At 70.8% G+C, this 57,319-nt stretch carries 46 protein-coding genes (1 of these 46 cut by a window edge); 17 read left to right on the plus strand and 29 right to left on the minus strand.

Going from position 1 to position 57,319, the window contains the following annotated elements:
- The first annotated feature begins 104 nt into the window (after positions 1-104).
- Positions 105-938: an SDR family NAD(P)-dependent oxidoreductase gene (locus U8525_RS31185; RefSeq protein ID WP_374270356.1), complete on the plus strand. Its 834-nt coding sequence runs from the start codon at positions 105-107 to the stop codon at positions 936-938.
- A 12-nt stretch (positions 939-950) separates the two neighbouring features.
- Here the strand turns inward: U8525_RS31185 and U8525_RS31190 are convergent, their stop codons facing one another.
- Positions 951-1,325, minus strand: coding sequence for a hypothetical protein (locus U8525_RS31190; RefSeq protein ID WP_374270357.1), 375 nt, complete (start codon positions 1,323-1,325; stop codon positions 951-953).
- Positions 1,326-1,580: 255 nt separating this feature from the next.
- On the opposite strand from U8525_RS31190, the gene U8525_RS31195 reads away from it, so the two are divergent.
- Entirely contained in the window at positions 1,581-2,180 is a 600-nt protein-coding gene (locus U8525_RS31195) for a cupin domain-containing protein (RefSeq protein WP_374270358.1), read from the plus strand.
- Between the two features lie 3 nt (positions 2,181-2,183).
- Here the strand turns inward: U8525_RS31195 and U8525_RS31200 are convergent, their stop codons facing one another.
- From U8525_RS31200 to lspA (U8525_RS31220), 5 genes are all read right to left on the minus strand, one after another.
- Positions 2,184-2,699, minus strand: coding sequence for a KdsC family phosphatase (locus U8525_RS31200; protein WP_374270359.1), 516 nt, complete (start codon positions 2,697-2,699; stop codon positions 2,184-2,186).
- Between the two features lie 14 nt (positions 2,700-2,713).
- The gene (locus tag U8525_RS31205) at positions 2,714-3,826 is read right to left on the minus strand and encodes an MXAN_5187 C-terminal domain-containing protein (protein WP_374270360.1); all 1,113 of its coding nucleotides are present in this window, start codon (positions 3,824-3,826) and stop codon (positions 2,714-2,716) included.
- 39 nt (positions 3,827-3,865) lie between these two features.
- Positions 3,866-5,167, minus strand: coding sequence for a prolipoprotein diacylglyceryl transferase (locus tag U8525_RS31210; protein WP_374270361.1), 1,302 nt, complete (start codon positions 5,165-5,167; stop codon positions 3,866-3,868).
- Between the two features lie 83 nt (positions 5,168-5,250).
- Positions 5,251-5,865, minus strand: a complete 615-nt coding sequence (gene lspA / locus U8525_RS31215) for a signal peptidase II (protein WP_374270362.1) — start codon at positions 5,863-5,865, stop codon at positions 5,251-5,253.
- Positions 5,866-5,897: 32 nt separating this feature from the next.
- Entirely contained in the window at positions 5,898-6,527 is a 630-nt protein-coding gene (gene lspA, locus U8525_RS31220; RefSeq protein ID WP_374270363.1) for a signal peptidase II, read from the minus strand.
- A gap of 141 nt (positions 6,528-6,668) precedes the next feature.
- Between lspA (U8525_RS31220) and U8525_RS31225 the strand changes: the two genes are divergently transcribed.
- Positions 6,669-7,031 (plus strand): hypothetical protein, encoded by a 363-nt coding sequence (locus tag U8525_RS31225; RefSeq protein ID WP_374270364.1) that lies wholly within the window; start codon positions 6,669-6,671, stop codon positions 7,029-7,031.
- Between the two features lie 66 nt (positions 7,032-7,097).
- On the opposite strand, the gene U8525_RS31230 is transcribed toward U8525_RS31225, so the two are convergent.
- Positions 7,098-8,303, minus strand: a complete 1,206-nt coding sequence (locus U8525_RS31230) for an endonuclease/exonuclease/phosphatase family protein (protein ID WP_374270365.1) — start codon at positions 8,301-8,303, stop codon at positions 7,098-7,100.
- 239 nt (positions 8,304-8,542) lie between these two features.
- On the opposite strand from U8525_RS31230, the gene U8525_RS31235 reads away from it, so the two are divergent.
- Positions 8,543-9,307, plus strand: a complete 765-nt coding sequence (locus U8525_RS31235) for a Mut7-C RNAse domain-containing protein (protein ID WP_374270366.1) — start codon at positions 8,543-8,545, stop codon at positions 9,305-9,307.
- 108 nt (positions 9,308-9,415) lie between these two features.
- Entirely contained in the window at positions 9,416-11,719 is a 2,304-nt protein-coding gene (locus U8525_RS31240; protein ID WP_374270367.1) for a hypothetical protein, read from the plus strand.
- Positions 11,720-11,801: 82 nt separating this feature from the next.
- On the opposite strand, the gene ileS is transcribed toward U8525_RS31240, so the two are convergent.
- Both ileS and U8525_RS31250 read right to left on the minus strand, forming a co-directional pair.
- Positions 11,802-14,696, minus strand: a complete 2,895-nt coding sequence (ileS, locus tag U8525_RS31245; protein ID WP_374270368.1) for an isoleucine--tRNA ligase — start codon at positions 14,694-14,696, stop codon at positions 11,802-11,804.
- 54 nt (positions 14,697-14,750) lie between these two features.
- A complete protein-coding gene (locus U8525_RS31250; RefSeq protein ID WP_374270369.1) occupies positions 14,751-15,047 on the minus strand; it encodes a hypothetical protein in 297 nt (98 codons plus the stop codon).
- A gap of 152 nt (positions 15,048-15,199) precedes the next feature.
- Between U8525_RS31250 and U8525_RS31255 the strand changes: the two genes are divergently transcribed.
- A complete protein-coding gene (locus U8525_RS31255; protein WP_374270370.1) occupies positions 15,200-15,583 on the plus strand; it encodes a hypothetical protein in 384 nt (127 codons plus the stop codon).
- 3 nt (positions 15,584-15,586) lie between these two features.
- Here the strand turns inward: U8525_RS31255 and U8525_RS31260 are convergent, their stop codons facing one another.
- From U8525_RS31260 to U8525_RS31280, 5 genes are all read right to left on the minus strand, one after another.
- The gene (locus tag U8525_RS31260) at positions 15,587-16,360 is read right to left on the minus strand and encodes a hypothetical protein (RefSeq protein WP_374270371.1); all 774 of its coding nucleotides are present in this window, start codon (positions 16,358-16,360) and stop codon (positions 15,587-15,589) included.
- Positions 16,360-17,388: a pilus assembly protein gene (locus U8525_RS31265; RefSeq protein WP_374270372.1), complete on the minus strand. Its 1,029-nt coding sequence runs from the start codon at positions 17,386-17,388 to the stop codon at positions 16,360-16,362. The genes U8525_RS31260 and U8525_RS31265 overlap by 1 nt, the downstream gene beginning before the upstream one ends.
- On the minus strand, positions 17,385-19,004 hold the full coding sequence (locus U8525_RS31270) for a pilus assembly protein (protein ID WP_374270373.1): 1,620 nt from the start codon (positions 19,002-19,004) through the stop codon (positions 17,385-17,387). The genes U8525_RS31265 and U8525_RS31270 overlap by 4 nt, the downstream gene beginning before the upstream one ends.
- Entirely contained in the window at positions 19,001-19,780 is a 780-nt protein-coding gene (locus U8525_RS31275) for a TadE/TadG family type IV pilus assembly protein (protein WP_374270374.1), read from the minus strand. The genes U8525_RS31270 and U8525_RS31275 overlap by 4 nt, the downstream gene beginning before the upstream one ends.
- Positions 19,781-19,948: 168 nt before the next feature.
- Positions 19,949-21,382, minus strand: a complete 1,434-nt coding sequence (locus U8525_RS31280) for a sigma 54-interacting transcriptional regulator (RefSeq protein ID WP_374270375.1) — start codon at positions 21,380-21,382, stop codon at positions 19,949-19,951.
- 77 nt (positions 21,383-21,459) lie between these two features.
- Between U8525_RS31280 and U8525_RS31285 the strand changes: the two genes are divergently transcribed.
- Positions 21,460-22,479, plus strand: coding sequence for a RimK family alpha-L-glutamate ligase (locus tag U8525_RS31285; RefSeq protein WP_374270376.1), 1,020 nt, complete (start codon positions 21,460-21,462; stop codon positions 22,477-22,479).
- Positions 22,480-22,674: 195 nt separating this feature from the next.
- A complete protein-coding gene (locus tag U8525_RS31290) occupies positions 22,675-23,346 on the plus strand; it encodes a DsbA family protein (protein ID WP_374270377.1) in 672 nt (223 codons plus the stop codon).
- A 63-nt stretch (positions 23,347-23,409) separates the two neighbouring features.
- Here U8525_RS31290 and U8525_RS31295 read toward each other — a convergent pair whose 3' ends face one another.
- Positions 23,410-24,402, minus strand: coding sequence for a hypothetical protein (locus U8525_RS31295; protein ID WP_374270378.1), 993 nt, complete (start codon positions 24,400-24,402; stop codon positions 23,410-23,412).
- A 181-nt stretch (positions 24,403-24,583) separates the two neighbouring features.
- On the opposite strand from U8525_RS31295, the gene U8525_RS31300 reads away from it, so the two are divergent.
- The 4 genes from U8525_RS31300 to U8525_RS31315 all read left to right on the plus strand — a co-directional run bounded on the left by U8525_RS31300 (position 24,584) and on the right by U8525_RS31315 (position 29,966).
- Entirely contained in the window at positions 24,584-25,462 is an 879-nt protein-coding gene (locus U8525_RS31300; protein ID WP_374270379.1) for a hypothetical protein, read from the plus strand.
- Between the two features lie 218 nt (positions 25,463-25,680).
- Positions 25,681-26,529: a carboxypeptidase regulatory-like domain-containing protein gene (locus U8525_RS31305; RefSeq protein ID WP_374270380.1), complete on the plus strand. Its 849-nt coding sequence runs from the start codon at positions 25,681-25,683 to the stop codon at positions 26,527-26,529.
- Between the two features lie 149 nt (positions 26,530-26,678).
- Positions 26,679-28,655, plus strand: coding sequence for a sensor histidine kinase (locus tag U8525_RS31310; protein WP_374270381.1), 1,977 nt, complete (start codon positions 26,679-26,681; stop codon positions 28,653-28,655).
- A gap of 165 nt (positions 28,656-28,820) precedes the next feature.
- Complete coding sequence (locus U8525_RS31315; RefSeq protein ID WP_374270382.1) at positions 28,821-29,966, plus strand: Fic family protein; 1,146 nt, start codon at positions 28,821-28,823, stop codon at positions 29,964-29,966.
- Here U8525_RS31315 and U8525_RS31320 read toward each other — a convergent pair.
- On the minus strand, positions 29,963-31,003 hold the full coding sequence (locus tag U8525_RS31320) for a TolB family protein (RefSeq protein ID WP_374270403.1): 1,041 nt from the start codon (positions 31,001-31,003) through the stop codon (positions 29,963-29,965). The two genes, U8525_RS31315 and U8525_RS31320, sit on opposite strands and share 4 nt — an antisense overlap.
- A gap of 76 nt (positions 31,004-31,079) precedes the next feature.
- On the minus strand, positions 31,080-32,696 hold the full coding sequence (locus tag U8525_RS31325; protein WP_374270383.1) for an N-acetylmuramoyl-L-alanine amidase: 1,617 nt from the start codon (positions 32,694-32,696) through the stop codon (positions 31,080-31,082).
- A gap of 433 nt (positions 32,697-33,129) precedes the next feature.
- On the opposite strand from U8525_RS31325, the gene U8525_RS31330 reads away from it, so the two are divergent.
- Together U8525_RS31330 and U8525_RS31335 are read left to right on the plus strand one after the other, a co-directional pair.
- The gene (locus U8525_RS31330) at positions 33,130-33,867 is read left to right on the plus strand and encodes a metallophosphoesterase (RefSeq protein WP_374270384.1); all 738 of its coding nucleotides are present in this window, start codon (positions 33,130-33,132) and stop codon (positions 33,865-33,867) included.
- Between the two features lie 170 nt (positions 33,868-34,037).
- Positions 34,038-34,619: a DUF2378 family protein gene (locus tag U8525_RS31335; RefSeq protein WP_374270385.1), complete on the plus strand. Its 582-nt coding sequence runs from the start codon at positions 34,038-34,040 to the stop codon at positions 34,617-34,619.
- Positions 34,620-34,683: 64 nt separating this feature from the next.
- Here U8525_RS31335 and U8525_RS31340 read toward each other — a convergent pair whose 3' ends face one another.
- Positions 34,684-35,697 carry a hypothetical protein gene (locus tag U8525_RS31340; protein WP_374270386.1) on the minus strand — a complete coding sequence of 338 codons (1,014 nt, stop codon included), beginning with the start codon at positions 35,695-35,697 and terminating at the stop codon, positions 34,684-34,686.
- Positions 35,698-36,091: 394 nt separating this feature from the next.
- Positions 36,092-37,939, minus strand: a complete 1,848-nt coding sequence (locus tag U8525_RS31345) for a potassium transporter Kup (protein ID WP_374270387.1) — start codon at positions 37,937-37,939, stop codon at positions 36,092-36,094.
- 332 nt (positions 37,940-38,271) lie between these two features.
- On the opposite strand from U8525_RS31345, the gene U8525_RS31350 reads away from it, so the two are divergent.
- Complete coding sequence (locus tag U8525_RS31350) at positions 38,272-40,842, plus strand: GAF domain-containing protein (RefSeq protein WP_374270388.1); 2,571 nt, start codon at positions 38,272-38,274, stop codon at positions 40,840-40,842.
- On the opposite strand, the gene U8525_RS31355 is transcribed toward U8525_RS31350, so the two are convergent.
- From U8525_RS31355 to U8525_RS31365, 3 genes are all read right to left on the minus strand, one after another.
- Entirely contained in the window at positions 40,839-41,855 is a 1,017-nt protein-coding gene (locus tag U8525_RS31355; protein WP_374270389.1) for a hypothetical protein, read from the minus strand. The genes U8525_RS31350 and U8525_RS31355 overlap by 4 nt on opposite strands.
- An 8-nt stretch (positions 41,856-41,863) precedes the next feature.
- The gene (locus U8525_RS31360; RefSeq protein WP_374270390.1) at positions 41,864-42,406 is read right to left on the minus strand and encodes a hypothetical protein; all 543 of its coding nucleotides are present in this window, start codon (positions 42,404-42,406) and stop codon (positions 41,864-41,866) included.
- A gap of 117 nt (positions 42,407-42,523) precedes the next feature.
- Positions 42,524-44,548, minus strand: a complete 2,025-nt coding sequence (locus tag U8525_RS31365) for an alpha/beta fold hydrolase (RefSeq protein WP_374270391.1) — start codon at positions 44,546-44,548, stop codon at positions 42,524-42,526.
- A gap of 337 nt (positions 44,549-44,885) precedes the next feature.
- On the opposite strand from U8525_RS31365, the gene U8525_RS31370 reads away from it, so the two are divergent.
- A complete protein-coding gene (locus U8525_RS31370; protein ID WP_374270392.1) occupies positions 44,886-46,373 on the plus strand; it encodes a DUF4397 domain-containing protein in 1,488 nt (495 codons plus the stop codon).
- A 2-nt stretch (positions 46,374-46,375) separates the two neighbouring features.
- On the opposite strand, the gene U8525_RS31375 is transcribed toward U8525_RS31370, so the two are convergent.
- From U8525_RS31375 to U8525_RS31390, 4 genes are all read right to left on the minus strand, one after another.
- A complete protein-coding gene (locus tag U8525_RS31375) occupies positions 46,376-47,047 on the minus strand; it encodes a hypothetical protein (RefSeq protein ID WP_374270393.1) in 672 nt (223 codons plus the stop codon).
- Positions 47,048-47,260: 213 nt separating this feature from the next.
- Positions 47,261-50,842, minus strand: coding sequence for a M1 family aminopeptidase (locus U8525_RS31380; protein WP_374270394.1), 3,582 nt, complete (start codon positions 50,840-50,842; stop codon positions 47,261-47,263).
- Positions 50,839-51,768, minus strand: coding sequence for an ABC transporter ATP-binding protein (locus U8525_RS31385; protein WP_374270395.1), 930 nt, complete (start codon positions 51,766-51,768; stop codon positions 50,839-50,841). The genes U8525_RS31380 and U8525_RS31385 overlap by 4 nt, the downstream gene beginning before the upstream one ends.
- Positions 51,769-51,778: 10 nt before the next feature.
- Positions 51,779-52,837 (minus strand): FadR/GntR family transcriptional regulator, encoded by a 1,059-nt coding sequence (locus tag U8525_RS31390; protein ID WP_374270396.1) that lies wholly within the window; start codon positions 52,835-52,837, stop codon positions 51,779-51,781.
- A 527-nt stretch (positions 52,838-53,364) separates the two neighbouring features.
- Here U8525_RS31390 and U8525_RS31395 point away from each other — a divergent pair.
- Entirely contained in the window at positions 53,365-54,543 is a 1,179-nt protein-coding gene (locus tag U8525_RS31395; protein WP_374270397.1) for an acyltransferase family protein, read from the plus strand.
- A 168-nt stretch (positions 54,544-54,711) separates the two neighbouring features.
- Here the strand turns inward: U8525_RS31395 and U8525_RS31400 are convergent, their stop codons facing one another.
- The 3 genes in view from U8525_RS31400 to U8525_RS31410 are tightly spaced (at most 33 nt apart) and all read right to left on the minus strand, a layout consistent with a single transcriptional unit that may run on beyond the window.
- Positions 54,712-55,077 (minus strand): VOC family protein, encoded by a 366-nt coding sequence (locus U8525_RS31400; protein WP_374270398.1) that lies wholly within the window; start codon positions 55,075-55,077, stop codon positions 54,712-54,714.
- Between the two features lie 33 nt (positions 55,078-55,110).
- Complete coding sequence (locus U8525_RS31405) at positions 55,111-55,884, minus strand: DUF6597 domain-containing transcriptional factor (RefSeq protein ID WP_374270399.1); 774 nt, start codon at positions 55,882-55,884, stop codon at positions 55,111-55,113.
- A protein-coding gene (locus tag U8525_RS31410; protein ID WP_374270400.1) for an ATP-binding protein crosses the window boundary here: on the minus strand, positions 55,884-57,319 show its 3' portion. It continues 1,045 nt past the right edge of the window; the window shows 1,436 of its 2,481 coding nt (coding positions 1,046-2,481); its start codon lies off the right edge, out of view; the stop codon is at positions 55,884-55,886. Before U8525_RS31410 ends, U8525_RS31405 begins: the two co-directional genes overlap by 1 nt.

The raw sequence follows: 57,319 nt of genomic DNA on the forward strand, positions 1-57,319 counted from the left end.
GTCTGGAAGCACGCTTCTCCCGGAAAGCGAGCACCCGCGTTTCGCGCGCCGTGCTAGCCCTGTCGCGTCACGCCCTTCCTCTTTCGCCCCAGGAGTCTGGAACCATGAGCCTTCCCTCTCGTCCTCGCGCGGTGGTGACGGGCGCCGGCAGTGGCCTGGGCCGTGCGCTGTGTGAAGCCCTGGCGACCCGCCAGGCGCGGGTCATGGTGTCGGACGTGGACGCGGCCAGCGCGGAGGAGACCGCCCGCCGCGTCACGGAGCGGGGCGGCGAGGCGCGCGTGTTCGCGTGTGACGTGACGGACCCGGCCGCGGTGGAGGCGCTGGCGCGCGCCACGGACGAGGCGTTCGGCGGCGTGGACCTGGTGGTGAACAACGCGGGCGTCGCCACGGGCGGCGCGGTGGGCACGCTGCCGCTGTCGGAGTGGAAGCGCGTGCTGGACGTGAACCTGTGGGGCGTCATCCACGGCTGCCACGCGTTCGTGCCGCGCCTGCGCAAGCAGGGCTCCGGGCACGTGCTCAACATCGCGTCCGCGGCGGGGCTCGTGTACGCGCCGAACCTGGCGGCCTACAACACGTCCAAGGCCGCCGTCGTCGCGCTGTCGGAGACGCTCTACGCGGAGCTGCACCCGCTGGGGCTGGGCGTCACCGTGGCGTGCCCCACGTTCTTCCGCACGAACATCGGCGCGGCGGCCGCGCCCTACTCCGACCCGGAGACGCGCCGCCTGAGCACGAAGCTGGTGGACCAGTCGAGGATTGGCCCGGAGTGGGTCGCCGAGCGGCTGCTCGCGGCGGTGGACCAGGGCGCGCCGCACGTGCTGCCCATGGCGGACGCGCGCTGGTTCTGGCGCCTGCGGCGGCTGGCGCCCGGCCTGTTCCTCCGGGGCGTCATCGCGGTGGAGAGGCGCATGCGCGAGCGCAGCGCGCACATCCCCGGCTGAGGCGCCTCGACGTCAGTTGCTGCGCTGCCGCGCGGGCGCCTTGCCGGAGGTGAGCACCGCGGTGTCCACGGACGCCATCGAGTTGCGCTGCTTGAGCATGCGCGCCTTCTGGTTCTGCCGGTCCTCGTGCTTGAGGATGGCGGCCATGTGGGCGTCGGCCACCTTGCACTGGATGGCGCTCACCTCCTGGTGACGCCGTCCCAGCTCGTTCCACATCGCGAGCCGTCCCTGGCTGCCCAGGAGCCGGTCCTCGACCGCGTCCAGCGCCCGGTCCATCTGCTTGCCCTCGGCCTCCAGGGCCGCGAGCCGCGCGTCCGAGTCCTCCGGGGACTGCCCGCATCCCGTGGACACGGCGAGCCCCGCCGCCGCTGCCAGTCCGAGCCACATCCGCCGCGTCCCCACGTCGCCTCCCAGGTGCCTCGGGCCGTCCACCGGCCATGAGGCAGCGCAAGGTAGGGACGGGCCCGGGGACCGACAACCCGGGCGCAGGACAGGGAGGGAGGCGTTTCCAGGAGCGGACGTTTGGGCATTCTTCCCGTGCCGCGGGTTTGACAGTGAGGCAGAAGGGGCCCGCGTCATTCGCGTTGCATCCGCCCCGGGACCGGCCCAGGTTGGGAAGGTCATGCCCATGGGAGGAACGCGATGAAGGATTCCCCGAAGCCCGGCGCGGCGCGCTGGATGTCCGGCGCCATCGCGGGCGCGGCGCTGTCGCTGGCGGCGGTGGACGCGCACGCGGAGGCGCCCGCGCCCACGCGGCTCACGTTCAAGGACGACGGCAAGGTGCCGAACAGCCGCTTCCCGGTGCTGGTGTACCGCGCGGCGCTCCCGCGCGAGGGCGACGTGGCCGCCGCGTTCGAGAGGCGCTTCGAGGCGAACGGCTGGCCGCCGCAGTGGCGCTCCAGCGTCTACGACTTCCACCACTACCACTCCACCGCGCACGAGGTGCTGGGCGTGGCGCAGGGCAGCGCGAAGCTGCTGCTCGGCGGAGAGGCCGGACAGGAGGTCACCGTGCAGGCAGGCGACGTGGTGGTGCTGCCCGCGGGCACCGGGCACAAGCGCGTGGAGTCGAGCGGCGACTTCCTGGTCGTGGGCGCCTATCCGGAGGGGCACGGCCAGTGGGACCTCCAGCGCCCGGACGCGGCCACGCACGACGCCTCCGTGAAGCGCATCGGGCAGGTGCCCCTGCCGCCAGCGGATCCCGTCAGCGGCAGGGACGGCGCGCTGGTGCACGACTGGAAGTAGCCCTCAGGGCGCGGAGCGCGCCCTGTGCTTCAGGATGAACTCACACACCTCGCGAGCGGCGCCGAAGCCCGCGGCGCGCTGGGCCACGTAGTGCACCTGCGCGCGCACCTCGTCCGGCGCCTCCGGCACGGTGGCGGAGAAGCCCACCGCGTTGAGCAGCGGCAGGTCCACCACCTCATCGCCCATGTAGCCGCAGTGCTCGGCGGACACGTTGAGGATGCCGAGCAGCTTCTCGAAGTGCGCCACCTTGTCCTGGCTACCGAAGTGCACGTGGCGCAAGCCCAGCGACTGCATGCGCATCTGCGCGGAGAGGCTGTCGCCGCCGGAGATGGCGGCCACCTCGATGCCCGCCTCCTGCAAGCGCTTGATGCCCATGCCGTCGCGCACGCTGTACATCTGCGTCCAGCCGGAGTTGGGCACCCAGAAGATGCGGCCGTCGGTGAGCGTGCCGTCGATGTCGAAGATCATCACCGACAGCCGCGCCACGCGCGCCTTGAGCGCCTCCAGGTCCTGGTTCATCCGCGCCTCCCGAGCTACTTGGGCACGGCCTTGAGCGAGGCCTTGCCGTCCTTGATGACGACCTTGAACTCCACGGCCTTCGCGTTGTGCTGCTTGAGCAGCTCCGGCACCTGCTTGCGCAGCGTGGCGGCCACGGACTCGTAGGACAGCTTGGACGTGTCCTCCTGGCAGCGGCGCTTCGCGGTGACGTACGCGTCGTACACCGCGCGCAGCTTGTCGTCGGACATGCCGCCGTTGGGTCCCGCCGCCGCGGGGCGGGGCGCCGCCGCCGCCGGACGCGCGGCCTGCTGCGGAGCGGCCGGCGCCTTCGCGGCCATGCCCGGAGGCACCGCCGGACGTCCCGCCGCCGGAGTCCCGCCCGGGGCCACCGAGGGCAGCTTCGACGTCCCCGCCGCCGGGGTGCCGCCCCCCACGGGCGCGATGGACGGCAGCCCGCTCACGGGCGAGACCGCCGGCACTCCCTGCTTCGGCGGCACCAGGCCCGCGGGCGTGCCCCGGGGCGCGCCGGCCGGGGGAACCGTGACGGGGGCCGCGGCCGGCCGCGCCGCGGCGGGCGCCACCGCCGACGTGCCGCGGAAGGGCGTGCCGCCCGCGGCGGTCTGCTGCTCCGCGAGGTACTCCGAGGCGAGCTTCGGCTCGTTGATGGGACGCCGGCCGGCGAGCTCTTCGATCTCCTCGAAGTCCATGTCGTCGATTTCTTCCGGCAGCTCCACCACGCCCTTCTGGCCCGCGCTGGCGCCCGGCTTCTTCTTCTCCGCGCGGCGGCGGGCCTTGGCCAGGTCGCGGCGGTAGGTGCCGTCTTCAATCTCCTGGAGCGTGCGCGTCCACAGCCGCTCGTAGGTGAGGAACTTGTTGTGGAGGCTCTGCACGCGGAACTTCACCGCCGTGCTGCGGACGAAGGCCCCCTTGAGCTTCATCATCCGCTTCTTCAGGTCCTCATGCGCGCGGATGGGCGCCTGGCGCTCCATGCCCATGAAGTACTGCTCGTAGCTGTTGCGCAGCTCCGCGATCGCCGCTTCCAGCTCTTCACATTCGTGAAGGGCGGCTTCGCTGGAGGAGCTGGCGTCCTGCTGCGCGGGCCGGCCCCCGCTCTTGGCGGAGGACCGGGCGTTGTCGGGCGGCGGCATGTCCTGGGAGTGTCCCCAACCCGGGCGCGGCTCGCAACCTCAGGCCGCCGACGGGGTGGGCCCCAGGCCAGCGGCCGCACCCGCCGGTCGGTGGCTGGCCATCAGCAGCGCACCGAAGGTGAACATGCACAGGGAGATGAACTGGCTGGTGGACACGTTGTACCAGGCCTCCAGGGGCACCGCCCCGGCCAGCCCCTGGGCCCCCAGGGACTCCAGCAGGCCGTGCAGGGTGCCGCGCTCCACGTCGCCCCGGAACAGCTCCACCGTCGTCCGCAGGACGGCGTAGGCCATCAGCCACAGCGCAAGGATGTGCCCGTGGAAGCGGCGGAAGCGGCGCGCGTACAGGAGCGCCACGAAGAGCACCAGCTGCCCCACCGACTCGAAGAGCTGCGTGGGGTACACCGGCAACGTGGTGCCGTGCCGGGCCACCCAGTCGGAGATGCGCACCGCGCCCGGCGCCCACTCGTGGAGCACCTGCCCGGTCGCCTCCACCACGAAGCGGTCATCCCCGGCCTGCGAGCCATACGCCAGGCTGGACGCGCCCCCCAGCCGGCCGAGCAGGTCCTGCGCCACCCCGGCGCCCGGGAACGTGACGCCCGTGTGCGAGTGGCTCCCGGCCATGTCGCCCCAGCAGCACCCAGCGGAGAAGCACCCCAGGCGCCCCAGGCACTGCCCCAGCGACACGGTGGGGATGCACACGTCGGCGAGCCGCAGGAAGTCCAGGTCGTGCTTGCGGGCGAAGAGGAACGCCGCCAGCCCCGCGCCAATCAGGCCGCCGTAGAACACCAGCCCGCCGCCCAGGGAGAAGGCCTGCGTCCAGTCGCGCGCGTAGTCCTGCCAGTTCACCAGCACGAACAGCACGCGGCTGCCCACCAGCCCGCCCACCAGCACCCAGAACGCCAGGTCCATCACCTGCTCGCGCTTCTTCGGCCCCTCCGTGTCCACCCAGCCCCGGCCCGGCACGAGCGTCACGCGGCGCCACTCGTCCTGCGCCAGCCGGCCCGCCACCGACACCGCGGTGATGAAGCCCGTGGCCAGGAGCACGCCGTAGGTGTGCAGGGGGATGCCCTCGCCGTGGCCGCCGGGGAACGCGTCCGCGGGCAGCGCGAACTTCAGGCCGAAGTACGCGAGGAAGCCGCCCACCACCGCGAACCCCACCGCGCGCAGCAGCTTGTCCTGGAACGTCGCGGGCCCCTCCTTCCCCGTCTCCGCGTCCACCGGCCCCGGCGCGCCCTTCCAGCCGTTGACGGCGACGGAGGCCACCACCGCCACCGCGACGGCGTACAGCAGGAGCTGCATCCACAGCGTGGTGAAGGACAGGCGCAGCAGGACGGGGAGCATGGGGGACCTCTCGCCGGGCGGCCCGGACGAACGGCGGGACAACCGGGACGGGCGGGAGGGACATTCCCGGGCCCGTCACGCCACTACGCGGCCTTCGCGGGCGCGGAGGCCTTGGGCTTCTCCTTGCGCACGAAGGCGTCCACCACGAGCATGCCCACGCCGATGCAGATGGCCATGTCCGCGACGTTGAACGACGGCCAGGCGGCCTTGTCGTACCAATGGGCCTCCAGGAAATCGATGACGAAGGCCCGCGCCACGCGGTCGATGTAGTTGCCCAGCGCGCCGCCCAGCACCAGCGGCAGGCCCCACAGCGCCCACGCCTCCGCGGGATCCGTGCCGGACAGCTTCCGGAAGTAGAAGACGATGAGCACCACCGCGCCCAGGCTCACCAGGTGGAAGAGCGGGCCGCGCAGGTGGGGCGGCAGGTCGCGGAACATGCCCCACGCCGCGCCCGGGTTCTCCGCGTAGCGCAGGCGGAAGAAGTTCTCCGCCACCTCCACGTGCGTGCGCGGCTGGAAGTGCAGGCCGCGGAAGCCCGGGGCCGCCGCGGGTGAGTAGAACGCGCCCAGCCGCTCCGACAGCGTGGTGAGCCCATCGAAGCGGGTGGTGAGGTCGCGCACGACCAGGTACTTCGTCCACTGGTCCAGCACGATGACGCCCAGCGTGAGGGCGAGGAGGATGGCGTATTTGCGCGGCACGGGGAGGGCTTATACCAGCCCACCCCCGCGCGTCACGGCTGGGGGCTGCTGCCCTGGGGGAGCGGCGGGGTGGCCACGGCCTCCGGCCGGCGCAGCGAGTCCAGCAGCATCAGCGCCACGCCCACGCAGATGGCCGCGTCCGCCACGTTGAACGTGGGCCAGCGCATGCCCGGCTGGTTGCGCCAGTGCCAGTCGATGAAGTCGATGACGTAGCCCCGGATGAGCCGGTCCACGAAGTTGCCCAGCGCGCCGCCGGTGATGAGCGCCAGCGCCACGCGCACCACCTTCTGCGACGGCTCCGTGCGGCGGTACAGCACCAGGATGAACCCCAGCGCCGCCAGGCTCACCACGTGGAAGAACGCCTTGCGCGCCGTCTCCGGCAGGGTGGAGAACATGCCCCACGCCGCCCCCGGGTTCTCCACGTAGCGGAAGTGCCAGTAGTCCTCGATGAAGCGGTACGGCCGCGTGTTCTTGCGGAACACGCCCTCCACCGGAGGGTCGTTGTCCAGGTTCCGTTCGCTCAGGAAGCCGGACACGCGCGCGAGGCCCGTGCGCCCATCCAGCGCCTCCGTCAGCCGGGACACGGCCAGGTACTTGGTCACCTGATCCGCCGCCAGCACGGCGAGGACGACCACGAGGAGGAGGCGGATGGAGGCTTTCATGGGGTGCCCGAACCTCTATCGCGCCCCCGGGAGCCCTGACAACCCGGACCTGGGCCGCGGGTCGCCCGTCCGCCTGCCCTCGGCCTCCCGAAGGCTCCACGTTTCGGGCATGGTGCGCCCATGGCGCCTGTTGAGCCCGACGTGAAGCCTTCCGCTCCCGACATTGCCCCACCCGAAACCACCACGCCGGCCCCGGCGGCGAAGCCGACGTTGATGGCGCGCTTCAAGGCGCTGCTCCTGGAGTACGGCCCGGTGGCCTTCGCTCTGTACTGGCTGAGCTTCGGCCTGTCGATGGTGGGCTTCTGGGCGGCCATCCGCGCCGGCTTCAAGCCCGAGGGCGTCGGAGCGCAGGCGGGGACATGGGGCGCGGCGTACGTGGCCACGCAGCTCATCAAGCCCCTGCGGCTGGGCGCGGTGTTCGTCCTGACGCCGCTGGTGGCCCGCATCCCGCCGGTGGCGCGCTTCCTGGAGCGCAACCGGCACAAGTGGAGCGACCTCCTCTGAGGAAACGGCGCGGGCCGGGCACCGGGGAGTCCCGATGACCGGCCCGGGTTGCCTGCCGCGCGCCCGTTAGAAGTTGGGCGTGCGGAACGTCTTGATGACGCCCATGTGCTGCATGCTGGACGCGCCGCTGTCGCTGCTCAGGGCCGGGTAGATGTCCGAGATGGGCGTGTAGACGCGGCTGTCGAGCACCAGGCCGTTGTTGAAGGTGCTGGTCCCGACGACGGTGGGCACCTGGTACTGGCGCAGGTCGGAGTCCACGAGCACGTGGTCATAGGGCTTGCTGCGGCCGGCGTTGGTGCCCTCCTTGCCGTTCTTGTCGGCGGGGTGCGGGCCCGCGGTGTCGACCACCTGCTTGAAGGTGGTGAGGCACGCCTCGGAGCGGGAGTCGGTGTTGAAGTCACCGCCGATGGCCAGGTAGTCGCCCTCGGGGATGTTCGCCTGGATGTAGCCCACGAGCTGGGTGGCTTCCGCGTTGCGATTGCTCGAGCTGGTGGTGAGCAGGTGGACGCTGATGGCCCAGAGGTCGCGCGGCCCGGGGATGTCGATGCGGGCCCAGGCGAAGTCGCGGTTGGAGACCTTGGCGTCCTTCCACTCGCCCGAGTCGATGATGGGGTAGCGGCTGATGATGCCGTTGGGGATCTGCGCGCCGGTCTCGCGGTAGTAGTAGAAGCCCGCGCCAATCATGTCGACCATGGAGCGCATGTCCGCCGCCGAGTCCGACTTGTAGTTGAACTCCTGGATCATCACGATGTCGGGCTTCACGCCCTGCATCAGCCGGATGCCGTGGCCCGGGTCGTAGTCCTGGCCGTTGCCGCTGGAGAGGTTGGCGGCCATCAGGCGGATCTCCGTGTAGCCCGCGTCGGTATCCGACTCGCCGTCCGAGCCCGCGTCCGCGGATCCGCCGTCGGTCGGCGAGCCCGCGTCGGTGGAGGAACCGGCGTCGGTCGAGGAGCCCGCATCCTCGGCCGAGCCCGCGTCCGTCACGGACCCGGCATCGGAGGAGGTGCCCGCATCCTCGGCCGAACCCGCGTCCACCTCCGTCCCCGCGTCCTCGGAGCCCGCGTCCACATCGGCTCCGGCGTCCTCGGAGGTGCCCGCGTCATCCGTGGGCAGCCCCGCGTCCTCGGAGGTGCCCGCGTCGGTGCGGGTCCCCGCATCGACGGTCGTCCCCGAGTCCGGAGGAGGAAGGGGCTCGTCACCCTCGCCGCAAGCGAGGGCCAGGAAGCCCAGCGCCAGGAAGGGGCGAAGGAACGGGGGGAGCTTCGATGCCATACAGGGCCTGGATCCTTGCTTCCGAGGGTGTCGAGGGGTGACCCGTCGGCTTCGGCGCGCCGACTGGCGCGTGATTATAGAAGTTTGCAAGAAGGCTGTCCTCTGACGGCCCGTGAGGATCACGTCACTGCCTTTCAAGAATTCAAGAGCCGCACCGCGCCATAACTGGGTAAGGCGGGGATTCAAAGAAAGACATCATGATCATCAGCGACGACGCAGCAGGACGTGAGGAGTCCCGGATGTCATCACGACAGCTCACGGTGCGGCTCCACGGCGTACTGAACGACTTCGTCGCACCGGAGCGCCGGGGACAGGCGTTCACGCACGTGCTGCAAGGCAGCCCGTCGGTGAAGGACCTCATCGAGTCACTGGGGCCGCCGCATCCGGAAGTGGACGTGGTGTGCGTGGACGGCGAGCCGGTGGGCTTCGGGCATCGAGCGGAGGAGGGAACGCGCCTCGACGTGTATCCGGCGTTGGCTCCAGCGGCTGCGCGGGTCGCGCAGGAGGCGCGGGTGGGGCCGCCGCTCCCGGACATGCCGCGCTTCATCCTGGACGTGGGGTTGGGGCGGCTGTCGGGCTTCCTGCGGATGCTCGGCTTCGACACGCTCTGGCGCAACGACTACGCGGACGACCAGTTGGCGCGCCTGTCCCGCGACGAAGCGCGGGTGCTGCTCACGAGGGACCTGGGCGTGCTGAAGCGCTCGGAGGTGGTGCAAGGCTACTACCCGCGAGCGACCGACCCCGCGCACCAGCTGGTGGAGGTGGTGCGGAGGTATGGACTGACCTCGCGCATGCGGCCCTTCTCCCGGTGCATCGCATGCAACGCGCCGCTGTCCACCGCGACACCGGAAGAAGTGCAAGGCCGCGTCCCGGAAGGCGTGGCCCAGCGTCACCGCCATTTCCAACAGTGCCCTGGCTGCCAGCGCGTCTTCTGGCCCGGCACCCACCACGAACGCATGCAGAGCCTGGTGGAGACGCTGCGCAAGCTGGAACAGCCCGACTAAAAAGCAGACGTCTGGGAATAACTTGAAGGCAAAGCTCAGGAATCAACCTGGGGAGCGTCTGAAGAGCTGCAACGCCAGATCTCTTTCACCCAGACAGACACCCCCAGCATGAAAATCCAGCATCACCAAATCCTCATCATTTGTCTTGCACTTCTCGCAGGGTGCACCGCACAGGATGCACCGCCTGACGAGGCAGCCCCTCCTCCGCAAGCGATTCTGCAACGCCTGGACACGCCCGCGACCCGGGTCCTGGCCGTTCCCAAATGGGTGGGCGTGCTGAAAGCACGAAGCAGGACGAGTGGCCAGTGGACGACGCCCTATACCTCGCACGAGTGGAAGGGCGAACTGACGTACTTCGCCCCGATCGAAGTCGAAATGCTTGAGGCATCGAGCTTCGGATTCGTCACCATCAAGCGAGGCTTCTACAACTTCAGCCGGATCGAGCAGGACATCTTCCAGGGGCAGACCGTCGCGACCTATGTAGCCCGGTGTTCGGACAGTGCGCCCACCCGCACGTCCACGATGGAGTTTCTCTCGGACACGACCTACAAGATGCAGCTGACACCATTCAGCGGCATTCCGTGCAAAGGGTCTGTGACCCAGGCTGGGACCACGACCGAACCCATGTTCTCGTGGTATTTATTGAGCCCCTTCCAGTTCGGCAGTCACTTCGTCTTCGACCTCCCCGCGGTCGATGCGCCCCTGCGCATCCACGGGACGAAGCACCTCATCACCAGCGACTCCACCGTCCTGGCGAATATCCCGGATCCCATCCCTTACGGCACGACCCCCGTGGAATGGGACATCGAATGGGACCTTCAGCCTGAAGGTGATGACTTTGACCTCGTCTTGAGCGCGGAGGACTACGACAACTGGCTGCCGCTCGCACACATTGAACCGGTCGTCGGGACGTCCCTGACTTCAGGCGCCCTGGAGCCCGGCTCCACCATCCGCGTGAAGGCCCAGGTCGTCCCAAAGCCAGGTTCCACATCGACGTCCAAGGTGAAGCAAGTCACCTTCTTCCTTACCTCTTCCAACGTGCCGGGTATCGCCATGAACGCGCTCGATTCAAGCCCGACCCCTGATGGTGAGGACCTGCAGTTCGAGCAGAGCAAGAACGCAGCGCTCGGCCTGGAATTCATCGACCTCGCAACAGTGCAGACCCCGGTGGGGGAATATGAGGAGGCAAAGGCTGACATCTCCTCGTTTGACTTCGGAGGATACGGGGACGTCATCGCCAAGGCCGAAACCGAAGATGGCAAGGTTGTCATGTCGGTGATCGAGGATCCGGCAAGCACGTCCAATCCCCCCCTGCTCACGAAAGATCCCCTCCTCCTACCGAAGAGGAAACCTGACTCCCACATCGCAACCCAGTGGAAGACCACCGAGAACAGCCTTTCGAAAACAGACCTGGACGATAGCGAAACGCTGGGAGGTGGACGTGGAGACGTCGACAAGCCAGGTGATGGACTGAGCCATTATGAGGAATACAGAGGCTTCATCCTCAAGAATGATCACATCCGAACCAAGCCCTCGGACGTTGATTATTTCCTCAACAACAAGATGGGCGGGGATGCCGCTGCGGGCATCCAACTCTTCAAGGATCTGACCAACATCAAGGTCCACCTCGTGGGCGACGATGATTTCAGTCCATCAGACCGCCTGATCAATCCCTTCCACGAGAAGACGGCCCACGTGGCCAATCAACATCTGGTCATCATCGACTACGAATCCTCCACATTGGACAAGGGTGCCTCAACCACCTACGGGGGCCCCAGCAACCCCAAGAACATCCTCCGTATCGGCATCACTCGACATGGGTTACCAGAAGAACTCGCGCGAAATGTCGCACATGAACTGGCGCACTCGGTCAATGTTCCTCACCATGGAGAAGGGGGAATGTTCCTGGCCTATTTGGATCCGCTTGATGCTCCCGAGTTCAAGGAAACTCCTACCTACCCACCTGAGCTCAATACACCCACAGCGGTAGGCAAAATCGCCACCCTCTTTGAGCCTGGGACCCAGCTACCCTTCGCCTTGGCCGGGAGCTCAGAAAGAAGGCTTTACGCGATTGCCACGAAGTGCCAGGAGGATGGCACCCAGAGCGTCTTCTCTGGAGCCCATGATTGCATCATGCGTTACAGAGCAAATGCATTGATTCACTTGACTCCTGAAAACCTTCGATACGAACGGCATATGCTCGTCTACAACATGGCAGAGCCCATCGGGGATAAGCTCTGTACCACCACCTACGGAACAGGATTCAATGCAGGAGGCATCACAGGACGACACGGAAACGCCGCCAGCAACCGCGGCGAATGCGCAAAAAAGATGGTCGTCAGTGACCGCTACACGCTCGAAGCCTGGACCAAACCTGCCTGCACGCTAATCCGGACGTACAAGCCTCTTTAGGCGTGCAGGCCACACAGCCTGGAGTCACTGCCAAACCACGCCACCGCGAGCATTCTCGCGGTGGCGTCTTCTTCGCACCGTCTCAGCTCAATGCCTCACGGCACTTGAGACAGACATCCCCACCTTGCCCCACCGCCTCGGAGTACACCCAGCAACGCGGACACTTGGAGCCCAGGGCCGGAAGCACTTCGACGGAGAGGGAGGCACCGTCACCCAATGTCTGTGAAACCTCCAGCGCCTTCGCTGCCTCGGACGGAGCATCCGTCAGCTCCACCTGGCTCACGATGAACAGCCCGGGCAGCTCCGCGAGGTGCGCCTCCAGCAGCTCGTGCACCGCGCCCGTGGCGCTCAGCACCACGCGGGCCTCCAGCGACGCGCCGATGCGCTTGTCCCGCCGCGCCATCTCCAGCGCGCCCTGCACCGCGCCGCGCACCGCGAACAGCTTCGCGTAGCGCACCTCCAACTCCGGCGGCATCGTGACCTTCGCTTCCGCGAAGCCCGCCAGGAACACGCTCTTCGCGCGCTCGCCCGGCAGGTGCTGCCACGCCTCCTCCGCCGTGAAGCTCATCACGGGCGCCAGGAGCGGCAGCAGCACCGTGAGCACCTCGTGCAGCACCGTCTGCGCGCCTCGCCGCGCGGGCCCGTCCTGCTTCGCCGTGTAGAGCCGGTCCTTCAGGATGTCGAAGTACACGGCCGACAGGTCATTGGCGCAGAAGTCCACCACCGTCGCGTAGACGAGGTGGAACTCATAACCCTCGTACGCCTGCCGCACACGCGCGGCCACCTGCGCCAGCCGGCCGCGCGCCCACTGATCCAGCGGCAGCAGCTTGTCCCCAGCCACCGCGTCCTTCGCCGGGTCGAAGTCGTGCAGGTTGCCCAGCGCGTATCGCAGCGTGTTGCGGATCTTCCGATACCCCTCCGACAGCCCCTTGAGGATGGCGTCCGACAGGCGCACGTCGTTGCGGTAGTCGCTCGCCGCCACCCACAGCCGCAGCACCTCCGCGCCGTACTGCTGGATGACCTTGTCCGGCGCCACCGTGTTGCCACGGCTCTTGGACATCTTCTCGCCCTGGCCATCCACCACGAAGCCATGCGTCAGGCACGCCTTGTAGGGCGCCACGTCGCGCGTGCCCACCGACACCAGCAGCGAGGAGTGGAACCAGCCCCGGTGCTGATCACTCCCCTCCAGGAACAGGTCCGCCGGCACACGCTGCCGCTTCGCCAGCACCGCGGACGCCATGCACGCCGAGTCGAACCAGACATCCAGGATGTCCGTCTCACGGTGGAACTCGCCCTTGCCGCAGCGAGGGCACGCGAAGTCCGCGCCGAGGAAGTCCTTCACCGGCGTGCGGTACCACACGCCCACGCCCTCCTGCTCCACCGCCGCCGCCACCCGCTCCATCACCTCCGGCGACACCACCGCGTCGTCGCACCCGTCGCAGTACGCGATGGGAATCGGTACGCCCCAGCTGCGCTGCCGGCTGATGCACCAGTCCGGACGGCCCTCCAGCATGCCGCGGATCCGTGACTGTCCCCACGACGGCACCCACTGCACCTGCCCCACCTGCTCCAGCACCACCTGCCGGAACGTCTGCGTGCCGTGGAACGGCGCATCCATGGGGATGAACCACTGGTAGGTTGCCGCCTGGATGACCGGCTGGTGGCAGCGCCAGCAGTGCGGATAGCTGTGCGTGACGGTGTCCGACTTGTCATTGAGCAGCGCGCCCCGCTGCACGAGCAACTCCAACACCACCGGGTTCGCTTCGAACACGCGCCGCCCCGCCAGCCCCTCGCCCACCGTGTCGTCGTAGCGGCCGTCCGCGCGCACCGGGTTGTAGATGTCCAGGCCGTACTTCAAGCCGACCTCGTAGTCCTCCTGACCGTGCCCTGGCGCCGTGTGTACCAGCCCCGTGCCCGCATCCAGGGTGACGTGCTCGCCCAGCACCACGCGCCCCTGTCGCGCCAGGAACGGGTGCTGATACGTCACGTGCTCCAGCTCCTCGCCCGTCGCGTACGCGAGGATGCGCGACGGATCCACCAGCGCCGGGGACGACACCTCGCCCGTGGGGAGCTGCACGTGCTTCACCGCGAGCTCGTCCGACTTCACCTCCGCCAGCACCTTCGCCAGTAGGTCCTTCGCCACGCAGAGGACGCGGTCCTCCAGCCGGTAGAAGACGTATTCGAACTCGGGGTTCACCGCGATGGCCAGGTTGGCCGGCAGCGTCCACGGCGTGGTGGTCCAGATGACGAAGGACACGCGCTGCCCCTTCAGCTGCGGCAGCCTGTCCACCAGCTCCGGCCCCGCGTCGAAGGCCACGTACGCGGACGGCGACGTGTGCTCCGCGTACTCCACCTCCGCCTCCGCGAGCGCGGTCTGATCCTGGAGGCACCACGCCACGGGCTTCTTGCGCCGGTACAGCATGCCCCGCCGCGCGAACGCGGCCAGCTCGCGCACCTCCTGCGCCTCGTAGCTGAAGTCGAGCGTCCGGTACGGCGCGTCCCAGCTTCCGAAGATGCCCAGCCGCTGGAACTCCGCGCGCTGGATGTCCACGAACTCCAGCGCGTACTCGCGGCAGCGCTCCAGCAGCGCGTCGCGCGACAGCGCGCGCTTGTCCAGCTTCTGTTCCTTGAGGCGCTTCTCCACCGCCTGCTCGATGGGCAGGCCGTGGGTGTCCCAGCCGGGGATGAAGTCACACGGGCGTCCGGAGAGGTTCCGGAACTTCACCACGATGTCCTTCAGCACCTTGTTGAGCGCATGCCCGGCGTGCAGGTGGCCGTTGGCGTACGGCGGCCCGTCCGCCAGCACGAAGGGCTCACGGCCCGCGTTCTTCGCCAGCAGTTGCCGCCACACGTCCTGCTCCCGCCACCAGGCGAGCAGGCGCGGTTCGAGCTGGCCCAGGTTCCCCTTCATGGGGAACTCCGTGCGCGGCAGGTGGACGGTGGCGTCGAGGTCCTTGCGGGAGGGGGCGTCGCTCATGGCTGGCAGCGCCCGTAACACCCTCCCGCCGGTCCTTCAATCACACCTGCGGACTCACTCGTCGTGGTCGTCGTCGCCGTGGTCGTGCGTGTGCGGCTGGGGCGTGTTCTTGCCTTTCCCCTTGGGACACTTCTTGGTGCACTTCGCCTGCGCGGACTGGACCTTCCGCGTGCAGTCCTCCGTGCACCCCGGCTTGTTCGCGGGGCACTTCTTTCCACAGGCCAGGAGCGCGGAGCCGGCGTTGAGGCCACACTTCTCGTTGCACGTCTGCGCGAGCGCCTGGGGCGCCACCAGCACCGCGCCCAGCGCCATCAGCCCCAGCCAGCCCCGCACCGCGATTCGCGTCTGCATGTCGTCATGCTCCTTGTGCCGCGAAATCATCGCTCAGAAAACACCGCGCGGGCAGCCTCGGAGCGCCTTCATTCCCACCGAAGGGAGGGCTATGCTCGCCGCGCTCCCGCACGGGGCCTGCTTTCGAGCATGCTCCCATCGAAAGGCACCCCATGAAGTCCCCTCTCGCCGCACTTCTAATGGGCCTCTCCGCCCTCTGCCTGTTCGCCGCCCCCAGGGCCCAGGCGCTCCCCGCGTCCCCCGCATCCCAGTCCCTGAACGCGCTCGTGGCCGCGACACCGCTGCAGCCCGTGAAGAACGACCAGGGCGAGGAGATGAAGCCCCCCTTCCAGGACCAGGAGCAGGCGCAGTGCGTGTCCAAGTGCCAGGAGCCCATGGGCCGCTGCATGAACCAGTGCAAGAAGGGCGACAACGGCTGTCCCAGCAAATGCGCGGAGAAGATGGTCTCCTGCAGCCGGGGCTGCGGCATGAAGGTACCCAACGCCAACAGCGTCAAGAATGCCCAGCGCGTGCGCCGCAAGGGCTCCAGCCACTGACGCTCAGGGAGCGTTCGTGGCACCCAGGCGGTGACGCAGGGACACCATCAGGCGCGTCTCCTCCGTGCGTGTGCTGATGATCAGCAACTCCGACCCCCTCCGGAAGAGCCCCTTCTCATCGGGGTCTTCCTCGTAGCCCACCGGCTTCAACGCCTCGCGGTAGTAGTCGAACACCTGCTCCTCGGTGGTACCGGGCTTCGCTGCGTAGACCGCCAGGTGCGCGCCTTCCAGGTCCGAACGCGTCAGCCCGTCCGCTCCGGGCATCAGCGGCGCCCAGCTGAGCGTCGTCCCAGGGGGCTTGTAGCTGGACATGTTGGAGGTGCCCAGGATGAGCGTGACAGACTTGTCCGCGTTCTCCTGGAAGATGACCGTGTAGGCGAGCAGCTTCTCCACGTCGAGCGCGGTCAGCATCGGCTCCGTGGTGGGCGAGCGCTGCTCGCGCATGGGCGCCATGTAGAAGCCAGCTTTCCGGAAGCTCTCCATGATGTGCTGGATGACGGCGTTGAGAGGCCAGTCGGTCCGCGCCAGCTCCAGGTTCATGGGGACGCCGTCGGACACCTGCGGGCCCGGTGACTGCACCCAGACCACCTTGCCCGGAATATCCCAACGGAAGGGCGCCTTGGGCGCCTCCGCTTCGCTCACGCCCGCGTCAGGAAGCGCCTGCGGCTTCACCACCGCCTGGCCACGCGCGGGCGGACGTGGCGCCGGGCTTCCCGCGTCCGCCGAGATGGAGGGCCCGGCCGATAAGGCGAGCGACAACAGCAGCGACATCATCATCAAGGACAGTTCTTCCCCAGGAAACAGCTGTCGCGCTGGATATAGGCCAGCGGATAGGGAACCGCCCCCAGGAAGGGCCCTGGAGGAATAGCACCCGGCGTGGTGGGCCACGCGTAGATCAATGCCGCAGGGCCGTAATACCCGCCTGGATCCACGGGCATCGGCTGGAGGAAGCCGGCCTCCTCGCCCATGGCGCTCATCCAGAACACGTTCTCCGCCCCATAGAAGAAAGGCATAGGCAGACTGCCCACGATGCCCATGGCCAGGGCGCTGCCAGAGAAGTCCGGGCCCATCGCGTTCGTCAGCAAGCTGGCCGCGTAGACGCTGGCTGCCATGTCCCAGTAGGGCACGTTCATGGGACACGGCAAGGGCACATCCGGAATGATGGGGCACATGCCGGACTCGCCGTCTCCCGTCAGGCCCCAGTCGTCCAGCATGCTGGTCAGCGACGCGGAGCAGTTTCCGCCCCACGCCCGGCCAATGCCACACACGTTCAGAGGCCCCATGTCGTAGTGGGCCTCCTTGAAGAACCCCGTGGACCCCTGCGAGTCCTCCACGTAGCGCCGGGGGAACTTGAAGGCGGCCAGCTGCGCCCGCGCATTGCAGGAGATGCCGCCACCATCACTGTAGGCTACGTAGGCGAAGGGATGGGGATCATACCCCGGGCCGTCGGGCGTACAGGTCACCTGCATACCATCCGTCCGGGTGAAGACCTGGGTAATGCCCGGACCCGGGCCCGGCGTGCGGCTGAGCCCGTCAAAGTCCGCGTAGCTGTTGGTGGTCTCGGCGGCGGCCCTGACGACAGCGGCCCGCGACGGGTCGGAGTCCCCCGGCCAGTCATGGAGCCGATAGCCCGGCGCATCCAGCAGCGCCGCGTGCGTCGCCGCCGTCACCTTCACGGAGAACACGGAGATCTCCGAGAAGTGGATGAGGAAGACGAGCACCGTGGTGAACACCAGCATGCCGATGGCTGCCTCCAGCACGGCCTGGCCCCGTGGGCCGCGCCTCGCCCGGACGCGGGGGCTCACGGCATCCCCCTGTATCCCTGGGCCTTCAAGGCGTTGTACGCATCCGCCGCCCACCCCACGGAGGAGTCGTTCAGCGCGTCCGTCATGTCTTCGCCATCCACGTCATCCGTCGCGAGCGTGGCGCGCCAGTACGGATTGAGCAGGTTGGGCGGTTCGCGCCAGTGGTCGCGGCGGTGGTAGTAGGTGACACCCGTAGACACGGAGGTCTGTCGACTGATGTCCATGCCTCCAAACATGGGCCCCAGGTGAACCCCCCGGTTGTCGAACTCCGTGCCGGAGTTGGACGGGTTGAACCGGAAGCGGAACAGCAGGTCCCAGGGGTCGCCCCCCGCGGCCGAACGCTGGGCGTAGTCGCGCTGGATGACCGCATAGTTCTTCGGCTGCCCCCAGATGTCACCGGGGTCCATCAGGTGCAGGCCGTTGTAGTCCATGAACATGGGCCACACGGATGGACACCGTCCGATGCCCAGCCGCGTGCAACGTCCCATGTCATGCCGCGTCTGCGCGGGCTCCATGTCCATGCCCAGCCCCGAGCTGGCGGAGGGCAACCATGCATGAATGTCCGTTCCGTCCATGACGTCCGTGGCGCGCAGGAGCGACGCGCTGACCATGATTCCTCTCGACGTGGTCTGACAGGGAGGGCGGCCCCGGTTGAACACCACCTGACCGAAGCCGTGGTCGTCCGCGTAGGCCGCCACGTCACTGGAGCCGAAGCTCGCGTGGTCCGGCATGGCGGACCAGTAACCGGCGCCGAATCCGCCAATGGACGTAAAGACGTCCGGTGGCGTGATGGCCCGCGTCTGGATGCCCGTGGTGACCGCAAGGTTCGCGGTGGGGTAGAGGTTGCGCTCCGTCACGAAGCTGTGGCCACGGCTGCCGATGGCCGCGAAGACGTGGTGCTGGGAGAAGATGTCTGGAATCACCGCGCCAAGGCCCAGGTAGATTTCGTCGATGGCCGTGTTGCTGTTGGAGCTGAGCTCCCCGCCAAAAGGACTTCCGCGCTGCGCGTCGCGAACGATGCGGTCGGCGACGCGCTCGCGCTGCATCTCCAGCATGAAGCGCGTGTACTCCAGCGTCTGCCCATCCAGGAACATCAGCTGCGCGGCGCGGCCCAGCAGCATGGCCCGGCGAGCTGCCGGTGCCTCCAGGGCCTCCCATTGTGCCGCGAGCGTCATGTCGTACATCGCGAGCCGCGACACGGACAGGTTGATGGCCGCGATGGCGCTCAAGGCGCAGCCGCAGAAATGGCTGCACCCCGAATGGGGAGCACAACATGGCACCAGCGCCCAATACGGCGCGGAGGCCATCTGGTAGGCCACCGCCGCGGCACCGACCTGCGAGCGGTAGTAGCTGCTCCAGTTGATGAGGCTGTTGACCGCGGCCTGGGACACCATGTGGCCAATCTGCGCGCGGCTCATCAGCGCCATCTCGTTGAAGACGCGCGCTGTCTGGGCGGCCTGGCTGTAGGCCACGGCGTCCGCGACGGCCTGCGTCTCCATCTTCTCCTTCACCTTGCTGCCCAATGACAACGTCAGGCAGACCAGCAGGGTCATCAGCAGCAGGGTGAGGGTGAACAACACCAACGTCTGGCCACGGGAAAGGCGCGGCAGCGTCATAGGACCTCCGGTGCTGGAGCGCAGTTCTGGGTGGTAAAGAAGCGCCGCTGCAACGGCGTCATCATGCGCAGGGATGCGGAAGCCTGGATGGGCATGACGTACTGGCTCGCCGCGAACCGGGTCATGACCTCCGCGCGGATGGCGGCCTCCACGTTGAGCGCCTGCGTCTGCTGCCACTGGGCCTTCTGGGTGAGCATCAGCGGGTTCTGCGCCGTGTAGTCCTGCCAGCCCCAACGGGCCAGCACCATGCGGCTGATGACCCAGTCCGCGAAGGGGATCTTCAGCGGGAACCAGTAGATGAGCCGCATCTCAAGGCGCCGGATGCCCGCGTCCCACTGGTCGAAGTGGCCGTCGTCGTTCGGAACAGACGCCGCGAGCGGGCTCTCGCGGATGAGCCACAGGATGACACCATCGTGGTTGCCGTCCGGACCCGGCACGTAGCGGAACTGGTTGTAGGGGTTGTTACGGCGCGCGGCGAAGGCTGCCGCCAGCCGCTGGCCGGGCGTCCCCCCAGCGCCTCCCCGCCCCAGGAACGAGTAGAAGCTCGGCAGCAGCGCCACGACAGCCGCGTGCGTCATGGCTTCACAGTCGCCATGCCGCACGCTGCCCACGCGCGTGGCGCGGAAAACCGCGTACTCCGCCATCAACCGGCCCTGCATCATCAAGAACAGCTGCAACGTCCCCAGCACGAGGAAGACGACCAGCGGCAACGTGATCGCTGACTCGACCGCGGCCTGGCCGGATTCACCTGCTTGACGGGGGGAACGTGCGCTCATACGAAAGCTCATCCTGCGGGAGGGGGGGACCTCGCAGTATCCGTCAACTGACCGCCGACACACCGCGTCGCGGTCCGAAACGGAGGGCGGAGTGTCTCAGAAGACGGGCCTGCTGGAAACTTCCTGGGGTTGTGACACCCCCGGTGAAAACCATGCAACGTCGATGTTTCAGCGCGGCTTCAGGCCCTTGGCGTCGAGCTGATACTTCTTCACCAGCCGCTCGATGGACTTGCGGTGCAGGCCGCTCTCCCGGGCGGCGCGGGACAGGTTGCCCTCACAGCGGGTGAGGACGCTGGTGACGTACTCGCGCTCGAAGTTCTCCAGGAGCTGCTCCTTGGCGTCCTTGAAGGCCAGGTGCTCGTTGAAGGGCAGCGGGCCCTCGCGCGCCTGGCCCCGGATGCGCGGGGGCAGGTGGGCCGGAAGGATCTCCTCGCCCTCGGAGAAGGTCAGCACGTGGGAGAGGACGTTCATCAGCTCGCGCACGTTGCCGGGCCAGGCGTAGGCCATGAGCAGCCCCAGCGCCTCCGCGGAGAAGCGCTTGCGGCCGTGCGTCTCCACCACCTCCGGCTCCGCCAGCGCCCGCTTGAGGATGAGCGGGATGTCGTCCCGGCGCTGGCGCAGCGGCGGCAGCTGGATGTGGATGACGGACAGGCGGAAGTAGAGGTCCTCGCGGAAGTTGCCCTGGGCAATCTCCTTCACCAGGTCGCGGTGGGTGGCGGCGATGACCCGACAGTCCACCTCGATGACGTCGTTGCCGCCCACCCGGCGCACCTCGCGGTTCTCCAGCACGCGCAGGAGCTTGGGCTGCAGGTCCAGGCGCAGCTCGCCCAGCTCGTCCAGGAAGATGGTGCCCCCTTGCGCGCGCTCGAAGGCGCCGGGGCGGCTGGAGGTGGCGCCGGTGAAGGCGCCCTTCTCATGGCCGAACAGCTCGCTCTCGATGAGGTTGGGCGGGATGGCGCCGCAGTCCAGCACCACCAGGGGGCCCTTGCGGCGGCCGGACAGCTCGTGGATGGCGCTGGAGACCAGCTCCTTCCCCGTGCCCGTCTCCCCCTGGATGATGACGGACACGTCCATGGGCGCGATGCGCTTGATGAGCCCGAACACCTGCCGCATCTTCACGCTCTGGCCCACCATGCCGCACAGCTCGCCCTCGCGGTCGGGCTCGACCGCCACCTCCTCGTCCAGGGGGGCGAAGGTGATGACGGAGGAGCCGGCGCGGATCTGCGAGCCCGGGGACAGGTAGGCGCGCTCGATGCGCCGGCCGTCCAGGAAGGTGCCGTTGGTGGAGTTCAGGTCCACCAGGAGGTGGCCCCGCTCGGTGTACTGGACCTCGAAGTGGTGGCGGCTGGCGGTGCGGTCCTCCACCAGCACCAGGTCGTTGCCCGGGTGGGCCCCGCAGCGCAGCCGCTCCTTGTCGCTGACCATGGAGCGCCCGGTGTCCGGCCCCGCCGTCACCACGAGCCGGCACTTGTGCAGCTTCACGCTGGCGCGCGCCTCCACCACCAGGGTCTCCCCCAGCAAGGGGGACTGGGACGACAGCTCGAGGCCGACGTCTCCGGGGTTGGTGTGGATGTCGTCGGGATGCGGGTTGGGGGCGGTCATCAGTGAACGCGAGGATAGCAAAGGGTGCCCACGGGCCGTGCCTCCACGCCTGTGCGTGCTAGTGTCCCGCGCCCCGCATGCCCCCCCGAAAACCCCAGCCGAAGAAGGCGCCCGGCCCGTCTGGCGCGCAGGCACCCGAGCGCGGTGACGCACCGCGACCCAAGCGGCCCCGCGCGAAGAAGACCGTGGCCATCCTGTCCCGCAAGCGCTCGCTGTATTCGACGCGTCGGCTGGTGGAGGCCATCAAGGCCCGGGGCCACCGGGCGCTCGTCTTCGACACGCTGCGCTGCTGCCTGATGCTGGCGCGAGGCCAGCCGCGCATGAGCTACCGCGGCGCGGAGGTGAAGGGCGTGGACGTGGTGATTCCGCGCATCGGCGCGTCCATCACGGCGTACGGCCTGGCGGTGGTGAACCACTTCGAGATGATGGACGTGCCGGTGCTCAACCCGCCCACGGCCATCGCGCGCAGCCGCGACAAGCTGCGCGCGCTCCAGTTCCTCGCCCGCGCGGGCCTGGACATGCCCCGGACGGTGCTGGCCCACGACCGCGGCAACGTGCGCAAGCTGGTGCAGGAGGTGGGCGGCCTGCCCGTCATCATCAAGCTGATCAGGGGCACCCAGGGCGTGGGCGTGATGATCGCCCACACGCTGCCGGAGGTGCAGACCATCCTCGACACCTTCTGGGACCTGGGCCAGGAGATCGTCCTCCAGGAGTTCGTCGCGGAGAGCGAGGGCCGCGACGTGCGCGCGCTGGTGGTGGGCGACACGGTGGTGGGCGCCATGCGCCGCAAGGCGAAGAAGGGCGAGTTCCGCTCCAACATCCACCGCGGCGGCGAGGGCCGCGCCATCACCCTGCCCCCCGACTACGTGGAGGCCGCGGTGAAGGCGGCGCGCATCATCGGCCTGGAGGTCGCGGGCGTGGACATGCTGGAGGGCCGCGAGGGCCCGCGCCTGATGGAGATCAACTCCAGCCCCGGCTTCGAGGGCCTGGAGGCCGCCACCGGCAAGGACATCGCGGGCCACATCGTGGAGCACGCGTTGGTGTACGCGGGGACCCGGAGCAGCGCGTTGCGCACGCGGGCGGGCCGCACGTCCTGAGCCAAGGGGGCACATCGTGAGCAGGCGCGCGAGCGCCCCCGCGCGCCTGCCCGCCTGCTCCATGGCGTGCGTGCGGGGCTCCACGGTGCGCACGGCGCCTTGGATGCTCCTCAGGAATCCGGGAATGCCTTCCGGCGCGGATTGTCAGGGGGTGTTGGCAGCGGCGGGGATGCGCCTCTAATCTGGCGGCCCCCGATGAAAACGCTGCACAAGCCGCTGCAGATCACCGTCTACCAGGATGTGCTTTGCGCCTGGTGCTACCTCGCCGACCAACGGTTGGAGGTGCTTCGCCAGGAGTTTGGCGAGGCCGTCCGCTGGAGCGTGCGTCCCTACCCCCTGCGTCTGCATGACGTGCTGCCCACGGAGCGCGAAGTGCGCGGGCTGGTGGAGGAGGTGAAGCGCGCGCAGCGCGAGCCCGACCCCAGCGCGTCGCTGCTCTCCACGGACCTGTGGCTGGGCGGGGATCCGCCGCGCTCCAGCGTGCCGGCGCTGGCGGCGTTGGAGGCGGCGCGGCTCCAGGGGCCGCAGGCGCGGGCCTTCCTCGCGCGGGCCATGCAGCGGGCCGCGCTGGAGCAGGGCGTCAACGTGTCGCGCTCGGACGTGGTGTTCGAGCTGGCGGCGCGCGTGGGCCTGTCCATGAACCAGTTCTCCGCGGCCTTCCGGTCCGAGGAGACGCGCCGGCTGATCCATGACGAGCACCGGCTGGCCGGCAGCCGCGGCGTGCGCGGCGTGCCCACGCTCGTGCTGGGCGGCCGGTGGATGCTGTGCGGCCTGCGCGAGCTGTCCGAGTACCGCGAGCACATCCTCGCGTGCCTGGGCAAGGTCGCCGTCCCCCGCTCGGGTTCCTCCGAGCGGCTGGTGCACTGAAGTCTCCCCGCGCGCCTTCGCTCCGCTTCGCGAAGGCGCGCACTCCCTCTGCCTCCCGCGGCGTCAGCCCCGGGAGGGCTCCGCGGCGTCGCCCCAGGGCGAGCGCACGGCCAGGTACAGCCCCGCGAAGAGCAGCTGGGCCAGCGCCATGCCGGGGATGAAGCCCACGCAGCACAGGCAGAACCCCACGAGCATGGCGGCGCCCCCCGAGAGGACCACGCCCAGCATGGCCAGCCGCTGGCCCCGCGCCGCCCCCCAGCAGCGGCGCAGCACCTCGAAGGGTGAAGGCGGCGCGTCGTTGAAGGCGATCTCCGGCTGGATCAGGTATAGGGGCAGCGCCAGGTACGTGAGGGGCCCCACCAGCACCAGGAACGCCGCCCCCATCACGCCGAGGACAGGCGCCACCGCGTCCCAGTACTCCTGCGGCGAGGCGTCCGCGCCCGGGAGGGAGCGCAGCTCCAGGCCCAGGCCCGAGGCCGCGAAGATGCCCAGGAAGATCAGGGCGAACACCGCCACGAAGGCGACGGCGAAGAGGATGAGCATCGTCAGCGCGTAGGGCACCGCCTTGTGCAACTGGCTGAAGAGGCGCGCCAGGTCCACGCGGCCTCCGTGCAGCACGTCGAGGCACACGCGCGTGAGGCCCAGCTGCACCAGGCCCTGCACCAGCTGCTGCCCCACGAGCCCCACGACGCCCAGCACCGCGGTGAGGCCGTCGCTGCCCAGCGCCCCGCCCACGGTCGTGGCCAACTGGATGATCATCTGCGCGCCGAAGGACACGCCCAGGGTGATCAACACCGCGAGCGACAGCATGGCCCACTCGCGCTGGAACGCCACCCAGCACACGTCCCACAGCTTGCTGAAGGACCAGGTCTCCCGCCGCAGGGGGAACGTGTCGCCGAAGCGCTCCCGGCACGTGGGGCAGTGCTGCAACGCGCCGTACTCGCTGCACGCGCCGCACATGAAGTTGCCGCAGCGCTCGCAGGTGCCCGTGGCCTCCCGCCCCGGGTGCAGCGCGCAGGACGCCCCGACCGCGCGTCCGAAATCCACATCCGACATCCGCATGCCTCCCCGGCGCGGCGCCCAGGGCCGCGACCCGGAGGTCATATCAGGCGGGCCCCTCCCCTTCCCGGCGGGCGGGCGCCCCGGATGAATTAACGAGGCGTCCGGCCGTCGGGGAGGGCGTGAGGTTGCGGAGCGGGACGCTTTGAGGGTCCACTTCCGCGCCAGGAGACCCATCATGAACCGCTTGCTCGCCCTGGTCGTCCCCCTGGCCCTGCTGATGGGGACGGGCTGTGTCGTCGAGGCCCACTCGCATCGCCCTGTCCGCCGCGTGGCCTACGTCGCTCCCGCCCCCGTGGTGGAGTACCGGTTCGCCGGCGCGCACCCCATCCCCGACGACTACGGCGGTGGCTGGTGCCCGGAGGACTACGCCCACGTCCACGACTACCAGCCGCCCACGACGTCCTACGTCTACACGGACAACGTCTACTACTACCGGGGCCCGACGGTGGTCTGGTACTGGGACTACCACCCCATCCCCGGCGGCGGTTACTGCAACCTCCACGGCCGCCACCAGCACGACTTCTACCCGCACGGCTCCTGGGGCGCGGGCTACTCCTACGACCGCGGCAGCGGGGGCTACCGCTGGAGCAACAGCCACCAGGCCTCCCCGGTGGCCTCCGGCCGCAACAACATCGCCCCCTCGCGGCCCGCGCCCGCGCCCGCTCCGGCCCCCGCCCAGCAGGGCCGCAACCCGCCCCCGGGCGGCACGGGCACCGGCGCCCGTCCTCCCAGCGGCGCCGGCTGGGGCCGCGGCAACGTCGCTCCCTCCAACAACGCGCGGGACAATGACCGGAAGGACAACGACCGTGGCAACAGCGGCGGGTGGAACACGCCGGCCAGCAAGAGCCGCGACGACGACAAGGACAACAACCGCGGCAGCAGCGGGAGCAGCGGCCGGAGCAGCGGTGGCTGGGACACCTCCGGTAGCAGCAACGGCAGCAGCGGCAGCAGTGGCCGGAGCAGCGGAAGCAGCAGCGGCAGCAGCGGCGGCGGGTGGAACACCGGCAGGGGCTCCGGTTCCTCCTCCTCCGGCAACAGCGGGTCGCGCTGGTAGGCGCTCCGCTTCCACCTCCCTGGCGTGACCCGCGGCACCAGGCGTGGCCTTCCGTCCCAGGCGGAAGGCAGGCTCCCGGTGCCGACGTGTTTTCAACACCCGGAGGGCCCGGGGTCCGGGGCGGACGGCCCGCGGGCGCGGCGGGGCGTCATGCAGGGGACGGACGGCGCCGGGGGACGGATTGCGATCACCCCCGGCCGTGAAGATGTTGCCGCTCGATGAAACACTACATTCGGGCGGCGGGTGGGGCCGTGCTCGGGCTGCTGGCGGTGGCCTGTGGCGGCGGCGGATACACACCAGACCCTGGCGTGCGGACCGAGGACGCCGAGGCGGTGGACCTGGAGAACCTTCGCATCCTCGTGAGCGGCGAGGCGCGCGTGTTTCCCGAGGCCGAGGGCCTGGCCTCCGCCCCCGCGTCACTCACTGGAATGGCGCTCACCGTGGAGGAGCCCCTGCGCGTGGCCGTCAACGACTCGGCCGCCACCTTCGCCACCGGCGAGGTGTCCGAGGACGGCGCCTTCCGCATCCCCGACGTGCCCGTGCGCGACGTGCACCAGGGGCTCGCGGTGGGCCTCGAACACGAGGGGCTCGTGCGCAGCACCACGCTCGTCTACGACACGGCCTTCACCGGCACCCGGCCGCGCACGGACATCATCGACGCGCACGCCTGGGCCCTGCCCACCGCGTTCGTGGAGCAGCTGGGCGCCGCCGTGGGCGCCCAGCGTCTGCAAGGTCACACCGGGGACCCCTCGGCCACCCTAGCCTCCGCGGGCTTCGTGCTGGGGCGCGTGGTGGACCTGAACGGTCAGCCGGTGAGCGGCGCGCGCGTGGCGCTCGACCGCGCCGAGCTGGCGGACCGCGTCTACTACCCGTCAGCGGACATGGGCTCCGTGAGCACCACGGGGACCGCGGCGCACGGGCTGTTCCTCTACGTGCACGCGGGCGCCGGGGTCTCGTCCTTCCAGCTGTCCGTGGAGGGCGCCGGGTCCTACGTGCCACGCAACATCGACGTGGGCCCCGGGCTGGGCGTGGTGCTCACCGTCTACCCGGGCCGCTACGCGCCCTGACCAACCCTGGACAGGTCCGACATCCCCGCCTAGGAAGGACATCCCCCCAACCCTGGCGTCCCATTGCCTGGCGGCCCCCTGTGACGTGATGTTGTGGCAGGATGCAGGGCTGGCGTTCCGGGGGGACGCGGATGATGAGCGGCCGATCCATGCCACGAAGCACGGCGTTGGTCCGTGCCCTTGCGCGCAGCTCCGCGGTGGCCGCCTGCCTGGTGGGGCTGCTGGTGCTGGTGGGCTGGGCGCTGGATGTCATGGTCCTCAAGTCCATGGGCGCCGCGCTCCCCGCCATGCGCCCCAGCGCCGCGCTGGGGTTGATGCTGGGCGGGGCGGCACTGGGCCTGCGCCTGCCGGCCTCGCCCCACCGCGCCCGCCACCGGCTGGGCACCGCGCTCGCGCTGGCCACGGCCCTGGTGGGCGCGGCGAGCCTCGTGGACGGCGTCATCACCGGCGGCAATGGCGGCCTGGACGCGCTGTTCCTGCGCGCCCTCGGCGAGGACGGCTTCGTGTCTCCTGGCGCCGAGTCGTCGCCGCTGACGGGGCTGTGCCTGATGCTGCTGGGCCCGGCGCTGGCGCTGGTGGACCGGGGCCACCCGCAGCGGCTGTCGTGGTCGGACGCGCTGGTGGCGCTGGCGCTGATGGCCGCGCTGACGGGCCTCAACGGCTTCCTGCTGGGCCCGCTGGTGACGCCAGCGGCCGCTCCGTTCTTCCAGGAGCGCAGCATGGGGCTGCACACCACCTGCGTGCTGATGCTGCTGGCCATGGGCACGCTGTGCGCCCGGCCGCAGCTGGGGCTGATGGCGCGGCTCACCCGGGACACGCTGGGCGGCTTCGTGGCGCGGCGGCTGGTCCCGGTGACGCTGCTGGGGCCGCCGGTGCTGGGGCTGACGCTGGTGCTGATCCACCTGACGGGCGGGCTCAGCCACGACGCGAAGCTGCCCCTCTTCGCCACGGTGGTGGCGGCTGGCGGCGCCACGCTGGTGCTGCTGGCGGCGCGGGCCCTGGACGTGCTCGACCTGGAGCGCAGGCGGGCCACCGCCGCGCTGGAGTCCTCCGAGGAGCGCTTCCGCACCTTCCTGGACACCGCGCCGGACCCCATGGTGGTGGTGGACGCCACCGGCCGCGTGCGCTTCGCCAACGCGGAGGCCGAGCGCGTCTTCGGCTACCGCCGGGAGGCCCTGCTGGGTCGCGATGCGGGGCTGCTGGTGCCGGGGGGACTCCAGGGGGGGCCGTCCGCCACCGGTGAGGGCCCGGAGCGCGCGACCGGCGGACGGCTGGTGACGGGCCAGCGGCAGGACGGCACCCGCGTGCCGCTGGAGGTGCGGCTGAGCCCGCTGGAGGGCGCGGACGACGCCACGCGCATCGCCATCCTGCGCGACGTCACCGAGCGCCGGGACCTGGAGAAGCTGCGCGAGGAGTACGTGGGGCTCATCTCCCACGACCTGCGCAACCCGCTGAACACCATCAACCTGCGCGCCCACCTGCTCCAGCGCGCGCTGCACGAGCGGAAGCTGGAGCGCGAGGGTCACATGGCCCAGGCCATCATCCACAACGTGGAGTGGATGAGCACGATGATCGAAGAGCTGCTGGAGGGCTCGCGGCTGGAGTCCGGCCGGGTGAGCCTGCACCGCGAGGCGTGCGACCTGGGCCGCTTCCTGGAGGCGGTGCTGGAGCGAGACGTGCCGCCCGACGCGCGAGAGCGCTTCCGGCTGCACCTGGCGGATCCGCTGCCGCCGGTGCCCATGGACGCCGCGCGGCTGGAGCGCGTGATGACCAACCTGCTGACCAACGCGCTCAAGTACAGCCCCAAGGGGACGCCGGTGGACGTGCGCCTCTCCGTCGTGCACGACCACGCCGTGGTGTCGGTGACCAACCAGGGCACGGGCCTGTCGCCCCGGGACGCGGCGCGCCTGTTCGACAAGTACTACCGCACGGAGGACGGCCGCCTGCAGGACGGCAAGGGGTTGGGCCTGGGGCTCTACATCAGCCGGCTCATCGTGGAGGCCCACGCCGGCCACATCTGGGTGGAGAGCGAGCCGGACCGGGGCGTCACCTTCTTCTTCAGCGTGCCCCTGCAGCTTCCCGCCGCCTCCCCGGAGGCCAAGCCGCTGCGCCAGCGCGCCAGCTAGCGCGGCACGAACCAGCTGAAATCATTATGGAAAGGGCTTGTTAAAGGCCGCTTTCATTGGCGCTGACCTTATTTAAGCCAAGAGCGTTTGACTTAAACAGGCTCCATTCGAATGCTGAGGCGCATGACTGACGCCTCACCCGCGCCTTCAAGGATGGGCCGGTTCGTGGAGACCACCGCCGCCGGCGAGCTCGTGCGGTCGTTCGTCCCGCCGCCCCTGCCGCCAGTCCCCTCCATCGACGTCCTGGGCCTGCTGGACCGACTCGGCCGAGCCGAGCGAGCGCTGGGTCGGCTCGACGGAATCACGGTGCTCCTGCCGCACCAGGAGCTGTTCCTCTACATGTACGTGCGCAAGGAGGCGGTGCTGTCGTCACAGATTGAAGGGACGCAGTCGACCCTTTCCGATCTGCTCCGGTTCGAGACCGAGGCCCAGGAGGGGCAGCCCATCGACGACGTCCGCGAGGTCTCCAACTACGTCGACGCGATGATGTACGGGCTCGAGCGGCTCGAGGAGTTGCCGCTCTCACTCCGGCTGATCCGCGAAATGCACGCACGGTTGCTGCAGAGCGGACGCGGTGGCACCAAGGATCCCGGCGAGTTCCGCCGCTCGCAAAACTGGATTGGAGGAACCCGGCCCGGAAATGCGCTGTACGTCCCGCCCCCGGTGACGGAGCTCGACGGTTGCCTCGGGGACCTCGAGGACTTCATGCACGAGGAGAAGTCCCGGCTGCCAGCCCTCATCAAGGCGGGGCTCCTGCATGTGCAGTTCGAGAGCATCCATCCCTTTCTCGACGGCAATGGCCGCATCGGCCGCCTCCTCGTGACGCTCTATCTGTGCGTCCAGGGCGTGCTCCGCAAACCGCTGCTCTACTTGAGCCTCTACCTGAAGACGCGCCGCGCCGATTACTACCGGCTGCTCCAGGAGGTCCGCGAGCGGGGCGCATGGGAACCCTGGCTCGAGTTCTTCCTGGAGGGCATCGAGCAGACCGCGAACCAGGCGTTCGAAGCGGCCACACGAATCGTGGAGCTCTTCAAGCACGACCGGGAGCGCATTACCGCGGAGAGCCAGCGCGCCAGCTCAGCGCTCCGTCTGCACGAGCTGCTGCAGACACAACCGTACCTGACGTCGAATCAGCTCGTCGTCCGGACCGGACTGACCGCTCCCACAGTGAACGCGGCGCTCGTGGACCTGGAGCGTCTAGGCATCGTGGAGGAGGTCACGGGGCGCAGGCGGGGCCGCGTCTTCGCGTACCGCGGCTACCTCGCCATCTTGAACGAGGGGACGACTCCCCTGCAGGGAAGCAGGGCCTAGCGCGGCACGAACCAGCGCGGCAGCCAGTCCGCGCCCTTCGCCGTGGTGAGCCGCGTCTGGCCGGTGCCATCCGCGCGCATGAGGTACAGGTCGGTGTCGCCGTCGCGCTCCGACACGAACACCAGCGCCTTGCCGTCCGGGCTCCACGCCGGCATGTCGTCGCGGTGCTGGCCGTCCGTCAGCGCCACCGGCGCGCCGCCCGCCACGGCCGCCACCCAGATGCGGCTCCTGCCGTCCGGCAGCCTCGCCACGTACGCCACGCGCTTCCCATCCGGGCTGAAGGCCGCCTCGCGCTCGTCGCCCGCGAAGCCCTCTCCGGACACCGCGCGCAGGTCCGCGCCGTCCGCGCGCGCCAGGTACAGGCGCTCCTTGCGCTCGCGGTTGCTCACGAACAGGAGCCACTCGCCGTCCGGGCTCCACTGCGGCGTCCGGTCCTCCATGTAGAACGTGGTGACGCGGCGGGGCTCGCCCGTGCCGTCCGCGCGGTAGACGTAGATCTCCGGATCCCCGTCACCGCTGCACACGCACGCCACCTCCGTGCCGTCCGGGGACACCGCGGGCTCGAAGCAGCCCTCCTTCACGTGCGTCAGCCGCGTGTCCACCGCGTTCGCCTCGGGCAGCACCCGCACCACGTCGCTGAAGCCCTGCGCGTCGGACTCCACCACCAGCCACGTGCCGTCCGGCGCCCAGCTCGCGTTGCGCGCGCGGGGCCGCGGCGGGTGCAGCGCCACGGAGGGGCCTCCCGCCAGCGGCTGGAGCCGCAGCTGCTGGAAGACGCGCCCGTTCGCCTCGCCCGACGCAATCACCAGCAGCGTGCGCCCGTCCGGCGACGGCGGGCCGGGGTACTCGTCCTCCGGCGCGGAGGTGACCCGCGTCTCCTCGCCCGCGGGCGTCACCCGCCAGACGTCCTTCTGTCCCGCCCGCTCGGAGAGGAAGACGATGGTGCCCGGCAGGGCCCGCCGCTCCGCCTCCGACAGGGCGCCGGGCGCCGGGGCCGCGCCGCCGCAGCGGCCCTGGCACCCCATGGCGCCCAGCAGGGCGAGCACGGCCCACCCCCACCGCGCCCGCGAGGGCCCGGAACGCGCCTTCCGTCCAAGGCCCTCGCGCCTCACGTCAGCGAACCCGGACGGCGTCGGCCATGACCACGTAGCCCGCGGTCGTCCAGCGGCTCAGCTGCACCTTGTTCCAGCCAGCGGAGAAGCTGTACGTGCCGAGCTGCACCCACTTGCCGCCGTTGACCTGCTGGTTGACGGACACGCGGCCCACCTCGGTGCCCGCCGCGTTGTAGGCGATGAACGGCGCCGTGGCGGAGCGGTTCGTGCCCGCCACCCACCACGCGTCGATGGTGCGCGTCTGCGCGGTGGGCAGGTAGAACTCGAACGAGGCCGGCGCGGAGACGGCCTCCGTGGACGCGTAGTAGTAGCCGCTGCCGTAGTAGCCGGCGCTGGTGCCCGCCGTCCACGATCCCGTCAGCGAGAAACGCGCCTTGGACGCGTCGTTGTTCGCGCTGTTGCTGTCGATGATGATCTCACCCGACGGCGTGGACGTGCCGCAGTAGCTGTTGATCTTGCTGATGTACGACGACCACGGCCAGTTGGGACCCGGGTCCGTGCGCGTCGCAGGCTGCAGCCTGCCGTGCGCCACGATGTGGTAGCTGTCCTTGACGATGGCGTTGTCACGCGCGATGTCGCACGACAGCTTCGCGGACGCGTCGATCTGCCCGGCCGGGAAGGACGTCTGGCTGGCGTAGCCGCCGTGCTCGATGCCGATGGTGAAGTGGTTGGCCGACACGCCGTTGAGCCAGCACTCCTTGCTGCTGTTGTTCGCGCAGTCGTAGGTCGCGCCGATGTGCCAGGCGCGGTTGGCCTCGCGCACCAGCTGGGAGACCTCCGAGCCGCTCTCGTTCACCACGTAGTGCGCGCTCACCTGCGAGGCGCTGTTGGTGAGCCAGCTCCAGCAGGACGAGTAGCTGCCCTCGCAGGTGTGGATGATGATCATCGACGGGTCGCCCGTGCTGCCCGAGGGACGCGAGTTGTAGTTGGGCGACGCGCGCCACACGGCCGGGCTGTAGTCCGGTCCCGCCGCCATGGCGCGCACCTGGGGACGCGCGAACTTCGCCTCCACCTTCACCGGCTCCAGCGACGCAGCCACCGACCCGTCCTGGTTGAGCGCCACCGCGCCCTCGTTGAGCACGCCGTACACGCCGCGGTGCACGTGCTCCGCCTGGGCCTCCGGCTGGGTGATGCCGCTCAGCTGGGCCACCACCGGCGCCCACGCCGCCAGGTCCCCGCGCTCCACGTTCGCGTCCGTGGCCAGCTGCGACAGCCGCGCCGCGCCCGCGCGCAGGTTGGACAGCGCGTCCGTGCGCGCCGCCTCCACCGTCACGCCCGCCAGCGCCGCGCCCTGCTCCAGGTCCTCACCGCGCAGCGCCATCAGGCCGAACGCCGGCTGCTGGCCGGGGAACTCCTCCTCGCCCCGCACCATCTGCCAGCGCGTCTCCGCGTAGGAGACCGCCTTGAGCAGCTCCGCCGGGACGTTGAACTCCTGGGCGGCCTGCGCGAACAGCGGGTCCAGCTCACGCGGCAGCGTGCTGCCGGCCGTGTCCGTGGAGGGCTGCGACGGCGTCTCGGCCGGAGGGGCCTCCTCGGTGGGCTGCTGCGCCTGGGGACCGCACGCGGACAGCACCAGGGCGGCGGCCGCCGCCGCGAGGGGATTGCGGAAGATTGACATGAGGGACTCCAAAAGTCGGGGAGGGACTCCACGGCCCGCCCCCGCTTGCCCACGGAGACGGCTGGAGCCGCCTCCCCAGCACCATGCGTGCCAGCCGCCTCCATCCCGTCACCTTCGTCCAGTTTTCTTCCGCGACCGGTGCATCCATGCTCCACCCCGCACGAAACGTGCGGGGTTCCGGGCGACCTCAAACACCTGAAATCACGGAATTACACACATGGCGGGGCCGGCCGATTTCACTCAAGGTCCGGCATGGTGCATGGATGCCGCACTGCCGCGTTTCAGGACATCCATGACGTAACGGTTTGTTACATCATTTCTTGTCTTAATCACTCTTTGAACCCTTGGCGGACCGCGGCGGCAGGCCGTCCAGGCGCGCGCCGCGCTGGAAGGGCCGACATGGGGGCGGGCCATCCGCTATGACGCCAGCATCATGCGGCTCTTCGGCATTGGCGACACGCACCTGCCCTCCACCCGGCAGAAGGACATGCACCGCTTCGGCTGGACGGACCACCCGCTCCCCCTTCAGCGCGCGTGGGATGAGCGGGTGCGGCCCGAGGACGCGGTCATCGTCGCGGGCGACATCTCCTGGGCCACCCGCCCCCACGAGGTGATGGAGGATCTGGCGTGGCTGGACGCGCGGCCCGGCCGCAAGGTGCTGGTGCGCGGCAACCACGACTACTGGTGGGGGGACTCCGCGTCCAAGCTGCGCAAGCTGCTGGAGCCGTTCCGCACGCTGGAGGGCTTCCTGCACAACAACGCCGTGGTGCTGGGGCCGTGGGTCATCGCCGGCTCCCGGCTGTGGACGGCGCCGGAGGCGCCGCCCATGCCCGGCGGGGAGATGGGCGACGAGCAGGGGGACTCGGGCTACGTGGAGCGCGAGACGCGCCGGCTCACCACCTCCATCGAGGACGCGCTCAAGAAGGAGGCGGCCCACCCCACGCCGCTCACCCGCGTCGTGGCGGTGCACTTCCCGCCCGTGTACGCGAACGAGCGGGCCACCGCCTTCAGCGCCCCCATCGAGGCGTTCGCCCCCAGGGTCTGCGTGTACGGCCACCTGCACTCGAGCGGCATCCCCGCGGGCTTCACCGGGGAACGCGCGGGCGTGCGCTACGTGCTCGCGTCCTGCGACGCGGCCGGCTTCGCGCCGGTGCTGCTGGACGAGCGCTGACGCCCGCCCCCCGCCGGGAGGGAGCCCCCTGGACCTGCCGCGTCGGCCCGGGCACCGGACATGGGAGGTCGGAAGGGGAGGTGCGACGCCCGGTGAAGCGCTTTGTCGACAGGTGAAAAGGGGCCGTTAAGCTGGCGCCGGGTTCGCCCGTGAACCAAGGAGTGGAAGTCATGCCGTCGGACAAGGCCGAACTCGCCGCCCGGATCGCCACCCTCCAGCAGGGGGACTCCATCCGTGGGCTCATCTTCAAGTCCGTCTTCGGCCTGGTGCAGCAGCACGCGGGCGCCATCGGGATGGAGAAGCTGCGCGTGGGGGAGCTGAACCACGACTACGCGGAGCTGCGCTCGTACCCGGCGCGGGAGTTCCTCACGCTGCTGTACAGCGCGGCGGACCTGCTGGAGGGCGCGCTCGGCCCCCAGGACGCGGTGTTCCACGCGTGCGGTGAGGTGAGCATCACCCGCTACTCCACCGGGCCGGGCATGCTGGTGTTCGGCATCATCTCCCGGGGCGACCCCCAGAAGCTCTTCGCGGGCGCGCAGATGGCGTACAGCGCGGCGGTGTCCTACGGCAACCGCGAGTACCTCACGACGGGGCCCAAGTCCGGCACCCTGCGCATGCGCCGGGACATGATGCCGCCCGCGTACCACGTGGGCATCCTCACCGGCTCGCTGAAGGTGTTGGGGCTGACGGGCAAGGCCACCGCGAAGCCGCAGGGCATCGACCGCGTGGACTACGAAATCGAGTGGGCCTGAAGCGGGACGCGGGGCCGCGCGTCGCCAGCGCCTCGGGCGCGCCGCCGGGAGGCTCCGGCGGACCTCAGTCGACGCGGGTGTAGGTCACGTCCAGCTGCGCCACCACGCGCTCGCCCACGGACGCCCAGCAGGCGAAGGTGTGGTCCGCGCCGCGCACGTGGGTGCGGTGCGCGCTGAACACCACCGTCTGGCCCGCGTAGGCCAGGCTGTCCGCGGACAGCTTCACGTCCCGGGCCACGAAGCGGGCGCCGGGCGCGTGCTCCAGCGCGCGGCCAAGCGTGGTGGCCATGCGCGTCATGCCGCCCGCGACGACGGCCACCGGCATCACCGGGTGCATGGCGAAGTGGCCCTTGCACAGCTCCGGGGTGACGGTGAGCGACGAGCGCATCAGGTCGCCCTCCATCCGGAAGTCCTGGAGCTCCAGCGGCTTGCTGTACGGGTTCTGCCGCAGCTTCGCCCACTCCTCCGGGGTGCGCTGCACGGTGTCCGCGGGGCGCGGCGCGCGGCGCATCTCCTGGCGGGCCTCGCCGAACAGGCGGGTGAAGGCGGCGGCGGACAGCACGTTGTAATCCACCTCCAGCTTGAACAGCGGCGTGCCGTCCGAGTCCGACAGCAGCGTGCGCGCCGTGCAGGTGCGCTTGCCGGTGTACTCCGCCTGCGCCAGCGCCCAGAGCATGTCCGTGGCGCGCTCCTGCGGGGCCGGCTGCAGCCACTGACCGCGCGCCGCGCTGGCCAGGTAGAAGTGCTGCCCGTCCTTGGGCGCCACCAGCGCCGCGCCGCACGAGCCCAGGATGGCCAGGTGCCGGCCCGCCTCGCCCAGGCCCAGCGGCATCGCCTCCGCGTCCGTCGCCATCTGCACCGGCACGCGCGCCACCACCTCGCCCGGCAGCACCGTCACGTCCTTCAGCGCGAAGTACGGATCACGCACGCAGATGCGCGGGTACAGCTCCTGGGCGCTCAGCACCGTGTACGGCGCCGCCTCCGACAGCGCCATCCGCGGCTCCGCCATCCACGGCATGACGGACTTCGCCGGGGAGACCGGGGACGACGCGGGGGCGGGGGCGATGGCCTGGAGCATGGGGCTGACCTCGTTTCAGACGCCGGGTGCCGGGGGACACCTGGCCGCAGGGTAACCAAGTTCTGTTACGACGGAGCAGGATTTTTTCTGCCCCGCGAAAAGATTCTCGATTTGTCGGCGAAAGTGTTGCTGCCCCGCCATATTTTTCTGTCTGAGCAGGAAAAAACAGGGGCGAGCGGTGCAATTTGAAGCAGGTGAGCCCCTGCGTAAAGGGCTGAGTAGCACCTGCCGTCCGACGCCAATGGGTCATAACCACCCCTCCCCTGAGGACCAGACCCATGTGTTTTCAGGGAGTTACGAGACGGGATAAACCTCAAGCCCGGTAAAACACGCGCAGTGCGGGCTGAATAGTTTCTCTACTCGTGGGGTGAAGTCCTGGTGCGGCATGCCCGGCTCACAGCTCCACCTGGCTGCCCAGCTCCACCACGCGGTTGGGCGGGATGCGGAAGTAGGCGGTGGCGCTGCGGGCGTTGCGGCTCATCCAGGTGAAGAGGGCCTCGCGCCAGACGGCCATGCCGGGCTTCTTGGTGGGGATGAGGGTCTCCCGGCCCAGGAAGAAGCTGGTGCCCATCAGCTGGAACTGGAGGCCCTTCTCCCGGCAGCGCTTGAGGATGTCCGGGATGCTGGGGTTCTCCATGAAGCCGTAGCGGGCGACGACGCGCACGAAGCCCTGCTCCAGGGGCTCCACCTCCACGCGCTCCTGGGCCACGACGTGGGGAATCTCCTCCGAGATGATGGTGAGGAGCACCACCTGCTCGTGGAGGATCTTGTTGTGCTTCAGGTTGTGCAGGAGCGCGGGCGGGGTGCCTTCCGGGTTCCCGGTCATGAAGATGGCGGTGCCGGGGACCCGGACGGGCGGGTGGTCCCCGAAGCTGCCCAGCAGGTCCTTGAGGCCCAGGCTGGCCGCGCGCAGCTTGCCGGCGAGGATGTCCCGGCCGCGCTTCCAGGTGGTCATCAGCGTGAAGATGCAGACGGCGAGCATCAGCGGGAACCAGCCGCCGTCGGCGATCTTCGCCGCGTTGGCGCCGAAGAAGGCCACGTCCACCACCATGAACAGGCCCGCGATGGGCAGGGCCACGGCGCGGCGGACGCCCCAGCGCTCCCGGGCCACCACGTAGGCCAGGACGGTGGTGATGCCCATGGTCGTCGTCACCGCGATGCCGTACGCGGCCGCCAGCCGGCTGGAGGAGCCGAAGCCCAGCACCAGCGCGATGACGCCCACCAGGAGCGCCCCGTTGATGCCGGGCAGGTAGATCTGCCCCATCTCCTCCGCGGACGTGTGCACCACCTCCATGCGCGGGCAGTAGCCCAGCTGCATGGCCTGGCGGGTGGTGGAGAAGGAGCCGGAGATGAGGGCCTGGGACGCAATCACGGCGGCGGCGGTGGACAGGGCCACCAGCGGGTACAGGGCCCAGTCCGGGGCCAGGAGGAAGAAGGGGTTGCGGGCGGCCTCCGCGTGGCGCAGCAGGAGCGCGCCCTGGCCCAGGTAGTTGAGCACCAGCGACGGCAGCACCAGCATGAACCAGGCCCGCCGGATGGGCCCCGCGCCGAAGTGGCCCATGTCCGCGTAGAGCGCCTCGCCCCCCGTCACCACCAGGATGACGGCGCCCAGCACCAGGAAGCCGTGCCACCCGTTGTCGAGGAAGAACTGCACGCCGTGCACGGGCGACAGCGACCAGAGCACCGCGGGGTTGTGCAGGAGCTCCTTCACGCCCAGCACCGCGAGCACCAGGAACCACACGCTCATGAGCGGGCCGAACACCGCGCCGATGCCGGCCGTGCCCTTGCGCTGCACCATGAACAGCAGCAGCAGGATGACGAGCGAGATGGGGATCACATACGGCTGGAAGACGGGGGTGGCCACGCTCAGGCCCTCCACCGCGCTCATCACGGAGATGGCCGGGGTGACGACGCCGTCGCCATAGATGAGCGCCGCGCCGAAGATGCCCAGGGTGATGAGCACCGGCCGCGCGTGGTGCGCCTGGCCCCGGGGCCGGTGCATCGCCAGCGCCATCAGCGCGAGGATGCCGCCCTCCCCCCGGTTGTCCGCGCGCATCACGAAGATGATGTACTTCACCGACACCACGATGATGAGCGACCACACGATGAGCGACAGCACGCCCAGGACGTTGGCCGGCGTCGGCGTGACGCCGTGCACGCCGGTGAAGCATTCGCGCAGGGCGTAGAGCGGGCTGGTACCGATATCTCCGAAGACGATGCCCAGCGCGCTCAGGGCCAGCATCGCGATGCGTTTGGAAGAATCCGGCCCCTCCGAAGGGGCGGCCGGTGACTCCGAGGGTGCGTTCACCGCCCCCGCTTTAGCCGAACCCGGGCCCACCGCAACCGAAGCCGTGACGCTCCTTTGCTTTCCAACCGCCGCAGGTGCTCCCATGTGCGCGCGTGGGCGCCCTGCCCTCGGGGGTGGGGGGCTCCGGAACGAGGCGGGTGCCCGCCACCAACGCTTCCGGGGAGTGGGTGTCGAGCATCCACAGAAATCAGGGATGGCGGGACCTGAGACGCAGAGCGCGATGGCCCCGTGCGTGCTCCCATGGGCGCGCAACGGGGGGACGTGGCATGACCAGGGTCGCATCCAGGCTGGAGGAGGCGCGGCAGTACGGGGCGCGGCTTCCGGAGATTGAAGAGCGGCTGGCGCTGCTGGCGGAGGCCTCGCGGGTGCTGGCGGACGCGTCGCTGGAGCCCCCGGCGGTGATGGAGCGGCTGTGCGGCCTCGTCGTGCCGCTGCTCGGCTCCGCGTGCGCGCTGCGGCTCCTGTCGGAGGACGGGCTGTGGCTGCGCACGGTGGCGTCGGCGGCGGAGGTGCCGGAGGCGCGCGTGCGGCTGCAGGCGCTGTTCACCCAGCGGGTGCGCGCGGACGAGGGCGTGGCGGCGGAGGTGCTGGACACGGGCGAGGCGCAGTCGGTGGAGGCGGTGCTGGTGCTGCCGCTGAGGGCCCGGGGCCGCCCGCTGGGGACGCTGACGGTGTGGCGGGAGGCGCCGGAGCCGGCGTCGTTCGAGTCAGGGGAGCAGCTGTTGTTGCAGGAGCTGGCGGACCGGGCGGCGCTGGCGCTGGACGTGGCGCGGGCCTACGCGGCGGAGCGCCAGGCGCGGCAGGCCGCGGAGGTGGCGGCGGGGCGGCTCGCGCGGCTGCAGCACGTCACCGCGGAGCTGTCGGAGGCGCTCACCGCGGCGCGCGTGGCGGAGGTGGTGCTGGAGCAGGGGCTGACGGTGGCGGACGCGCGGGCCGGGGCGCTGTGGGGCGTGGAGCCAGAGGCGACGAGCGCCACGCTGCTGCGCTGCGCGGGCTGCACGCCGGACGCGGCGGAGCGGCTGAAGCGGATGCCCCTGGCGGGGGACTCGCCGGTGGCGCGGGTGCTGCGCGAGTCGCGGCCGGTGTGGCTGGTGGAGGAGGACGCGCTGTCGGGGCAGGAGCGGCCGGCGACCTCGTCGGCGTGCCTGCCCCTGGTGGCGGACGGGCGGGCGCTGGGGGCGCTGGTGTTCACCTTCGGCCAGCCGCACGGGTTCGACGACGACGAGCGGGCCTTCCTCCAGCTGGTGGCGCACCACGCGGCGCAGGCGCTGGCGCGGGCGCGGCTGCTGGAGCGCGAGCAGCGGGCGCGGGCGGCGCTGCGCGAGGCGCACGGGACGCTGGAGGCCATCATCCAGGCGAGCCCCACGGCCATCATGCTGCTGGACCCGGACGGCACGGTGCGGCTGTGGAATCCGGCCGCGGAGCGGATGCTGGGGTGGACGGCGGAGGAGGTGCTGGGGAGGGTGTTGCCGGCGGTGCCGCCGGAGCACTGGGAGGCGTTCCGCCACGGCCTGGAGCGCGCCACGCGGGGCACGGTGCTGGACGGGGTGCCCCTGGCGGCGCGGCGGCGCGACGGGGGCGCGGTGCAGGTGGCCATGTGGACGGGGCGCGTGCACCCGGCGAGCGGCCCGCCGCAGTGCCTGAGCGTGATGGTGGACATCACCGAGCGCCAGCGCGGCGAGGCGGCGCAGCGCTTCCTCGCGGAGGCCGGCGGCGTGCTGGCGGGGAGCCTGGAGGAGGAGGAGACGCTGGAGCGCGTGGCGCACCTGGCGGTGCCGCAGTACGCGGAGGCCTGCGGCGTGTTCCTGGAGGACGAGTCCGGCGGCGTGCGCTGCGTGGCCACGGCGGGCCGCGAGGGCGGCGAGGTGCCGCCGCCGGGGCTCGCGGTGGTGGCGCGGGTCATCCAGTCCGGGAGGCCGGAGTCGCGCTCGGGGCTGTCGGAGGTGGATCCGTCGAGCGCGCGGGCGGGCGGGACGTGCGCGTACCTGTGCGTGCCGCTGCGGGTGCGGGGGCACACGCTGGGGGCGCTGACGTTCGTCACGTCGAAGCGGGCATACGACGCGCAGGACCTGGCGCTGGCGCAGGAGCTGGCGCGGCGGGCGGCGCTGGCGCTGGACAACGCGAGCCTCTACCGCGACGCGCGGGACGCCATCCGCCTGCGCGAGGAGTTCCTCTCCATCGCGAGCCATGAGCTGAAGACGCCCATCAGCGCGCTCCAGCTCCAGGTGCAGAGCCTCCAGGCGGGGCTGGCGCGGTCGGGGGCGGGCTTCGACCCCGAGCGGCTCAAGCGCGGCCTGGAGCGGGTGGACCGGCAGGTGAAGCGGCAGACGCTGCTGGTGAACGACCTGCTGGACGTGTCGCGCCTGAGCGCGGGGAAGCTGGAGCTGGTGCGCCAGCCCCTGGAGCTGGGGAGCCTGGTGCGCGAGGTGGCCGAGCGCTTCGAGCCGGAGTACGCGCGCTCGGGCACGCCGCTGGAGCTGGCGCTGGCGCCGGAGGTGCGCGGACAGTGGGACCGGCTGCGGTTGGATCAGGTCTTCACGAACCTGCTGTCCAACGCGCTGAAGTACGGGCGGGGCAACCCGGTGCGCGTGTCCCTGGAGGCGAACGGCGACCGGGCGCGGCTGCGGGTGCGGGATGGGGGCATCGGCATCGCGAAGGAGCACCTGCCGCGCCTGTTCCACCGCTTCGAGCGCGCGGTCTCCGAGCGCAACTACGGCGGCTTCGGGCTGGGGCTGTGGATCGCCCGGCAGATCATCGAGGCCATGGGCGGCTACATCGAGGTGGACAGCGTCCTGGGCGAGGGCTCCACCTTCGTCGTGGAGCTGCCGCGGGGCTAACGGCGGACGGCGGGGAGCCCCTCCGCGATGAAGCCGCAGCCCCGCTGGGGCTCGCGGCGGTGGAGGGCGTGGCAGCGCTCGGGGGCGGGGCAGTCGGCGTCGAGGGCGCAGGGCTCGAAGCAGTAGCCGCTGGTCTCGTCGCAGGTGAGGCCCTTGGCGCAAGGGGTCCAGTCGTCACAGCGGGCGCGGCACTCGAAGGCCTCCGTGTCGAGGGTGGGCTCGGCGAAGCCCCGCAGGCAGTCCTGGTTGGCGGCGCAGGGCTCGGCGTCCAGGCACGCGGGGCCCACGAAGGGGCGGCAGCTGGGCACCTCGTCCGAGCCGTCCGTCCCGCAGCGCTCGCCCGGGGGACAGGCCCGGTCGCGGCAGCTGGGGACGCAGGCGCCCCGGACGCGGTAGGGGTTGGGGGCGCACTCGGTGCCGGGGGCGCAGGTGTCCGGGTCATGCACGTCGCATGGGGGGCCGCAGAACCCCTGGAGGCAGAGGAGCCCGGGGGCGCAGCGGCCCTCGGGCGCTCGCGGGTCCCCCGCGCACCGGTCCCCGGCGCGCAGCGCACCTTGGGGGACGCAGCGGCGGAGGACCTGGCCCGACGCGGACGTGTCCACGAGGTGGCACGTGTCGGAAGGGGCGCAGTCCGACGCGTCGTCGCAGAAGCGGTGCAGGGGCTGGCAGTCGCGGAAGCCGAAGTCCGGGTGGCGCGCGCACACGGTGTCGGCGGGGCACGCGGCATCCGCGTCGCAGCGGTCCTCGCAGGCGAGGGAGCCCCGGGAGTCCGCGTGGCAGTTGGTGGGGACGTGGGTCAGCCGGACGCCGTTACTCAACACCGTGACGCCGGGAGGCTCGCGCCCCGCGCGGTCCGGGTCGTCACCGGCCTCGATGATGAGGTGGGCGCGGGCGTCCGACAGGTCCGCCTGCGCGGTGAGGTCCGGCCCGGGCCACGCGAGCCACACGCCCGTGCCCACGGCGGTCACGAGCGCGAGGAGGGCGATGAGGAGGCTGAGCCTGCGCGGGGTCACCGCGAGGCTTATAGCGCCAGGAGCAGCAGCGACGCCTGCTCCGTGGGCGGGGCCGCGAGGAAGGCGTCCGGCAGCGTGATCTCCGTGGGCGGCGAGGACGCGCGGTCGCAGCTGCGCGGCCCCTCGTAGGTGCGGCCCGGCTCCTTCGCCTTCAGCCGGTACGTGCAGTCGCGCACGTACACCGTCAGCTCCCGCGGAGACAGCGTCAGGTTGGCGGGGCGCCCGTGGAAGCCGCCCTTCGCCTTCAGCGCGTCACCCTCCTTCTTCACGTCCAGGTTCACCACCGAGGCCCCGATGTTGCCCCTCACCTTCTCGTCCCCCAGGCTCAGCGCCACCGGGGCGTCCGCCACGCGGCCGCGCAGCTCGCCCGGCAGCCGGGACACCTGGAACGCGGGGCCCGTGACGTTGTCCGGCGTCATCCGCAGGTTGAACTGCGTCCGCGCGACGTTGAAGGACAGCTGGTCCTGCTCGGCCCCCGCCCACGCGCCGCCCACCCCCGCGAGCACCGCCAACAGTCCCCCCCAACGCAACGACTGGCTGTAGCGCTTCATGGTCACGCCCCTTCCGGCCCTCCGGCCGCGCGGAGACGACTGCCTCCACTCCCTCAATGTGCAACGCCTCCGGGCCGCCGCCATACCGGCGGCGGCCCGGTGCGCGCGCGGTGGAGGCTACTTGCCGCCCGCCTGCCCGGCCGCCGGGCCCAGCAGGTGCTTCTCGAAGAACATCAGCGCCGTCAGCTGGGCCAGGTCCCGGTTGGTCTTCTTCTGGAACCCGTGGCCCTCGTCCGTGGCCAGCAGGTACCAGACGTCCGAGCCCTTCTTGCGCACCGCCTGGACGATCTGCTCCGCCTCCGACTGCGGCACGCGCGGGTCGTTGGCCCCCTGCTGCACGAAGAGCGCCGCGCGGATCCGCTCCACCGACCCCAGCGGGGAGATGCGCTCCTGCACCTGGCGCACCGCCGGGTCGCGCTCGTCGCCGTACTCCGCGCGCCGCAGGTCCCGCCGGTACGCCTGCGTGTTCTGCAGGAACGACGGCAGCGACGAGATGCCCACCACGTCCACCGCCGCCTTGATGCGCTCCGGGAAGAACGCCGCCGTCGCCAGCGTCATGTAGCCGCCGTAGGAGCCGCCGTAGATGCCCACCCGCGACGCGTCCAGCTCCGGCCGCGAGGCGACGAAGTCCAGCGTGGCCCCGATGTCCGCCAGGCTCGCCTCGCGCTTCACGCCGTCATCCATGGCGCGGTACGCCTTGCCGTAGCCCTCCGACCCGCGCACGTTGGGCAGCAGCACCGCCAGCCCCAGCTCCGCCACCATCAGCTGGGTCATCGCGCTGAAGGAGGGCTGGCTCTGCCCCTCCGGGCCGCCGTGGAACACCACCACCACGGGCACCTTCCCCTTCGCGTTCCTCGGCACGTACAGGAACGCCGGCACCTTCACGCCGTCCGTGGACGGGTAGCGCACCAGCTCCGGCTCCACGAACGTCTCCGGATCCAACCCGCCCACCTCCGAGCGCGTCCAGCGCGTGGCCTTCTTCGTGCCCAGGTCCACCGTGAAGACGTCCAGCGGCACGCGCGCGGACGTCAGCGAGAACGCCACCCGGTCCGACCGCTTGTCCGGGAAGCGGAGCCGCGAGATCACCCCGCGCGGCGTCTCCACCGGCGCCAGCGCCTGCGTGCGCGTGTCCAGCAGGGCCAGCTTGCCGAAGCCCTCCTCGTTGAAGGCCACCGCCAGCTTGCGCCCGTCCGGGGACAGCTCCAGGTCCTGCACGTTCCAGCGCACCGACTTCGTCAGCGACGGCGCCGCGGCCGGGGGCGCGCCCGTGAGCGGCAGCCGGTACACCTCCGAGAAGTCGCTGTAGCGGTCCGTGGCCACGTACACGCCCTGCCCGTCGTGCGTGAAGACGGCGGCCTCCACGCTGCCCTTGCCCTCCTTGGGCGTGAGCTGCGTGCGCGCGTTCGTCTTCAGGTCCACCACGCTCAGGTCCGCGTCGTCCGCCGCGCGGAACTGGCTCACCAGCAGCTTGGAGCTGTCCCGGGAGAACTCCACCGGCGCCCAGCTGCCCTCCACCTCCGTCACCCGCCTCGCCTGCCTGGGGTCCGACGTGGGCGCCACATACACGTCGGTGTCCTTGCCGTTGCGGCCCGTGCCCGAGTACGCGAGCCAGCGGCCGTCCTTCGACATCACCAGCTCCTCATGCCGGCTCTTGCCGTCCGTCAGCAGCTCCGAGCGGCCGGTGCGCCGGTCCAGCCGGAACACCTGGAAGAACTCTCCGCCGCCCGTGTCCTGCAGGTAGAAGACCACCTGCGGGTTGCCCGGCAGGAAGCGCGCGCGGTTGATGGGCTCCTTCGTGAAGGTCAGCTGGGTGCGCGCGCCCAGCGGCATCTCCACCACGTGCAGCTGGTTGACGTCCGCGAAGCGCGTGGAGATGAGCACCTGCCGTCCATCCCCGCTCACGTCCAGCAGCTGCGCGGAGCGGGACTCCAGGTACTGCTGCGCGCGCTGGGAGAGCGCGGGCGGCACCGGCGGCACGCCGCTCGCCCACAGGTTGGGCAGGCCGGGCAGCGGGGCGATGCCGGGGACGGCGGACGGGGCCTTCGCGGCGGCCGGCGCGGGAGGAGGCGCCTTCGACGGCGCGGGCGCGGGCGTCTGCGCCGCGAGCAGGGACACGATGAGCGGAAGGGACGCGAGGGTCATGGTGCCACCGACCCTACCAGCGCCATCGCGTCCCCCGGCACCCACGCGCGCCGTTCCCACCGCCCCGCGCGATGACGCGTGTTGAACACGGGCTTGGCCCGCGAGGCCACCTGCCTCGATGCCGCGGCGCGGCGGCCGGGTAGCGCGCACGCGGGGTCTCCCTGGAGCCTCCCCGCCCGTGATGCCCGGGACTTGCGACGTGCGCCGGTGCACAACGTCACGGGCGGACAGTGGCCCTCGCGTGGGGGTTCGCCGGCCTGGAGGTGATGCCCACCCTTACCCCTGTCGACATCGGCGCCGAGCCGCGTCCGCGGCCCGCCGAGGAGGGGACTTCGACATGGCCTGGATGCGGGGGAAGACACTGCTCGTCGTCGCGCTCACGTCGCTGGGGGCGCTCGCGCCCGCGTGCGGAGGCGGCTCGGCGGAGGACTCCGAGACGCCGCCCACCCAGGACGGTCCGGTGCTCGTCCCGCCCACGCAGGCGCAGCTGCGCCTCGTGCAGGCCGCGCCGGGCTCGCCCGCGATGGACGTCTACCTCGCCGGAGACCCCACGCCCGTGGCCCGGGCCGTGGCCTATGGCGCCACCACCGCCTACCTCACGCGCGACGCGGGCGCCGTCACCGTGGAGCTGCGGCCCACGGGCGCGGCGGCCAGCTCGCCGCCCGTCCTGTCCCAGCGCGTGGGCATGGAGGCGGGGACGCGCTGGACGGTGGTAACCGCGGGCGCCTTCGGCTCCACGGACGCCAGCGCGGCGATGCGCACGCTGCTCCTGCGCGACAACACCGTGCCCGCGGACGGCGGCCAGACGCGCGTGCGCATCGTCAACGCCGGCACGGACGCGCCGACGGTGGGCGTGGACCTGGGCAATGACGGCTCGGTGGAGGTGGAGTCCCTCGCGCGCTTCCAGGACTCGGGAGAGGAGGCGCTGGCGCTGCCCTCGGGCGCCGCGTTCCAGGTGGGCCTGCGCGCGGACGGCCAGGCGCTGACGTCGTTCACCGTGCCCGCGGCCGGCTCCGGCACCGACACGCTCATCGTCGCCACGGGCCTGATGTCCGCGCCCGCGCGCGCGGGAGACGGCTTCTCGCTGCTCACCGCGGGGCGCGACGGCACGCTGGCCATCCTCCGGCAGGACCCGACGGTGTACGTGCTGCACGCGTCGCCGGACGCGCCCGCGCTGGACCTCTTCGCCAGCGACCGCGAGCTGTCCGGCGGCCTCGCCCATGGCGCGCTGACCTCGCCGCTCCAGGTGCCGCCGGGCGCGTACACCCTGGACTTCTTCGCCGCCGCGCCCGGGACGGAGCGCCCCACGGGCGCGCCGGTGGTGACGGTGACGACGCCCACGCTCGTCCCCGGCGAGCGCTACCTGATGGTCGCCGCGGGCTACCTCGCGCCGCCCCGGCCCGCGGCGGCGCCCTTCACGCTGCTGCCCCTCACGGAGCGCTTCGCGAGCGACCCCACCAACCTGCGCCTGCGCTGGGTGCACGCGGCGGCGGACACGCCCGCCGTGGACGTGGGCCCGCTGGGCTCGGAGCGCCGCGTGTTGCCGGACGCGCCGTTCCTCGACGTGCCCTTCGCCTCCGCCACCGCGCAGGACGGCCTGCCGCTGCCCTCCGGGAGCACCGTCACGCTGGGGGTGGTGCCGTCCAACGACGCCAACCGCGCGCCGCGCACGAGCTTCTCCGTGACGCCCCAGCCGGACACGCGCGCCTTCGCCGTCGCCACCGATACGCCCGGGGCCGCGCCCGGCAACTGGGACCTCCAGCTCCTGTGGGTGGACGCCACCCGCACGCCGTGGACCGTGAGCCCGCAGGCCCACGCGCCCTGACGTCAGAAGGCCCAGCCCAGGTTGACCACGATGCGCTGGGTGAGGCGCCAGCTCGACTCGTGGACCCGCGTCGTGCTCGCTTCACCCACGGGCCCCAGCAGGGCGCCGATGTCATAGGAGTTCGCCTCACGCCGGGCACCCAGGCCCACGCCGCCCTGCACCGTGAAGCCGGGCTCCAGCACCACGCTGTAGCCCAGGATCGCCGTTCCCCCCAGGGACCAGGTGTCCGAGTTGTTGTCCAACAGCGAGGCGCCCACGCCCTCGCTCTCCGGCACCCGTGAGTAGGAATTCCCGCCCACGGCCACCTCCAGGCGCGGGGACAGCCAGAGGCCCTGGGGCGCCCGGCCCGTCAGGTAGAAGCGCACGCCGGGCGCCAGGCCGAAGTGATAGGTGGTGGAGTCGTAGCCCAGGGCGGTGCTCCCCCCAACCACGTCCTGCCGCGACCGGTTGTGGGTGAGGGCCGCGAACACGCCCAGACCCACCGAGAAGCGCTCGCCCAGCACGCGCTCGCCCTCGAGCGACACCTGGCCGTCGAGGCCCTGGATGGGGAGGGACACCGTCACCACGTTGTGCCGCTCCACCGGGAACGACCCTGTCGTGATGCCCTCCTCCGCGAACGCCACCGCTGACACCAGCGCCAACGACACCCCCAGCTTCCACTGCGCTGCGACCATCGGATGAACCCCCGTCATGAAGCCGGACCCCCAGGGCCCGCCGTGCCGGAAGACGCCCATGGCAACCGCTGTGCCAGCCGCCCCCAGAGGGAGCGACGCGCCGGTGGCGTCCCATCTCGTGACACCGTGTCCCAGCGGCCGGAGCACGCGTGTCATCGTGTCACGGAAGCGTGAGCTTCATATCCCAGCGGCCGGAGCATGCGTGTCACCGTGTCACGGAAGCGTGAGCTTCGCCTGGGCCTGCTCGCGGCGCAGCTGGAGCACGCGCACGTCCGGATCCACCACCAGCCGCTCCGGCTCGAACTCCGAGCGCAGCGTCACCTGCGCGGACTCGCCCGCGCCGGGCTCCACGCGCGTCACGGCCTCCGCGAAGCCCGCGGGCGCGGCGGACGCCCCTGCCTTCGTCACCGCCACCTCCACGGGCATGCGGCCCGTGCCCACGTTCGTCACCGTCGCCGTGGTCACCCACTGGCCGCCGGACCTCGTCACGCGCGCGTCGGTGACGCGGTACTCGGGCACCACGACCCCGAAGAAGGCCTGCCGGGTGAACCGATCGAAGGCCTCCGGCGAGGGGGCGAAGGGGCGCATCACCGCGAGGAGGTCCTGCAGCACCGGGTGGTCCGCGTTGTTCATGGACTGCCGCAGGAAGGCCTGGAGCCCCGCGTGCATCGCGTCGCGGCCCATCAGGTCCTCCAGCATCCAGAACGTCCACCCGCCCTTCTCGTAGAGGACCACCGTGTCGCCGTCGCGCGAGCCGTCCAGCTTCACCAGCGGCTGCTCCGCGTCCACGCGGCGGTCCTTGCCGTAGCGCTCCTCCATGCGCTTCGCGGTCTGGCGGCGCGCCTCCTGCCCGTCGAGCTGCTCGATGAGCTTCAGCGCCGAGTAGTGCGACATCCCCTCCGACAGCACGTTGCCGCCGGGGCCCTTGCCGGGGATGAGCAGGTTGCCCCACCACTGGTGCGCGGCCTCGTGCGCGGTGACGAGCAGCACCGCGTTCGACTCGGGCGTGGTGCGCGTGAGGAACCCGATGGACTCCGAGAAGGTGATGTCCGTGGGGAAGCCCTGCGCGTAGTTGGCCAGGCCGGCGAACTCGGACAGCTTCAGCTCCGCCCACGGGAACGGGTGGAACCACTCCGAGTAGTACCGGCGCGCGGCCTCCAGCCCCCGCATCATCTCCGGCACGTTGTAGCCGTGCGCCGGGTCGTGGAACACCACCGCGCCCGCGCCCTCCACGCGGGTCCACCTCCCCGCGATGACGTTGAAGAAGCTCACCGGGTAGTCGCTCCGCCACACGGTGGTGCGGCGGCCGTCCTTCACCGTGTCGCTCTCGCGCACGCCCACGGAGTTGAGCGTGTAGGCCTCCGGACCGCTGACGCGGATGCGGAAGGGGAACGGCATGTTGCTGCCCCACGCGGACTCCGTGGGCCCCTCGTAGAAGTCGTCCGGGTACACGCGCGGCTCGTAGCGGTTCTCCTTCGGGTCGATGCCGCGCTCCTCCTCATAGCCCACCACCGGCGCGAACGTGGGCGTCTCGCTGGTGAGCACCGCGCCCGAGGGGAGGATGAACTCCTTGAGCTCGCCGCCCGCGCGGGACACACCAGCGGGCACGTGGCCCGCGTACTGGAAGCCCACCGTCACCTTCGCCCCGGGAGCCAGCGGCGTGGACGGCGTGAAGACATACAGCCCGGCGCGGTCCTCCGGCGTCACGTCCTGGCCCTCCAGCGTCCAGCGCACGTCCGTCCAGCCATCGCCGCCGCTGAGGGCGAAGCGCGGCAGCGCCACGGCGTGCCGGTTCATCAGCGTGTACGTGCCCTTCATGCGGAAGGCGCTCGCCTCCGGCTCCAGGTCCACGTCCAGGTCCACGTCCGCCAGCATGGGCTGCGGCGCGTCCTTCCACGTCGCCAGGTTCTTCTGCCAGTACTCCTTCGCGCGCTTCTTCGCCGCCGCGCCCTGGTGGCCCTGCCCCACCAGGAGGCCCAGCCACGTCAGCGCCACCCCCGGCACCGCCAGGTACGGCGCCAGCCGCCGCAGTCCGCGCGCGAGGCCCGAGGGCTTCAGGCCCTCCAGCGTCGTCACCGGGTCGCGGACGCGCCGGCCATCCAGGCGCACCGCCAGCGCGGTGAAGAAGACGGCCCCGCCCAGCGCGGCCACGCGGTTGAGCACCAGCGCGGCGCGGTCCATCTGGAAGGCGCCCAGGTCGGTCCACCGCACCGCCTCCCACAGCGGCCAGTTCGTCACCCAGGTGAGCTCGCCCCGCACGGACAGGTAGCCGGTGAGGCCCAGCGCCGCCAGGGCCAGCGCGTAGGTGCCGAAGCGGCCCCCCGTCGCGGCGCGCGCGGCCAGGATGAAGCCCGTCCACAGGAGGAACGTGGGGAACAGCAGCAGCCCCCACACGAGCACGTACGGCGTCAGCGACAGCGGCACCTTCCCCTGGGACACCTGCACCAGCGTGCCCGCGAGCGCCATGGCCCCGAGCAGCGCCACCGCCACCAGGCTGTTCGCCAGCGCCTTGCCCAGCAGCACCGACAGCGTGCGCACCGGGGTCGCGTCGTGGATGGGCGCGAAGTGGGAGGCCTGCTCGCGCTCCAGCGACTCCACCACGTAGAACATCAACAACAGACACACGAGCACGGACGCCTGCCCCATCGTGCGCACCGCGAAGCGGCCGGGCACCAGCAGCAGGCTCGTGTCGAAGGGGCCCACCGCCGTGGCGCCCTGGGACACCATCTGCAACATCAGGAGCGGCAGGAACAGGTAGAGCCCCGGCTGCGACAGCAGGCCCCGCCCCTCCGCGCGCGCCACCGTCCACAGCCCCGCCCCGAAGCCCGGCGGGCGGACCCCCATGCGCAGCGCGGCCAAGGGCGCCTCCGCGTGCGACAGCGCCACCTGCCTGGGAGGCACGTCCAGGACCCCACCCTTGCGCGGGGCCTTCGTGTGCACCTCGCCCCGGAGCGCGCGGCGGAAGTGGCGCTCACTCCAGGCCACCGCGCCCAGGCCCAGGGCCATGAGCACGAAGCGGCTGGCGACGAAGAGGGCGTCCAGCCCCACGGGCTGCGTGTTGTAGAAGTCCACGCCCCGGTCCACCTTGATCCACGTCTCCGTGAGCCACCGGAAGCCGCCGGGGTCCAGCGCCATCAGGAGCCGGTTCACGCGCGGGTCCAGCCAGCCGGGGGACCAGTCCCAGAGGAAGAAGGCGCAGAGGAAGAACAGCCCCACCGGCAGGAAGTACACCGGCACCGCGCGGCGCGTGCGCTCGCCCGTGGCGAAGGCCATGCCCGCCATGAAGACAACCAGCGGCAGGCCGAACCACACCGCGGCGCCCACGTAGTTCCCCCACGCGAAGGGGCCGCGGAACTCCGCGTCCGCGCCCGCCGGCACGACGTGGTGGAAGAAGACGAGCAGCCCCATCATCCACCCGAGCGCCAGCACGTACACGCCCAGCACGCCCGCGAACTTGCCCCACACGTACTCCGCGGGCGTCAGCGGCGTGGTGTGCAGGAGCGGCTGCACGCGGGACTCGTCGTCGGAGATGACGGCCATGCCCGCGCCCACGGACACGAAGAAGGTGAACAGCAGGAAGGTGAGCAGCAGCACCGTCTGCGCGACGGCGAAGGCGCTGGTGATCCACGCCTTCTTGCCGCCCACCTCCGTGCTGCCCGCGTCGATGGTGACGTTGCCCGAGGACACGCCCCACACCACCGCCACCAGCAGCACGAGCAGCACCCAGAACAGCGGGCGCCGTGTCTGGTGGCGCCACTCCGTGCGCGCCACGCGCCAGAGCCGGGCCGCGTTCACGTGCCCACCGCCGGGGCGGACTCGGGGGCCGTGGGCGCTGGGGACGTGGGCTCGGGCGCGTCCTTCATCAGGAGGAGGTAGGCGTCCTCCAGGGTGGGCGGCGTGCGCTCGAAGCCCGGGGGCACGGGAGCGCCCGGGGCCGCGTGGATGCGCACGCGGTTCCTGCCCTCGAAGAGCACGGCCTGGGTGACGCGGTGGGCCTGCTGGAAGGTGGCCATGTCGGCCGGGGGGACGGTGCCCTCGAAGAGGGTGTCGTGGAGGGCGGCCTTCGCCTCCGTGGGGCTGGTGATGGCCACCACGCGGCCGTGGCGGATGACGGCGAAGCGCGGGCAGAGCATGGCCACGTCCTCCACGATGTGCGTGGACAGGAGCACCGTGCGCTCGTGGGCCACCTCCGCGAGCAGCCGGTAGAAGCGCTGGCGCTCCTCGGGGTCCAGGCCCGCGGTGGGCTCGTCCACGATGATGAGCTTCGGGTCACCGGCCAGGGCCTGCGCGATGCCCAGCCGCTGCCGCATGCCGCCGGAGTACTCCTTCACCTTGCGCTTCGCCGCGAAGGTGAGGTTCACGCGCTCCAGCAGCTGGTCGCACAGGGCCTTCAGCCCCTGTGGCGCGGTGACGCCCTTGAGCTCCAGCAGGTAGCGCAGCATGTCCTGCCCGGAGAGGTACGGGTAGAAGCCGAACTCCTGCGGCAGGTAGCCCAGGTGCGGGCGCAGCGCCTCCGGATGGCGCACGAGGTCCAGGCCATCGAGCGTCACCTCGCCCGAGGTCGGCTCCAGCAGGCCGGAGAGGATCTTCATCAGCGTGGACTTGCCCGCGCCGTTGGGTCCGAGCAGCCCGAACATCCCCCGGGGGACGTCCAGGTCCACACCCCGCAGGGCCGTCACCGGGCCCGGATACACCTTCACCAGATTGCGCAGGCTGAGCATGTGGCCCCTTCTACGCCCAAGCGGGGGGCGCCATTTCCAGCTTCACGCACAAAGGGACACACGGCGCGTCCACGAGCGCCTTCGCGCGGTGTGTTAGACAGCCAGGGCATGAACCTTCGATCCGTCTGGTGAGTTCAATCGCAGCCGGTAACCGCGGCATTTCTCGGTCTGGTTCTTCAGGGAGGAAAGGGGCACTGGCTGGCGCCTCTTCGTCTTCGATGGCTGCCGTGGGCTGGCTGAGGCCGTGCTCCCCACCACGGGGGGATGCCTCCAATGATTCATCCTGCGCGGCGACGGACACGGAATCGTCGATGAAGCCCTCCTGAGAGCGCGAGTCCTCGGGGGAGGCCGGCTTCCTGGGAACGGGAGCGAAGGCGTCCAACAAGCGCTCATCGCATGCCTTCATCAGCGTTGGCAGCTCGTGCAGGAGCCTCCCCGTGTCACGCTCCCTCAGCGCCTCCTGCGCGCAAATGACCCATTGTCGCAGCGCTTCCCCATCCATGAAGGGCAGCAATCGGGACGCGCCTCCCAGGAAGGCCCGTTGCAGGGATTGCACCAGGAGCACATGCCCGGGCCGCTCCGCCACCCGGGCCGCCAGTCGCAGCAGCTCGAATTCCACCTGGGCGCACCGTTCTCCCGATTCCCACTTCGCCGCGTCCCAAAGCCGGAAGCAGAGGCTCCCCAGGTGGTCCATGTCCCGCTCGGAGGCCTTCGCACAGCAGTCGACAAGGAGCTCCACCAGCACCTGCCGCCGGAGGCTGAAGTAACCCTCCAAGAGCCACCGGGCATTTGGCGAGCGCGCGTCATGCAGCGCCAGCCCCAGGTTCTCCAGCGTCAGCGACTCATCCAGCGCCACCGCTCGCGTCTTACACCCGGGGCGCTGCACCACCAGGCCCCGCGCCGCCAGCCGCCGCAGTGCCTCGCGCATGGTGCCCCTGCACACGTTCATGCGGCGCGCCAGCTCCACTTCCGAGGCGAACTGCCCGGACGGGTGAAGCTGCCCCAGCGCGATCTTGCGCTCAAGCTCTGCTTCCACATACGCCACGAGTCCACCCCGTCCCATCCCCATCCCCCTTCTCGTCCCAGCATCGCCATCCAACCATGGGGGTCTGACATGGATGCGGGAGCCCACCGTTCGCATCGCCCGTGTCGCCGATGCAGCCCCGGGCCTCGGGCGGCGAAAACCTGTCCGACTGTCGGACAGGTTTTGAGACAGCGCGCCCGGCGGGCGGCCCCGCCCGTGGTCCTGAATCGTCCATTCGCGCAGGCACACCGAGAAGCGCGTCCGGCAGGGGGCGCGGGCCCTGGCTTCCATAGGCGACACCGCAGGTCCCTTCGGCGTCCACCCCGGTGCTTCGCCATGCGTGCGTCCCAAACTCGAGTCCTGGACGTCTGGTCTGTCGCTGAGGCCGATTTTTCGGCTCCAGGAGCCAACTGCCGTCCGGGAGCCGTGAGCGGTCGTTCGGGTCTCAGCCGACTCGACCCTGTCCGACTGTCGGACAGGTTTTGAGAATGCGTCTCCCCAGCAGCCGAGCAGCTCCATGGCGCAGGGTCCGATTGAGGGATGCTCGGGGGGCTGCGAGACTCGCGGCCGTCATGGCCTCTCCCCGGCAGCAACTGGATGCGCTCACGGGGCTGCGATTCCTCGCAGCCGCGCACGTCGTCGCGTACCACGTGTATCACCTGGTCTTCACCGGCACGGAGGCCCCGCCCGGGCTGCACGGGCTGCTCGACAGCGGGTACGTGGGCGTCAGCTTCTTCTTCGTCCTGTCGGGCTTCATCCTCGGCTACAACTACCTGGAGCGGCCGCTGGACACGCGCGAGGCTCGCAAGGCGTTCTGGGTGGCCCGCTTCGCGCGCATCTATCCCATCTATGTGCTGGGTCTGGCCCTCGCCGCGCCCGCGTACCTCAAGGGACTGCGCGACACGTGGGCGGTGGAGCCGTCCGAGGCGTTGCGACAGGCGGAGGCGCTGGTGGTCGCGCCGCTGCTCCTCCAGAGCTGGACACCGTGGACGGCGATGGCGTGGAACGGCGCGGGCTGGTCGCTCGCGGTGGAGGCGGTCTTCTACGCGGCCTTCCCCTTCCTGGCGGGACGGATGAACCGGCTGGGGACGCGGGCGCTCGCGGTGGGCGCGGCGCTGGCGTATGGGGCCGCGCTGCTGCTCCCGGCGCTCTACATGGTGGCGGATCCGGACCACACCGGGGGCACGGCGTCCGCGTACAACTCCGGGCCGTGGATGCTGGCGCTGCGCTTCAATCCGCTGGCACGGCTGCCGGAGTTCCTCCTGGGCATCCTCGCGGCGCGCCTCTTCCTGCTGCGCGCGGGAGCGGCGCCGCGTCCGCGGCCGGCGCTCCTGGTGGTGGTGGGCGGAGGGATCATCGCGGCGCTCCTGGGGAGCTCGTCGCTGCCCTTTCCCCTGCTGCACAACGGGCTGCTGGCGCCGGTGTTCGCGGCGCTGATTCTCCTGCTGGCTCGGAGCGAGGGCGGGGCGGCGCGGGTGCTGGCCTCCCGGCCGCTGCGCCTCCTGGGGGAGGCGAGCTATGCGCTCTACCTCCTGCACATGCCGGTGCTGTTCGCCTGGAAGTCGGTGCTCAAGCGGCTGGGCGCGTCGCCCACGTCGGCCTGGGCGGTGGCGTTGTTCTGTGTGGGGGCGGTGTGCCTGAGCGTGCTCGCCTATGAGCGCGTGGAGAAGCCCGCCCGCGGATGGATCCGCGACTGGTGGACGGGCCGAGGCACGGAGCAGCGCGCTCCGGGTCTCCAGCCTCGGGCATAGAGCGCCTCCGCGCTCTTCGCCTGGGGCCGGCGGTGTGGGCCACGCATCACGAGCCCTCGCTTCGCCAGGCAGGCAGCCACAAGCTCCGAGACGAATGCAGGGGCCGCGACAGCTCGCCGGGGCATCCGGGAGCGGAGACAGCTCCGGCCGGCCCCTCCCCTCAGTGATTCAAGGCTCCGTCCACACCGCCAGCTCGTTGCCCGCGGGGTCGGTGAAGTGGAAGCGCTTGCCTCCGGGGAAGGAGAACGTGTCCTTCACGATGCGCCCTCCGGCCTCGCGCACCTTCGCCAGCGTCGCGTCCAGGTCCCTTGAATACAGCACCAGCAACACGCCGCCCCTGGACACCTCGCGCTCCTTGTCGAAGCCGCCGTTCATCCGCCCGTCCATGAAGCTCGTGTAGTCCGGGCCGTAGTCCTCGAACTTCCATCCGAACACGGCGCCGTAGAAGCGCTTCGCCTCCGCGAGGTCCTTCGCGGGAAGCTCGATGTAGTCGATGCGGTGGTGCTGCTCGGCCTGCTGCGGCGCGGTGGACATGGTGTGACGCCTCCAAGTGGGAACACCCCCACCTTACGCACCCGCCTCCTGGGAGGATTGGACGAATCCGACCTCCGCCTGCTCGCGCACGTACGCCCCCGGCGTCACCCCCGCCAGCGCCCGGAACTCCCGCACCTGGTGCGCCTGGTCGTAGTACCCGGCCGCCAACGCCCACTCCGCGCCCGCCAGCCCGCGCGACAACTCCACCGCGTGCTGCAACCTCGCGATGCGGCACAGCACCTTCGGCGACAGCCCCACCGCCGCGTGGAACCGCCGCTCCACCTGCCGCGCTCCCACCCCCAGCACCTCCTCCAGCGTGCGCACCGGCACCTGGCCCCTCGCGCCCAGGATGAGGTCCACCGCGCGCCGCACGCCCACGTCTCCCTCCTGGCCGGGCAGCCTGCCCAACAACAGCCGCTCCAGCAGCGCGAAGCGCGCCGCCATCCCCGGCGCCTCCGCCAGCCGCTCCCGCCACTCGCGCGCCTCGCGCGCCCAGAGGTCCCCCAGCGCCACCTTCGCGTCCGTCAGCTCCTGCAGCGGCAGCCGCAGGAACGGCTGCGCGCCCCCCGGCCGGAAGCGCACCGCGACGAAGGCCGCGCGCGGAGACAGCGGCACCACCTCCGCCGTCCGCATGGCCCCCACCACGTGCAGCCCCACCCCGCCCGTCAGGTCCACCAGGATGTCCAGACACCCATCCGGCAGCACCCGGTGCACCCCCACCGGCGCCGCGCCCGACAACTCCAGCGCCCAGTAGCACCGGACATAGGGCGCCAACGCCGCGCAGGGGCTTGCCTCCACGTAGCGCATCAGGCCGGCTCCACAACCACCGAGCGGGGCAGCCACACCGTGAAGCACGTGCCCTGCCCCGGCCCCTCGCTGCGCGCCTGGATGCGGCCCCCGTGGCGCTCCACGATTTCGCGGCAGATGGCCAGCCCCAGGCCCAGTCCTCCGGCGTAGTGCTCGGCCGCGTTGCGCGCGCGGAAGAAGGGCGTGAAGAGCTGCGGCAGGCTCTCCGCCGGGATGCCGATGCCGTGGTCCTCCACGTCCATCCGCACCTGCCCATCCTCCTCGCGGATCCGCACGGTCACCGGCGCCCCCGGCGGCGAATAGCGCAGGGCGTTCTCCACCAGGTTCGTCAGCAGTTGATCCAACCGCTGCTCGTCCCACCGGCCCACGAGCGGCGCGTCCGGGACGTCCAGCGACAACACCCCCTGGCGCTCCGGGCGCGTGGACTGGACGCGCTCCATCACCTCGCGCGCCAGCGCCACCAGGTCCATGGACGCCACCGTCAGCGCGAAGCGCCCGGCCTGCAACCTCGACACGTCCAGCATGTCGCCAATCAGCCGCGTCAGCCGGTCCACCTGCCGCGTCAGCCGCTCCAGGCTGGCGCGCTGCCGCTCCGGCGTCAGCCCCGCGCTGGACTCCGACTGGCGGATGAGCAGCTCCAGCGTCGCCTTCAGCGGCGTCAGCGGCGTGCGCAGCTCGTGGCTCGCCATGGAGAGGAACTGGTCCCGGATGGCGATAGCCTCGCGCAGCTCCTTCTGCGTCCGGTCGATGCGCGCCGCCATGTCGTTGAAGCCCGACGCCAGCTGCGCCACCTCGTCGTCGCCCCGGTCCTGCACCCGCTGCTCCAAGGCGGGCGTGCCCAGCGCGGCGAAGCCGTCCCGCAGCGTCTCCAGCCTCACCGCCACGTCCCGCCCCACCCACTGCGACAGGAGCAGCGCGATGGCCCCCGCCAGCACGGCGGTGCCCACCACCCACGCCCCCATGCGCGTCACCGGCGCGAACGCATCGCGCAGCCGCGCCGTCACCACCACCGTCCAGGGCGTGCCGTCCACCTGCGCGTACGCCGCCAGGAGGCGGCGCCCCGACGCGCCGACCACCTCCCGCTGGCCCTCGTGCACGGCCAGCGCCTCCGGGGGCAGCACCTCCAGCACCGGCGCCCGCGTGAGCACGTCGCCGCGGTCCGTCTCGCGCAGCAGCGTCCCGTCGCGCCGGTCGAACAGCTCCACGTGGTAGCTGCTCGAGGCCAGCGTCGGCTGGAGGCCCAGCCCCTTCAGGGACAGCCCGCCCACCAGCACCAGGCGCCGGCCATCCCCCAGCTCCACCGGCGCGGTGAAGACCACGAAGGGCACCCCCGCCCGGCTGAGGAAGGGCTTGGACAGGAGCACCTGGTCTCCGCCCTTCAGGGCCTGCTGGAAGTAGTCCCGGTCCGCGAAGTTGCCGGTGCGCCGGTTCAGCT

This window comes from Corallococcus sp. RDP092CA (assembly GCF_041903675.1).
Classification (GTDB): domain Bacteria; phylum Myxococcota; class Myxococcia; order Myxococcales; family Myxococcaceae; genus Corallococcus.

Excerpts from the sequence above, each read along its gene's own strand:
- U8525_RS31275 (WP_374270374.1), bottom strand. The coding sequence starts at position 19,780 with ATGAGCGCACGTTCCCCCCGTCAAGCAGGTGAATCCGGCCAGGCCGCG.
- U8525_RS31360 (WP_374270390.1), bottom strand. The coding sequence starts at position 42,406 with ATGAAGCGCTACAGCCAGTCGTTGCGTTGGGGGGGACTGTTGGCGGTG.
- U8525_RS31255 (WP_374270370.1), top strand. The coding sequence starts at position 15,200 with ATGAAGTCCCCTCTCGCCGCACTTCTAATGGGCCTCTCCGCCCTCTGC.
- U8525_RS31330 (WP_374270384.1), top strand. The coding sequence starts at position 33,130 with ATGCGGCTCTTCGGCATTGGCGACACGCACCTGCCCTCCACCCGGCAG.
- U8525_RS31195 (WP_374270358.1), top strand. The coding sequence starts at position 1,581 with ATGAAGGATTCCCCGAAGCCCGGCGCGGCGCGCTGGATGTCCGGCGCC.
- U8525_RS31395 (WP_374270397.1), top strand. The coding sequence starts at position 53,365 with ATGGCCTCTCCCCGGCAGCAACTGGATGCGCTCACGGGGCTGCGATTC.
- U8525_RS31295 (WP_374270378.1), bottom strand. The coding sequence starts at position 24,402 with ATGTCGGATGTGGATTTCGGACGCGCGGTCGGGGCGTCCTGCGCGCTG.
- U8525_RS31345 (WP_374270387.1), bottom strand. The coding sequence starts at position 37,939 with ATGCTGGCCCTGAGCGCGCTGGGCATCGTCTTCGGAGATATCGGTACC.
- U8525_RS31390 (WP_374270396.1), bottom strand. The coding sequence starts at position 52,837 with ATGGGGATGGGACGGGGTGGACTCGTGGCGTATGTGGAAGCAGAGCTT.
- lspA (WP_374270363.1), bottom strand. The coding sequence starts at position 6,527 with ATGAAAGCCTCCATCCGCCTCCTCCTCGTGGTCGTCCTCGCCGTGCTG.
- U8525_RS31200 (WP_374270359.1), bottom strand. The coding sequence starts at position 2,699 with ATGAACCAGGACCTGGAGGCGCTCAAGGCGCGCGTGGCGCGGCTGTCG.
- U8525_RS31280 (WP_374270375.1), bottom strand. The coding sequence starts at position 21,382 with ATGACCGCCCCCAACCCGCATCCCGACGACATCCACACCAACCCCGGA.
- U8525_RS31210 (WP_374270361.1), bottom strand. The coding sequence starts at position 5,167 with ATGCTCCCCGTCCTGCTGCGCCTGTCCTTCACCACGCTGTGGATGCAG.
- U8525_RS31270 (WP_374270373.1), bottom strand. The coding sequence starts at position 19,004 with ATGACGCTGCCGCGCCTTTCCCGTGGCCAGACGTTGGTGTTGTTCACC.
- U8525_RS31405 (WP_374270399.1), bottom strand. The coding sequence starts at position 55,884 with ATGCGCTACGTGGAGGCAAGCCCCTGCGCGGCGTTGGCGCCCTATGTC.
- U8525_RS31310 (WP_374270381.1), top strand. The coding sequence starts at position 26,679 with ATGCCACGAAGCACGGCGTTGGTCCGTGCCCTTGCGCGCAGCTCCGCG.
- U8525_RS31235 (WP_374270366.1), top strand. The coding sequence starts at position 8,543 with ATGTCATCACGACAGCTCACGGTGCGGCTCCACGGCGTACTGAACGAC.
- U8525_RS31205 (WP_374270360.1), bottom strand. The coding sequence starts at position 3,826 with ATGCCGCCGCCCGACAACGCCCGGTCCTCCGCCAAGAGCGGGGGCCGG.
- U8525_RS31260 (WP_374270371.1), bottom strand. The coding sequence starts at position 16,360 with ATGATGATGTCGCTGCTGTTGTCGCTCGCCTTATCGGCCGGGCCCTCC.
- U8525_RS31250 (WP_374270369.1), bottom strand. The coding sequence starts at position 15,047 with ATGCAGACGCGAATCGCGGTGCGGGGCTGGCTGGGGCTGATGGCGCTG.
- U8525_RS31325 (WP_374270383.1), bottom strand. The coding sequence starts at position 32,696 with ATGTCAATCTTCCGCAATCCCCTCGCGGCGGCGGCCGCCGCCCTGGTG.
- U8525_RS31400 (WP_374270398.1), bottom strand. The coding sequence starts at position 55,077 with ATGTCCACCGCGCCGCAGCAGGCCGAGCAGCACCACCGCATCGACTAC.
- U8525_RS31285 (WP_374270376.1), top strand. The coding sequence starts at position 21,460 with ATGCCCCCCCGAAAACCCCAGCCGAAGAAGGCGCCCGGCCCGTCTGGC.
- U8525_RS31305 (WP_374270380.1), top strand. The coding sequence starts at position 25,681 with ATGAAACACTACATTCGGGCGGCGGGTGGGGCCGTGCTCGGGCTGCTG.
- U8525_RS31335 (WP_374270385.1), top strand. The coding sequence starts at position 34,038 with ATGCCGTCGGACAAGGCCGAACTCGCCGCCCGGATCGCCACCCTCCAG.
- U8525_RS31300 (WP_374270379.1), top strand. The coding sequence starts at position 24,584 with ATGAACCGCTTGCTCGCCCTGGTCGTCCCCCTGGCCCTGCTGATGGGG.
- ileS (WP_374270368.1), bottom strand. The coding sequence starts at position 14,696 with ATGAGCGACGCCCCCTCCCGCAAGGACCTCGACGCCACCGTCCACCTG.
- U8525_RS31240 (WP_374270367.1), top strand. The coding sequence starts at position 9,416 with ATGAAAATCCAGCATCACCAAATCCTCATCATTTGTCTTGCACTTCTC.
- U8525_RS31190 (WP_374270357.1), bottom strand. The coding sequence starts at position 1,325 with ATGTGGCTCGGACTGGCAGCGGCGGCGGGGCTCGCCGTGTCCACGGGA.
- U8525_RS31290 (WP_374270377.1), top strand. The coding sequence starts at position 22,675 with ATGAAAACGCTGCACAAGCCGCTGCAGATCACCGTCTACCAGGATGTG.
- U8525_RS31350 (WP_374270388.1), top strand. The coding sequence starts at position 38,272 with ATGACCAGGGTCGCATCCAGGCTGGAGGAGGCGCGGCAGTACGGGGCG.
- U8525_RS31375 (WP_374270393.1), bottom strand. The coding sequence starts at position 47,047 with ATGGTCGCAGCGCAGTGGAAGCTGGGGGTGTCGTTGGCGCTGGTGTCA.
- U8525_RS31385 (WP_374270395.1), bottom strand. The coding sequence starts at position 51,768 with ATGCTCAGCCTGCGCAATCTGGTGAAGGTGTATCCGGGCCCGGTGACG.
- U8525_RS31185 (WP_374270356.1), top strand. The coding sequence starts at position 105 with ATGAGCCTTCCCTCTCGTCCTCGCGCGGTGGTGACGGGCGCCGGCAGT.
- U8525_RS31340 (WP_374270386.1), bottom strand. The coding sequence starts at position 35,697 with ATGCTCCAGGCCATCGCCCCCGCCCCCGCGTCGTCCCCGGTCTCCCCG.
- U8525_RS31365 (WP_374270391.1), bottom strand. The coding sequence starts at position 44,548 with ATGACCCTCGCGTCCCTTCCGCTCATCGTGTCCCTGCTCGCGGCGCAG.
- U8525_RS31370 (WP_374270392.1), top strand. The coding sequence starts at position 44,886 with ATGGCCTGGATGCGGGGGAAGACACTGCTCGTCGTCGCGCTCACGTCG.
- U8525_RS31230 (WP_374270365.1), bottom strand. The coding sequence starts at position 8,303 with ATGGCATCGAAGCTCCCCCCGTTCCTTCGCCCCTTCCTGGCGCTGGGC.